This window comes from Segatella copri (assembly GCF_024330485.1).
GTDB classification, from domain to species: Bacteria; Bacteroidota; Bacteroidia; order Bacteroidales; family Bacteroidaceae; genus Prevotella; species Prevotella copri_L.
In genome coordinates this window covers 1-56,717 of record NZ_JANDWX010000024.1, presented here as the reverse complement: position 1 = coordinate 56,717, position 56,717 = coordinate 1, and the positions used below count along the sequence as shown (strand labels likewise).

At 47.0% G+C, this 56,717-nt stretch carries 34 protein-coding genes and 2 pseudogenes; 22 read left to right on the top strand and 14 right to left on the bottom strand.

The genetic code is table 11. From position 1 onward, the window contains the following. The 5 genes and pseudogenes from NNC77_RS16730 to NNC77_RS12205 all read left to right on the top strand — a co-directional run. Window positions 1–74 (top strand): annotated as a pseudogene (locus NNC77_RS16730) (DUF3408 domain-containing protein); the annotation flags it as partial. A gap of 184 nt (window positions 75–258) precedes the next feature. Beyond that, entirely contained in the window at window positions 259–672 is a 414-nt protein-coding gene (locus NNC77_RS12220) for a plasmid mobilization protein (RefSeq protein WP_254971152.1), read from the top strand. After that, window positions 669–1,619, top strand: a complete 951-nt coding sequence (locus tag NNC77_RS12215; RefSeq protein ID WP_254971154.1) for a relaxase/mobilization nuclease domain-containing protein — start codon at window positions 669–671, stop codon at window positions 1,617–1,619. The genes NNC77_RS12220 and NNC77_RS12215 overlap by 4 nt, the downstream gene beginning before the upstream one ends. A gap of 32 nt (window positions 1,620–1,651) precedes the next feature. After that, complete coding sequence (locus NNC77_RS12210) at window positions 1,652–2,398, top strand: hypothetical protein (RefSeq protein ID WP_254971156.1); 747 nt, start codon at window positions 1,652–1,654, stop codon at window positions 2,396–2,398. Between the two features lie 257 nt (window positions 2,399–2,655). Further along, the gene (locus NNC77_RS12205; RefSeq protein ID WP_254971157.1) at window positions 2,656–2,892 is read left to right on the top strand and encodes a copper resistance protein NlpE N-terminal domain-containing protein; all 237 of its coding nucleotides are present in this window, start codon (window positions 2,656–2,658) and stop codon (window positions 2,890–2,892) included. Window positions 2,893–3,064: 172 nt separating this feature from the next. Here NNC77_RS12205 and NNC77_RS12200 read toward each other — a convergent pair whose 3' ends face one another. The 6 genes from NNC77_RS12200 to NNC77_RS12175 form a co-directional block, all read right to left on the bottom strand. Continuing rightward, on the bottom strand, window positions 3,065–3,472 hold the full coding sequence (locus NNC77_RS12200; RefSeq protein ID WP_149926322.1) for a hypothetical protein: 408 nt from the start codon (window positions 3,470–3,472) through the stop codon (window positions 3,065–3,067). Between the two features lie 160 nt (window positions 3,473–3,632). Continuing rightward, entirely contained in the window at window positions 3,633–3,752 is a 120-nt protein-coding gene (locus NNC77_RS12195) for a M10 family metallopeptidase domain-containing protein (RefSeq protein WP_254971159.1), read from the bottom strand. A gap of 15 nt (window positions 3,753–3,767) precedes the next feature. Continuing rightward, on the bottom strand, window positions 3,768–4,598 hold the full coding sequence (locus tag NNC77_RS12190) for a hypothetical protein (protein ID WP_254971160.1): 831 nt from the start codon (window positions 4,596–4,598) through the stop codon (window positions 3,768–3,770). Then, window positions 4,595–13,708 carry a toxin TcdB middle/N-terminal domain-containing protein gene (locus NNC77_RS12185; protein WP_254971161.1) on the bottom strand — a complete coding sequence of 3,038 codons (9,114 nt, stop codon included), beginning with the start codon at window positions 13,706–13,708 and terminating at the stop codon, window positions 4,595–4,597. Before NNC77_RS12185 ends, NNC77_RS12190 begins: the two co-directional genes overlap by 4 nt. Window positions 13,709–13,725: 17 nt before the next feature. Beyond that, complete coding sequence (locus NNC77_RS12180; protein WP_254971163.1) at window positions 13,726–16,695, bottom strand: T9SS type A sorting domain-containing protein; 2,970 nt, start codon at window positions 16,693–16,695, stop codon at window positions 13,726–13,728. 822 nt (window positions 16,696–17,517) lie between these two features. After that, window positions 17,518–18,669, bottom strand: coding sequence for an N-acetyltransferase (locus NNC77_RS12175; RefSeq protein WP_254971165.1), 1,152 nt, complete (start codon window positions 18,667–18,669; stop codon window positions 17,518–17,520). Window positions 18,670–18,841: 172 nt separating this feature from the next. Here NNC77_RS12175 and NNC77_RS12170 point away from each other — a divergent pair, with 172 nt between their 5' ends. The 16 genes and pseudogenes from NNC77_RS12170 (at window position 18,842) to NNC77_RS16725 (ending at window position 41,924) form a co-directional block, all read left to right on the top strand. Next, the gene (locus NNC77_RS12170; protein ID WP_254971166.1) at window positions 18,842–20,209 is read left to right on the top strand and encodes an MATE family efflux transporter; all 1,368 of its coding nucleotides are present in this window, start codon (window positions 18,842–18,844) and stop codon (window positions 20,207–20,209) included. A gap of 45 nt (window positions 20,210–20,254) precedes the next feature. Then, window positions 20,255–24,709 (top strand): acyl-CoA dehydratase activase-related protein, encoded by a 4,455-nt coding sequence (locus tag NNC77_RS12165; RefSeq protein ID WP_254971168.1) that lies wholly within the window; start codon window positions 20,255–20,257, stop codon window positions 24,707–24,709. 162 nt (window positions 24,710–24,871) lie between these two features. Beyond that, a complete protein-coding gene (locus tag NNC77_RS12160) occupies window positions 24,872–25,813 on the top strand; it encodes a serine O-acetyltransferase (RefSeq protein WP_117694464.1) in 942 nt (313 codons plus the stop codon). Further along, window positions 25,797–27,377, top strand: a complete 1,581-nt coding sequence (locus NNC77_RS12155; RefSeq protein ID WP_153089037.1) for a THUMP domain-containing protein — start codon at window positions 25,797–25,799, stop codon at window positions 27,375–27,377. The genes NNC77_RS12160 and NNC77_RS12155 overlap by 17 nt, the downstream gene beginning before the upstream one ends. Window positions 27,378–27,451: 74 nt before the next feature. Further along, window positions 27,452–29,746 carry a DPP IV N-terminal domain-containing protein gene (locus NNC77_RS12150; protein ID WP_437343726.1) on the top strand — a complete coding sequence of 765 codons (2,295 nt, stop codon included), beginning with the start codon at window positions 27,452–27,454 and terminating at the stop codon, window positions 29,744–29,746. 275 nt (window positions 29,747–30,021) lie between these two features. Continuing rightward, a complete protein-coding gene (gene purD / locus NNC77_RS12145) occupies window positions 30,022–31,290 on the top strand; it encodes a phosphoribosylamine--glycine ligase (RefSeq protein ID WP_117587961.1) in 1,269 nt (422 codons plus the stop codon). Window positions 31,291–31,429: 139 nt separating this feature from the next. Then, complete coding sequence (locus NNC77_RS12140) at window positions 31,430–32,377, top strand: hypothetical protein (RefSeq protein ID WP_254971169.1); 948 nt, start codon at window positions 31,430–31,432, stop codon at window positions 32,375–32,377. Beyond that, window positions 32,374–32,826 (top strand): YqaA family protein, encoded by a 453-nt coding sequence (locus NNC77_RS12135; RefSeq protein WP_118153734.1) that lies wholly within the window; start codon window positions 32,374–32,376, stop codon window positions 32,824–32,826. The genes NNC77_RS12140 and NNC77_RS12135 overlap by 4 nt, the downstream gene beginning before the upstream one ends. Window positions 32,827–32,903: 77 nt before the next feature. Beyond that, window positions 32,904–33,707: a metal ABC transporter solute-binding protein, Zn/Mn family gene (locus NNC77_RS12130; RefSeq protein ID WP_254971170.1), complete on the top strand. Its 804-nt coding sequence runs from the start codon at window positions 32,904–32,906 to the stop codon at window positions 33,705–33,707. Between the two features lie 26 nt (window positions 33,708–33,733). Beyond that, on the top strand, window positions 33,734–34,450 hold the full coding sequence (locus tag NNC77_RS12125) for a metal ABC transporter ATP-binding protein (protein WP_254971171.1): 717 nt from the start codon (window positions 33,734–33,736) through the stop codon (window positions 34,448–34,450). A gap of 167 nt (window positions 34,451–34,617) precedes the next feature. Beyond that, window positions 34,618–38,052 carry a glycosyltransferase family 117 protein gene (locus NNC77_RS12120; protein WP_254971173.1) on the top strand — a complete coding sequence of 1,145 codons (3,435 nt, stop codon included), beginning with the start codon at window positions 34,618–34,620 and terminating at the stop codon, window positions 38,050–38,052. Window positions 38,053–38,125: 73 nt separating this feature from the next. Next, a complete protein-coding gene (locus NNC77_RS12115) occupies window positions 38,126–38,737 on the top strand; it encodes a polysaccharide deacetylase family protein (RefSeq protein WP_117694445.1) in 612 nt (203 codons plus the stop codon). A 48-nt stretch (window positions 38,738–38,785) separates the two neighbouring features. Then, on the top strand, window positions 38,786–39,529 hold the full coding sequence (locus NNC77_RS12110; RefSeq protein WP_022120806.1) for a hypothetical protein: 744 nt from the start codon (window positions 38,786–38,788) through the stop codon (window positions 39,527–39,529). Window positions 39,530–40,005: 476 nt separating this feature from the next. Continuing rightward, window positions 40,006–40,290 (top strand): hypothetical protein, encoded by a 285-nt coding sequence (locus NNC77_RS12105; RefSeq protein ID WP_118153728.1) that lies wholly within the window; start codon window positions 40,006–40,008, stop codon window positions 40,288–40,290. A 629-nt stretch (window positions 40,291–40,919) separates the two neighbouring features. Then, window positions 40,920–41,667: pseudogene (locus tag NNC77_RS12100) on the top strand (Abi family protein). 89 nt (window positions 41,668–41,756) lie between these two features. Further along, window positions 41,757–41,924 carry a topoisomerase DNA-binding C4 zinc finger domain-containing protein gene (locus NNC77_RS16725; protein ID WP_118153756.1) on the top strand — a complete coding sequence of 56 codons (168 nt, stop codon included), beginning with the start codon at window positions 41,757–41,759 and terminating at the stop codon, window positions 41,922–41,924. 516 nt (window positions 41,925–42,440) lie between these two features. Here NNC77_RS16725 and NNC77_RS12090 read toward each other — a convergent pair. The 8 genes from NNC77_RS12090 to NNC77_RS12055 form a co-directional block, all read right to left on the bottom strand. After that, a complete protein-coding gene (locus NNC77_RS12090) occupies window positions 42,441–47,297 on the bottom strand; it encodes a hypothetical protein (RefSeq protein WP_254971174.1) in 4,857 nt (1,618 codons plus the stop codon). 51 nt (window positions 47,298–47,348) lie between these two features. Next, window positions 47,349–48,815, bottom strand: coding sequence for a hypothetical protein (locus NNC77_RS12085; RefSeq protein ID WP_254971175.1), 1,467 nt, complete (start codon window positions 48,813–48,815; stop codon window positions 47,349–47,351). A gap of 34 nt (window positions 48,816–48,849) precedes the next feature. After that, on the bottom strand, window positions 48,850–50,151 hold the full coding sequence (locus NNC77_RS12080; protein ID WP_254971177.1) for a hypothetical protein: 1,302 nt from the start codon (window positions 50,149–50,151) through the stop codon (window positions 48,850–48,852). A 203-nt stretch (window positions 50,152–50,354) separates the two neighbouring features. After that, window positions 50,355–51,683 (bottom strand): hypothetical protein, encoded by a 1,329-nt coding sequence (locus NNC77_RS12075; RefSeq protein ID WP_254971178.1) that lies wholly within the window; start codon window positions 51,681–51,683, stop codon window positions 50,355–50,357. Between the two features lie 48 nt (window positions 51,684–51,731). Further along, complete coding sequence (locus NNC77_RS12070) at window positions 51,732–52,643, bottom strand: hypothetical protein (RefSeq protein WP_254971179.1); 912 nt, start codon at window positions 52,641–52,643, stop codon at window positions 51,732–51,734. A gap of 10 nt (window positions 52,644–52,653) precedes the next feature. Then, window positions 52,654–54,021: a DUF4139 domain-containing protein gene (locus tag NNC77_RS12065; RefSeq protein ID WP_254971180.1), complete on the bottom strand. Its 1,368-nt coding sequence runs from the start codon at window positions 54,019–54,021 to the stop codon at window positions 52,654–52,656. Window positions 54,022–54,066: 45 nt separating this feature from the next. Continuing rightward, window positions 54,067–54,600: a DUF3575 domain-containing protein gene (locus NNC77_RS12060; RefSeq protein ID WP_254971182.1), complete on the bottom strand. Its 534-nt coding sequence runs from the start codon at window positions 54,598–54,600 to the stop codon at window positions 54,067–54,069. A gap of 436 nt (window positions 54,601–55,036) precedes the next feature. Continuing rightward, window positions 55,037–55,522, bottom strand: a complete 486-nt coding sequence (locus tag NNC77_RS12055; protein WP_118153704.1) for a hypothetical protein — start codon at window positions 55,520–55,522, stop codon at window positions 55,037–55,039. A gap of 425 nt (window positions 55,523–55,947) precedes the next feature. Here NNC77_RS12055 and NNC77_RS12050 point away from each other — a divergent pair, with 425 nt between their 5' ends. Then, window positions 55,948–56,670 carry a BT4734/BF3469 family protein gene (locus tag NNC77_RS12050; RefSeq protein ID WP_254971185.1) on the top strand — a complete coding sequence of 241 codons (723 nt, stop codon included), beginning with the start codon at window positions 55,948–55,950 and terminating at the stop codon, window positions 56,668–56,670. The last annotated feature ends 47 nt before the right edge of the window (window positions 56,671–56,717 follow it).

Below are 56,717 nucleotides of genomic sequence, written 5' to 3'. Positions count from 1 at the left end.
GCATCATCGAGAACATCGTGCGCCACCACCTAAGCCTTTATGAAGAGGACTTCGAGGCTTGGCGCAAATTGTGAGAATTAAGGTCTGCGACCTTGGACGTGGATAGCTGAAAGGCTGTAATTCCAACTAACGTGTTCTGAGAGGGAGCGAGGTTATGTTTTGGGAACCCCAAAACGCCTCGCTCCACCATGAGGACGGAGATTTTTTGCTCCCGGCGGTCGCAGAAAGTGAGTGTACCAACTGTAAACAGTGTATCGAATGACAAACGTACAGGAACAAGACAAGAAAAAGGGCGGAAGACCGCCCACAGGCAGGGTTCGCAAGTTGTCGAAGTCTGTCACGGTGAAGTTCTCGAAGCCAAGCTACGAGGCACTGAGGCTGAGAGCGAGAAAAGCCAACCGCAAATTGGCTGAGTACATTCGTGAGTCCGCCTTGAACGGCGAGGTGGTCAGCGGACACAACGCTGAGACGATAGCCATCGCCAAGAATCTCATAGGCATGGCGAACAACCTCAACCAACTTACCAAGCTGTCGCATCAGAGAGGTTTCCATGAAACCCATGTATATGTGGTGGACTTGTTGAGAAGATTGAAAGCAATCCTTGGCGAGTATCGCCAAGCAAGTTATAAACCGAAGCCAAGCAGTATGGGCAGAAAGGAGGATACCACATGATAGGCAAGCTAAAGAAGGGCAGCTCATTTGGTGGTTGCATCCGCTATGTTACAGGCAAGGACGAGGCGAAAATCATCGCCTCGGATGGTGTGTTACTCGGCACGAATGCCGAGATAACGCAAAGTTTCGAGCTACAGAGGCAGCTAAATCCAAGGATTAAGAAGCCTGTGGGACACATTGCATTGAGCTTCAAACCCGAGGACAGGCCACGTTTGACGGATGAGTTCATGGCTAAGATAGCCCTTGAATACATGCAAATGATGGGTATCAACGATACCCAATTCATTATCGTAAGGCATCACAACACGTACAATCCACATTGTCATATCGTGTATAACCGCATCAACAATGAGGGCAAACTCATATCAGACGCCCACGATTACAGGCGTAATGAGCAAGTGACCAAGGCTCTAAAATCCAAGTATGGATTGACTTACGGAACTGACAAGAGCAAGACAAATACTTGCAAATTGCGCAATAGGGAGCGTGCCAAATACGAGATTCACAATGTTGTCAAGGATGTCTTGAAAACCGCAGGTAGTTGGCAGAAGTTCAAGAATGAGCTTGCAAAGCGAGGTGTTCTCTTGGAGTTTGTCTATAAGGACAAGGAGCGAACCAAGGTGCAAGGCATCCGATTCAGCAAGGATGGATATAGCTTCAAGGGTACGCAGATTAGCCGAGAATACAGCTTTGTCAAGTTGGATGCAAGACTTGGCACAGAGTATAATCGTGTATCGCCAAGAGCCGGATCTATGCAGGGAGGACAACCAAGTTGTCACCAAGTAGAACAGACTCAACCAACGGCAGAACATACCCAAGACCCTTGGAGTGGTATTTCTTCCATCGGCTTGTTCGCTCCGTCTAATGCCCAAACTTATGAGCCATTCCCAGAAGATGAATCCGCCAAGAAGAAAAAGAAAAAACGCAGAAAAGGCTTCAGCCTTTGATGCAAGTTACAAACTTAAAATTAGAATCGAACATGAAAGAAGAACTATTGGAAGCCATCTACGGCACAGTTGAGAGATTGGAGCAGAAAGTCGATAAACTTTCTGTCTCCACAAAGAACGCAGGAGCGGAAACCGTTCCTGCAAGTAATGACATAACCAAGTTGGATAAGTCAATCAATGCGATGTTTATCAAAGAAGAGGAAGTCAGAGGTAAAATATCCAAATTAAGAGATGCCATTATCGTTTTTGCTGACCTTATTAAGGTTGAACTTGGCAAAAATGAGCAGCGAAGCAAGTTCTTGGTTGATGCAGTCAAGCAGATGAGACAAGAGAATGATGTTTTCTCGAAGGTATTGCAGGACAAACTTGAAGTGTTGTTTTTTTCACCTCAAAAGAAGGTTGTAACCCATCGCTTCGAGCCAACCTCAAAGAAAGTTCTTCTTTTCATTGGAGGCTTGGCTCTATCCCTTGTCCTCTCCATTTGGGGCAATCTCACCCAATGGCGAGAGCACCAAGATTGGGAGAAGGCAGACTTGAAGTATCGGGCATTGAAGATGGTTCTTCCATCTGACGACCCCAATGTTCGATACATCGAAAAGAACTTCTCTGTATGCCCTAATAAAGAAGTTATAGAGAATGTTAGAGCTCATGTAAATACTTACGAGGACTCAATTCGCTACCATATCGAAATGATACAGATGGCAGCAATTAAAGATAGCATTGCTAATAGCCTATTTAAAGAGGCGAATGAAATTAAAAAGAAAATTAATCAGAAATAATAGACAACGACCAACGGGTACAAGCGCATCCTTCGCTTCGATAAAGTAAAGACGAACGGTCTCCGTATCGTGTTCGATGATGCAAGAGACGTTCCATTCATCAGTAATGTAGCAGCATATTAACTTTTCATTAACTCTCAACTATTCATGTCGTGTCCGTGATGCCACTCGCTTGACATTGCGGACACTTTTTCTTTTATGATGGTTATGAAGAAAAAGTCGAAGAATATACGGCAATCTTAGAAAACGTTATTGACTTGGATTCCATTGCAGGAACATATTGCGGCGTGTTGCCACCTAATGTTGAAACAACACTCACATTAAATGCGGATGGCACCTATAGTTTGAAGAAGAAATATCTAAACGAATCGGATAGTTGTGAAGTATTGAATGGCATCTTCAAAGTAATTGACGGTAGTTTTCTGATGCTTGAACATCCATCAAGTGGTGACAACATATTTTATAAGGTGAAAATGACAGCAGCATTGTTCTGATTGACTCGTTTGGGAATGAGCCAAGCGCTAAGAACGTAAAATTATATGTATTGAAAAAGAAAGTATAAAAAAACCGTGGATTACAAATTAAATAATCCACGGATTTTAATTGAGGTTATATATAAAAACAATTAATGATGAATTTCCAATCTCTCATTAGAAAATTCCGACATTATTGTTTCTCATATGTTTGCTTCTTTTTGACATCTGCAATGCCATCAAAGATAACTGTAGTGCAACTTAATTTTCTAATTCTACTCACATACTTCTTACCATAAATATCAGTAAGATATAAAGAATCATTTCTTATGAAAAATGTAAATCTGTATATGGTATCCGCCTGCGAATAGAGTATAGCACTACTATCAGCGAAAAATTCAATATCTGGATAATTTACCTGATGTTCTCCATCTACCAATGTCCACTCTCCATATAACATTTCTTTTGATAATATCCCATCGCTTGTTTTCTGTGGATTACATGACAGAATCAGTTGAATGAGAAAAATCAATATAATGTGAATTTTATTCCCAAAAGGCACTGGTGCTTTTTCCAAGTTGCGAATTTCCATTATTGTCATAATACAAGTTGTCTAAATGAAGCATATCAATATCACTCTGTAGAACCTTACGCTTTTCCGGATTCAAAGTTCCTCCACTTTGATTGTAGCTTGCTTTAGGATTGTATCTGTATTGAGAATCAACAATAGTACCTCTTGGATACATTATTCCTGGCTGTCCTTATCCAAGAAGATTTTCTTTCGGATGACCATTTTTTGTTCCAGGCCAAAGTCCCAAGCTGTGTCCAAATTCATGTGCTTCTGTTGAGCTTCCTACTTGTTCTACATTAGGATATTTCATCCATTTGCAGTATTTCTATATAGCGAATCCTTCCGAAAGTGATAGCTCTTTAACGTTTCCATTAGAAAATATTTCTAATTTCAGAGGATAAGGATAATTCCATTCATCTATAGTCCTATATTTGAAATTTGGTATTCCTCGATTGTCCTTCTTTATCCATGTTTTATCTAAAAAATTTTCAGATGCATCTATCCCATATATAACTACCAAGTTCCCATCTCGGAAAAAATATCCATCATATTTATTTTTATCATAATATATCATGGAACGTATTATTGCATAGTGTTTATTATTAATTTCCTTAAAACGTAATTCATATAATACATCTATATTATTATAAATGTAGGAATTAATAAATTCGTTCAATTGCTTGTTTAGAACAACATTATTTCCTTCTATTTTATTCTTTCTGCATACTATTTTTTCTGGCCTTTTTAATAATGCTAATTTGTTATTCCCAATAATTTCATACACCTGCTGTTTTGGTTCAGAAGTGACTTTGGAAGAATATATACAATTATAATTAAGTTTTCCCCCATCATATTTATACAAGAAATTATGGTCTATGATATAAGACCTGTCGTTTTCGTCTGTTTGGAAATATGTGACCAATTTATTCTTGTATATATAATAGCTTTCAGTCATTTTAGGATTATAATTATGAAGACAAGTGATGAAAAGTAACTCATGTCCTTCTAATTTGGATGCCTGAATTTGTATTACATTATATTCTGGATTTTTATTTATTATTCCATCGAGTACCATAGCTAAGGATGGAGAGAATGGTCCATCCTTAGCTACGCAACTTGTCAATAGAATAAAAAGTATAAAAAAAATCTTTTTCATTTCCTGTAAATTCTATTTTTTATTTGCTCATATGTTGGCGTGAAAATTGGATTAAATCTTGCACGTTTCAAATCATATTCATACAATTGGCTTTTTTGTCCTTTGTCACCAGAGTAATATATGTAAGCCCGTGGATAGCTTTCAAACCTTTTGTTTGGATTTGCTTTCTTATATGCATTATAAATATTATTCAGGGTCCAAACATCGCCATCTGTATAGTAATTGCTTATTGATTTTCCTGATGACACCTGATTGTATTCTTTATAATTTCCAGATGCTTTTGTTTCACCAAAATTTGTATTCCAAGGATGACTATGTAGATGGAACAACATATTTTTAGCATCATTCATGTCGTTAGAAACAGAACTGGAATTGAAATCAGTGCTCAATTTAAATTTTACACCAGAACCATTTTTCATGCCTACCAATCTCCATTCTACCTTAGTATGTTTTGCTGCAAAAGTGAAGAATTTAAAAGCATCATCGCCATTTGACGTAACAGCATATGAGCCTTGATTATTCTTGTTTTTCAGCAATTGATTTACAAGATTTCGTCCAACAACAATGCTCGCATTCTTAAAAAAAACACGATGTGTAGATTTTGCATTAGTTCGTCTCCAAAAAACTAAATATCCACTTGCATCCATCCTATAATCATCCTTTCCATCTGGGTCAATGCTAATTATTGGACTATTATGACAATAGGTATAAGAACTTATATCAGGATATTTCTCCTTTGACGGGTCAACACTAATCCACACACTCAACCTTGGCTCATAGTACCTTGCCCCATAGTAATACAGTCCTGTCTCCTCATCGAATTCCTTCGCATTGAAAAGATAAGGCGTATTCCAAATGTTATTGCGCTCCTCAACGAACACTTCACCGAAAGGTACATACTCGATATGCTGCACCACCTCGCCTTCAAGGTTGGTGATGTAACTACTGCTACCCAAGTGGTCTGGGTGGTAGTAGAACTGCATCTTCTCGTATGAGTCGCCTTCTTGGAAGTTGTTCTTCGCTGCTCGTGCCATAGCACGTGCCTGCGCAGCCTCCAAGCTGCCGTCATTGCAGCAGAAGCCCTTGCCATCGACATAGTCGTTGTTGTCCTCGCCATTGTACGGCACTGCAAAGGTTGCATAATTATCCTTGATAACCTGCAACTGCTGGACATATTTAACCTTATAATCAACAGAAAGGCCATCAGTCTCACTACCTGCATACTGAATGCGGCGTGGGTCAGAACCATAAGAGTCGAAGTCACCAATCTTGCTGACTACTCGCTGACTGCCAATATAGATGTGCTTGGTGTAACGACCGCCTTGGTTGGCAACGAGGTAAGGAGATACATACAATGAGAACTTGGCTGTGTTTGTGCGACCACCAGCAAACTCTGAGTTCACATAAACCTGGTCACTCTCGCCTGATGTCTTCACAGTACGCTCACCGTCTGCATCATACCAGTAGTTAGTCACGAAGCCATTGTCATCAGAAGCAAGGAGACGGTTCTCCTCATCCCATTTGAGTTTGCGCTCTTCGGCTTTCTTGTCAGCAATACCGTCCTTCTTCGTGCGGCTTGTATTGACATAGACAAGATTACCATTGGCATCATACTCATAGGCATGGCTGTTGTTCACATTCTCGCTTTCTGAAGGTGTCTCCTCCGTGCGGTAGTTCACATCCTTCACATTGGCGAGTTGGAACTTCTTGCCTGTCTCTGTTCCATAGGTGTATGACAAATCATAACCTGCATTCAATGTACCGTTGAACTGCACATTGTTCTGTGTAAGGATTTGACGCTTCGAAGTAATACGGTGCATATTGTCGTAACCCATTGCAAGGGTATAACTTGCGGTCTTGTTGTCCGCACCAGTATAAGTACCAGTTGCACTGACAAGGCGATAAAGAGCATCGTATGTATAGGTATGCGCCATCTGTCCGCCAGCCTTTCCACTCTGTGGAACTGACGCACCATTAACCACGCTGAGCACATTGCTCACCGCATCGTATGTATAAGCGTTATCCATAATGGTGTTGCCACCACTATTCACAGTGAGGTTCTGCAATCTACGACGCTGTGGGTCGTAGGTGTAGAATGTCTCAGCACCGTTGCAATACTTCAAGTATGTGCGCTGCTCGAACTTGTCATAGCCAATCTTGCTCACATAATCGTAGCCGTATGACTTGTAGCCATGAACCTTTTCAAGCTGACCACCGAGATTGTAAGAGTAAGTAATCTTCTCCTCATCAGGATAAATCATCTCCAACAGGCGGTTGTGGCTGTCGTAAGTCCATTGCGTCACGTAGGTTGCTATCGCCTGGTTAGGCACAATCAGCGTGCGGCGGGTCTTTGTTACTTCACCCATCTTACCATAGAAGTATTCAATGGCACCTGTTCCGTCCTCACGGAGCATCAAGCGACCAATACGGTTCTGAGAGGCGTTGCGACCACCGTAGTAACACTTTACGCTGTTCTCCGGATGATCTGGGTAGTTGATACCAATCAGACGCTGATAGTCGTAATCGTAGGTTATGAACTTACCTTCCTTGGCAAGGTTGGCAGTCTGCTTAGTCTGCACATTGCCGAGCGCATCATAAGTGAAACTTGTAATGCCGCTTGCAGGATGGTTCACCTCAATACGGCGGTCACCCATGTCGTAAGTAGAGGTCGTTACATTGCCCTCCGTGTCGGTGACACGAACAAGGCGCTGTATGCCGTCATACTCAAATGAGGTGGTAATCTCACCGTCAGGACCGCTCTTCTGGATGGTCTTCAAGGTCTTGCCACTGCCATTGGTATGGGTAGCCTGCACATTATGGAGTGCGTCTGTTACGGTTGTAACAAGTGCATGACTGCCGTTGTCAACAGTATATGCCGTAGTTGTCGTAGAGTTGTCCGGCAATGTCACTGAGGTAGCACGGTCGAGCACGTCATAGACTGTGACGGTAGGAGACACATTGTCGAATGACTTGTTGAACGTTGATTTCGATCCTGTTCCTTCCGTTGTAGGATAGAATGCCTTTGCCACACGTCCGAAAGCGTCATACACGTTTCTTCCGCTGACTATCATCACGTTCTCGTCCTTGGCAGAGTTTCCCTTGGATGCACTTGTCACAACACCGTCCTTCTTCACCTGCACGGCTCTTCCGAAACCGTCAACGAATGTAACAGTTTCCAAGTCGTCGTTAGGGTGCTGGATGTCGTAGTGCTTGGTCACGGCGTATGCAGGAGCGGTAATGCCACTCTCACCAAAGGTAGCCAAAGGCTGATATTCAAAGGCGATGGCATAAGGCACACCCGTAGCCAACTCGTTAGGACCACGCACGCCAGTAATGCGACCGAGGTCGTCAACATCAGTCTCATAGTAGAAGTTGTTGAGGTCACGATGCTCCTTGGCGATACCATAACGATAGTCAAAATTGCCTTGCTCGCTGCGGTAGCCCCACGCATCGTCAATACGCTCAACATACATGTTCATCTCAGGCTCATAGCGGTACTTGTACCACATACGCTGTCCCTTGCCGTTGGCAGGGAGAGTCTTCTGGATGATGTTGCCGTAAGAGTCGTACTTGTAATCGGTAACTGCCGCACCGTCATTCAACTGCTGTGTAATCTGCGTGATGTGGTTGGCGTAGTTGGTATTATACTTCGCCGTCACGTGGTGATAGAGTGAGCCGTCACCGCCTGTAACAGTCACATCAACTGGAAGTCCGAAGATGTGCTTGCTTGCATTGTCCGTGTACTTGATGGCGGTCGCATAGTCGAACTTGCCGTTTCCGTCCTCGCCAAGACTGCCCTTGTCGCTGTACTTGTAGGACTTCAACTCACCATGATAGCCATTGAGGTAGTACTCATTCCATGCTTCGGATGTAACCACACCGTTTGCCGCTCCCTCATACTGCAAGTTTGCCGTATAGCGGAGAGGTACGAATGCAGATGCACGGTCACTCCAAAGGTTCACGTCACGCTTTGCGAATGTGTACTTGTCACCGTCGGCAGTCATATAATAACTGTCGTAACGGTTCTTTGTCTCGGTGTACTTGTTGCCGTTGGCATCCTCTACGGATGTGGCGGTAACATTGCCCTGTGTGTAGTAGTTGGCTACATCGTAGTTCTCAACAGCCTGTCTGTAAACAGAATTGCCATTCTCCGTGTCGAGGTTCTTGGTGATAACCTCACCGAAACCGAGGAACTCACGTTCATGGCGGTCACGCTTGCCGTCGTTATACTCAAAGGCGGTTGTCATGACAGGACCATCGTCATGGATACCATCATCAATCGTCAAGGCAGACATTACCCACTTTCCACCAGGAAGACCGTAAGTCGGAGTGGTGTGGGCATAGTCCAAAGTGAATGTTCCGCCCAAGGAGTTGGTAACAGACTTCAACATATTGGTTCTGCCAATGGCTGAGCGTGTAACCTTCAACTCGCTTTCCTTCTCAGACTCAACGATGTCAAGATAGCCGTCACCATCAACATCCTGCAAAGAGTAGGTAGGACGATTGATACTATGTGAGGTGGAAGCACCAGGGTTGGTTGAAATCTTGATGCTTATGACAGGAATGTTGATGGTCAAAGTGAACGCTGCATTTGCAGACTCTGATGTAGAGGCTGATTCACTAAGCGCACTCACACCCTTCCAACTGATAGGCTCGTCAAAGCCGTTACCAGTGTTGAGGGCAACAATGATACCGTGGTCGCTCTTCCATACCTTGTCTGGAAGGCCATCGGAGTTGATGTCGATAAGATTATATTCCTCCTCACTTTCAGAGGTTACAATGCCAAAGCCTGCTGAGAAACTGCCGGAGGCCTTGTTTATCGACTGCTTTGTGCTCTTATTTTGGGTAGTTCCCCAACCAAAATCTTCCCCTGCACCTGCACCAAAATTATAGGAAAGAGACTTACCGCCTTGGATGCGGTCCAGCCCCCAGTCAACAGGCTCAGTGAAGGCATAGCCAAGGTTCAGTTTTACTTTCTTGTCTGAAAGAATCTTGTCGGGAAGTCCATCGCCATTGATGTCAATGAAAGATTCAACTGCCTCATCCGTATTCTTTGGCGCACTGCCAGAAATGGAGAATTGAGCCAGCCATGCAGTCTGCTGGTTCAGTATGGTTGCCTTGCCCTTGGAGATTAGATTTGTGATGCTTGACGCTGAAGCCACAGGGTTACCGCCATATCCCCATGCCTGTGAAGCATTGTCGGAGTTGCTGGAGCCGATGCCCTTATAGATTTCGCCGCTCAGTCCACCAAGAGAGTTGGTGTATTGAATCGTACCACCAGCGATGATGTCCGGGAAACCATCACCATTCATGTCCATCATGGTGACCTCTGTCTTGGCACTACCGCTCGCATCGTTGTGTGTGATACCAAGCGCACCGCCTTGCACTACCGTGCTCTTGCTGGACATCACTTGGCTTACTGCCGCAGCACCAGTACCTTGCAAATACTCACCTGCAAGTCCTGCTACCTCGGTATCGTTCTCCAACGGATTGGAGAGAAGAACATCCTGCTCGGTCAGTCGGGCTGTACTTGCCTCGGTTGCAGTAAGATAGATGTCCTGTCGCTGACCGACCCACTTGTCCATAGAAGTCTGGTCTGTACCCAATGGAGTGAATGCCATCGTGAGAGGATCAACCTTGTCGTTCTCGTTTTCAGGCAATTTCAGCAAGGACTCGTCAATAGGCTTTGCATATCTGCCCTCTGCCGAGTTATAAACAAAACCTCCCCAGCCACGGTAAAGCATACCGAAGCCAAGATTGTCATTCTCTGCATAGAATCCAGCAAGCACATTCTCTGTTACGAGACCTGCCACATCTTTCAGAATGGAAACAGAGGCTGAAGTAACAGTTTCATTAGAGATTGCTGCCGGATAGCTGTATTCAAACCAGATGTTCTTTCCTGCAGTAGTTGCAAATCGCAGAGTATCGGCTTTCAAGATGCCATTCTCGATATTGAAAGACTTCTTGCCGATGAGTGTATCCTCTGTCTTGGCGGTCAAAGTAACCTGTCCATTGATGGAATTGTCAGAAAGGATAAGTACTGGTGAAACGACCAAAACAGTATCAGTCGCTGTAGTCAAGTATGGCTTGCCCTCTGCCAAGGCATTTGCAAATGTCTTATAGTGTGCAGGAACGGCTACCGTCTGTTCTATGTTGACAGAGTCCTTATAAGTCACAGACGCTTGCCAACCGATATTCTTCCAATCAACATTTGAGGTAGATGAAATCTCAAAGCTGAAGTTAGTCAGCTTTTCTGTATTCTCCAGACTGATGTTGAGAGAATCGCCATTGAAAGCCTCATTAGCCTTCAATGTACGAGCAAAGACAGTCTTCTTGGTATAGTTCGGGTTGTCGTTTCCGTCACTGTCTTTCTTTTCATTGCTGCCGATGATGCTGAGAACAACATCATCGGTTGTTACAGGCTTGTGGAAGGCACTGTGAACTTCAACACTTGAACCATTCTCCACATTGGCAGAGGTGTTCACATCGTAGATGGCACCATCCTCTGGCTTGTACTCTGTTGAAGAAAGCCCGTTAGGCAAGATATTTGACTCGCCTGCGTATGTAATGGTAGGTGACCAATTCACCTTATCAAATGAGCCGTTGCTTGTTTCCTCAGAGCCAGACTGGACACGGAAATAGATTCTGTCACCACGCTTGACGGCAACAGATGATACGGCTGCGCTGTATGGACTGTTGTCACCCTTGGCTATCGTCTTGTTCCAAAGTTCATTGCCTCCCTTTTGGATGGCAATTCTTACGCCGTCTGCCTTCTGATACTCGTCAGCATCATAGTCATCTGTTGGTGCAATGAGGCTTACTTGACCAGTTACGCTGACAATTCCGTCCTTTGGAGCCTGCCATACACGCACGATATCCTCCATCGGTGAGTTCTTGATGGCTTCCGCCTGCTCATCCTTACTGATCTCCATGACAGAAGTGTCAACCTTGCCACCATAGATGATTGGGCTTGGCGTGTCGGCACTGCTCAATGTAAATGTAGGCACGGCATTGCCTGATCCGTCAAACTCCAAATGGTTGAAATAAACCTTGCCATTGGAAACAAGGTCAACAAGTCCGTCACCGTTGATGTCGCTGAAATACTGAGTGGTCTTTGTCTTAGTGGTTGACTTGTCCGTTCCGGCAACGGCAGTCAGGACATCCCAACCGACAACGGCATTCGCACCGAAAGTGTTGGTAGAACTTTTGGTTGTCGAGAAGTTACTGATGCCCTTTACCTTGATAGGCTCACCATATACGACTTCTCCGTTGTCTGTCTTAATCTGTGGACGATAATAAACAGAACCACCGGACTTGTACACCTTGTCAGGAAGTCCGTCACCGTTCAAGTCAACGAGTGCGGAAAGTCCCTTGCTCGTGTCGCTTGAATAGCTGTAAGAGCCACCCACGGTATTGCTTTTCCAGGGACTTCCGTCCACGACACCCACACCTGCATAGAACGAACCGCTTACAGAAGAACTTGTCGTTCCGCCAAGTGCAGTAGGCTTGTCGCTGAAACGCTTGCTGACAGTCTTTAAAGGATTGACGAAACCAGCGTCAAGTCCGTCATCGTGCGTGTTCCATTTCTCGGAATCATCCTTGAACGGAACATATCCCTTTTCAGCCTGCACATCATCATAATAGTCGAAGTTCTGGAAAGCCACTTCCTTTCCTGTGTTGTCATACTGTCTGACACCAGTGAGCATTTCCTTATGGAAAGCACCTTCCTTGTAGTCAAAGGAATAGCTGCGCAGGGTCTCGCCCTGGAAATTCACGGTCACTTTCTCCAACAGCTTGTTGGAGGAGGCGAGGAATCCATAGCGGGCATTGTTGGTCTTTACCTGCTTTACCTTGTTGCCATCAAAGAGTACAACGGTGTGCGGTTCCTGTCCTGCATTACCTGCGTGAACCTCCTTCAGATATGCAGCCTTGGCCTTCAAGCCGCCACGCACATCCTCGTCCACGATGTCATACACATATTCTATATAGTCACCGTGGAGTTCCTCGACACGTTTCAGCTTCCATTCGGCAATCACCTCACGGGTATTGCCCGAAGCATCGGTGACATTGCCCTTTACAACAGCTCCGTCACCGCCATAAATGTACTTGACACCCTGCTTGTCTGTAACCTCCCAATAATAGTTGGCAGGACTGTCACCCTTGCGGATGATACGGCTGAAATCACCGCCTTGGCGGGTGTAGAACTGGCGGTCAGCCTTTCTGTTCATCTTCTCGCCACGGTGTGCGACTCCCATCTGTCCGTTGTCATCCATAGTGGAGAGCATTGAACCGGACAAAAGATAAGTCTCCGTCTCTTTTGACTGGTCATAACGAGGCACGCCCCACCGGGTGTCAAGCGTAATGCTTGGCACGCTGACGTTCCAACCCTCGCCAAGCCAACCGCTACCGCCCTCGCTGCTGTACTGCAAGCCAAGGCTTGGCTGCATACCGTTTCGTGCTGGCGGCATCTCGAACGGATACTGCAGGTTGGCAGAGCCACGGTTGTTTGCGCTTGGAGGCGCAATGACATTGATCTTCGCCGTCGGGTCTGCCGCCTTGATGTCGTTCATCATCGTCGGGGCAAATCCTTCGGTCTGCGGTGACTCCGGGGCCTGTATCACACCGTTGATCATGTCGGTGAAGTGGGTCGTCTTTGAAACGACACACTCTTCCTTCTTGTCCACACGCACACGCTCCAACGCAACCCAATGCTTCTCGGCCGGGTCGTAGTAATAGGTACGGATGTCGTCCTCGGTATAGCCGCTTGGTATTCTCGTGCGGTCATACTTTATCTTGACAGTCGCGCCCTCGCCTGTAAAATGGGTTCCGTGAGGGAGAAAACGGTAGCCATGTCCTCCTGCCGTGACATTGGTCATGGCAAAGTCAAGCTCAGGAACATTCTCCTCTCCGATAGAGTTCACGGAAAGGCTTCTGTTCCGAATGAGGTCTTTCTGAAGAACGACCAGTTTGCTACCTCCTACGGAGATACTGTCAGAGACACCCTTCTTGAAGAGTTTTCTCACGGCTGTCCCGTCCTTTGCCGAAAGGGACAGTGTGGCGGCAAACAGTAAAACCAATGCCCACGCCACCTTCTGTATATAATTCTTCATGCGTATCTTCCTTTAAGTTACTTTACTGAGATTTTCCTTGTATGCTCCCCATTCTCGGAGATTGCCTTCACGACATACACACCCGATGCGGGAACCTTGAAGTCGGCTTGCTTGACGCTTTCGCCTGTCATTTGGCGTGACACTACCAGTTTGCCTGATACGTCAAACACCATCAATGTGGCTGCAGCAGGCTTGTCCTGTGTGAGTTTAGCCTCGTAGATGCCTGTCGTAGAACCGTTGCCATTGACAGTGAAATTCTCGTCTTCTCCAGAAATGAAGGTATTGTCAGCCTGTCTGTCCGAGCTGCCCACATGATTCTCCCTTGCCTGTGTTCCGTTAGGCATACTTGCATCACACTCGCTGCCGACATAGACGGTCATCGTTGTCGTACACTTCTTGGGTGTTTCTATCTGCACGTTGCCCCTTGTGGTGAATGAGGTTACAGGCGTACCGTTTACGGTAAGATCTGTGATATGTGTCTCGCCCTTTCCGTACTTGATGCAGAACCGCCATGCACGAAGTGACCAGACATATTCATGATGCACGGTCTGTCCGTTCAACTTGTATGTGACCTGCATATTGCGGACTGTAACACTGAGCACATCGCCCGGCTTGATGGTGACATATTTGGTTAGGCTTGTATATCCACCGGTTATGATATGCGCCTTGTCGCCCCGCACGTCGAAGCCATATTGGGTGATCTCGTCCGTGAGGCTTGGCTCCAATCCCACACGGTAGTTTGATTTTGTATCGTTCACCGTCCATGAGATGTCGCCAGACAGATAGGTCCTGGTGTCATGCGAGTATGAGGTGTAGAGTGCGTTGCCAGTGGCATAAATCTCGTTGCCTCCACCTTGTGATACGGACAGCACATAGGCGCCGGGGGCAAGATTCGTGATTCTATGCGTGTCACCGAAGAATGTTCCTCTGGCAATGGTTTCACCTTTTACTTTTCCTGCAACGGTGTCAACGCTGAGCACATAGGAATAGACAGGTGTACCGATGTTGATGCCGATGTCGATATACCCGTCATTGCGTGGAACTCCATTCTCGCAACTTGACGGCGTAGGAGTGGCATCATAGGAAATGCCGTCATAATAGGCGAATGTGAACACATCGCTTCCGCTTCCGTCTGCATCCCATAGGATATTGCGGAATATGGTCTTGCCCCTTGTCATATCAGGCTTGGAGCATCTTATGTTGCTATTGCTGTTGATGTCGAAATCACCTTCACCGCTTGGGTCTATGAGCATGACGGTACGCTTGCGGCAATAGTCCGAGAACTCCCTGTCCGGTGTGAGGTCATAGCTCAACTCTGCCATATAGCCGACATCATCGATTCCTCCTGTCCTCAAGCCTGCCATATTCAAGGCGGACTCTGCTCCTTCCGTTCGGATAATGCCCACATTTGTGTCTGTGTCAGTTGCATCAGAAAGGGATATGGTTCTTGTCGCACTTCCTGTCCCGTCAACACGCAGATAGATGTTTTTGCCTTCCTTGCGGATAGAGATGTCCGTTCCGTCAACATCCGTGGCGATGTATGAATTTGAGACCGCTCCGTTGATGATCGGATAAACAACTCCAGCATTGGTGAACCGGAATCCATACTTGCATGTGCTGCCACCGATGCTTCCGAAGCCAACGTCAAAAGTCGGGTGACTTGTCGGACAGGTGAACTCAAAAGCACCGCCACCTCCAACAAGGGCTGGGGTCGTGGCATAAGCTCCGGAAGCGGCTTTCTCTTGGATGATATTGTCAGTAAAGCCATTCCTCGAAACCTCAAATCCTTGTGCAGTCCATCTTGCCACTGTACTGTCGGGCTTTGACGGCACGTTGGTCTTGACCATCCATGTACGTTTCATGACATGCCACAGGGAATCTGTAGGTGAGGTATATGTTGCAAGTGCCACATCATCGTCGCCCCAGAAAGTAAAGCCTCTGTCCGGCATCGGATTGCCGTTTTCACGTCCCATGACAAGCAGGCGGGAAGCGGATGAAGGGTTGTATGGATTTGCGTCATGATAAGTTCCGTTCTCCTTCAAGGCCGCATACACCGGACTTTCCTCATATGATGTTGCGGAAAGCGGTTGGGAGAGACTTCCTGCCGTGTCGGTTCCAACAGCTGTGACCCTATGGTGGTAGGCTTGGTTCTCCGCCATATCCCAAGTCAGGTTTCCGTCGCTGTCAAGATACGAGCCTTTGAGGGTGATGCCGTACTTTACCGCCAGATAGCTCTCCACTTTTCTGCGCTCATCGGGTGTAAGCATCCTGCTGAAAACAACAAGCTCTGGGGCATATCCCCGGATGGAAGCATTACCGAAGAGCGAGGTCGGGAAATCCGTACCGAAACTGCCAGAGGTGGAAGGGGTTCCGATGAATAATGTGGTGTTGGAGTTGTCTCCCCACAATGTTGTTGAAGGATTGCTTACCTTGAAGTAGGAAACAACTCGCAGAGCACTTTCCTTAAAACCTTTCTCGGACAAAGAATCGCTTGATTGATAAAGCAGGTCTTCACCCGATGCTGAACCATAGTCCAGTGGTTCAACACCTCTACCCCTTACGGCTTTGTCCTTGCTCAGAATGGCTCCGTCGCCCTTGCGGCCGTCAAGAGCATAGACAACCATATCCTTGCCGATGGTTGCCAGTTCCGGTGCAAAGACACCGATGACGGTAGCCTGTGAGAGGTCGCCGTGCTTGAGGCTGGCACTCAGGCTGCGGAATCCGTCTGCGAGCCAGAGACTTGGATTGAAGTTGAAGAAATGGACTGAACTGTTCGGAAGAGTAAGTTCAGACTTGACGCCACGGCTGTCCAATAGCATCAGCCGTATGGAATCCCCAGAGAAATCCTGCCAACGGTAATAACCTTGCAGGTCTGAGTTCAATGGCGCAGTCTTGAACCACAGTTCGCTTCCGCTGACTCCTCCGGGCGTTTGTGCGAAACTGCCGAGAGCGAAGCCTAACAGTAACAAAGAAGTAAACTTTCTCATGCGCTGTCAATTTGGAGTGTTTGAAAAATATAAAAACGTATGCCTCTGCCGCGCAGGGAGAGACCAGTGAGAGAGAACGGACTGCTACTACGGAGAAGAATTGTGATATAGGCTTGCTCCGTAAAGTCCTATTGTCACGTGGCAGGCCAACAGGCTTTACCACCAAAATAATGCTGCAAATATACAAAAATAATCTTAATAAACAGATATAATCTTTAAGAAATTTGCTGGTTTGGTGTTTTTTTCTTATGATTTCGGTCGATTTTGCAGAAATCTTTTACATCTGTTGTATGAACTGGAGTTAGTTTTGCAAAAATACACAAATGGTCACGGCTTCACTTTCTTATAATAAGAATGTAAATCACGGTTTGAAACTGTACACACTCGGAGTACAAACGAAAACACCATATGCTTGTGTCGGAAAGGTATATATGAGCTGATGGTAGAGTCGTCATCAACAACAATGACCCTGATTGGATAAACTCAGTAGGAATACTTGCTATTCATTTTATGATGGGGTTATGTGGCAAGTTTGAGATTTCATGTAAAAAAGTCCTAATTTCTATGTTTCTCTTCTTGCAAATTATGGGATATTAAGAAAAATATAGTATCTTTGCCCCCGAATTGAGGCGTTCTTTGCATATTGCAAAATACAGAAACGAGCAGAAGTCCGCTCGTTTCCATATTGTTACCTATATAATATAGGCAAACGCCCAACTTCTTGATTTTCAATCAAAGTCCAATTTAGAGCGAGTTAGTTTTTTTAACTTTTTAGCCCATTTTCTATCTTTTTTACCACTAAACGGCCCAAAACAGAGACTTTTAAATCTTCTTCTTATAGCAGCGATGACGGCGATGCTGTTCGCTCTCCAGATACTGCCACTGGCTCTGAACACCGGTATTGGTCTCCATCTGCGGCATTGCCTCAGCCCATTTAAAGCCATAACGGCGATACTGCTTTATAAGATCGGCAAAAATAAGCGCGTTGGCTCCCTTCTTGCGATATTCCGGAAGAACACCAATCAAGAGCAAATCTACCGTATCCGTCTTGTGCCACTTCAGAACCTTCAGCACCTTCAGCCAACCCGTAGGGAAAAGCTTGCCATCGCCTATCTCGCGCAGCGCATCGGTAAACGAAGGGAAGGAAACACCAAAGGCAACCAGCTTGTTGCCAGCGTTGCCATCTACCACACCCGTTACCAGGTTCAAGTCAGCCTTCTTGATATAAGTATTTACATATTCATCTATCTGCTTCTCCGTAAGCTGCTGGAAATCATAGAGATTCTTATAAGTCTCGTTCACGATTTCGAACACCTTCCTACCCATACCTCCCGAGGTCAGTTCCCGGCGGGTGAACTTATGAACATGCAGATTATATCGGCTCTCTATCATCTGGGCAGTCTTGGCAAACTTAGCCGGCGTCACTTCCGGAATCCTGATGCGGTACTCCAGCCAGTCGTTATCCTTCTCATAGAGCGGATAACTCTCCAGATGCGTCTTGTAATAAGGATAATTGTAATTGATATACATCGTAGACTTCCGGTCGAAGCCCTCGATGAGCAAGCCTTCACGGTCCATATCCGTAAATCCGAGCGGACCTACGCATTCGTTCATTCCCTTGCTCTTGCCCCAGTTTTCTACCGCGCGCAACAAGGCACAGGAAACCGCAACATTATCCACGAAATCGAACCAGCCGAAGCGAACCTGCTTCTTGTTCCACTCTTCGTTGGCACGATGGTTGATAATGCCAGCAATTCTACCTACGATACGAGCCTCGCTGTCAACCGCCAGGAAGTATTGAGCCTCGCAGAATTCGAAGGCAGGATTCTTCTTTGGGTCCAGCGTATTCATCTCGTCGAAACGCAAAAAAGGAATGGCAAACTTATGGCCTCTGTAGAGATCATAATGAAACTGAATGAAGGTTTTCAGCCCTTTTTTAGTCGTTATCGGTATGATTCTTATCTCATCATTCATTAGTATATTGTTTTATGTATATATATTCAATTGCGGTGCAAAAATACAATAAATTTATGAATAATGCAACTCTTTTCTTATAAATTTATAAAAGTTAGTTCATAATTGTCCAACTTTGTGGATATTTATGTACCTTTGCAGGTTGAAATGCCCCAAAGAGCATCATAAAGTTATGAAGAAAGAGAAAAGAGACAACTATACGTTCCTCACACATGCCCCTGTGCATCATGTGATTTTCACGATGGCCATACCAACGATTATCAGTATGCTGTCGACGAGCATGTACAATCTCGCCGACACCTATTTCGTGGGCAGCATCAACACGCAGAGTGTGGCAGCGGTAGGTGTTTCCTTTGCAGCAATGGCTGTTATCCAGGCGATAGGTTTCTTCTTCGGTCACGGAGCGGGCAATTATGTTTCGCGTCAGTTGGGCGCCAAGCATACGGAAGAGGCACAGAAGATGGCAACAACGGGCTTTGTGCTGAGTTTTCTTACCGGTCTCCTCATCGCCATCCTGGGTCATCTTTTCCTCACACCGCTCTGCCTTCTGATGGGTTCTACGCCCACCATTCTTCCTTATACAGAGCGTTATCTGGGCATTATCCTGCTGGGTGCTCCCTTTATGACCACCTCGCTTACGCTGAATAACCTGATGCGATTTCAGGGCAATACGATGTATGCGATGAAAGGCATCATGTCGGGTGTGCTGCTCAATCTGATTCTGGCTCCTCTGCTCATTCTCTACTTCCAGCTGGGCATTACCGGAGCCGCCGTAGCCACCCTCACCAGCCAGTGTTTCGGCTGCGCCATGCTCTTCTGGATGACGCATAAAGGCGAGAACATCCGCATCCGTCTCAGCAATTTCACCCCTACCCGCGCCTTTGCCAAGGAGATTATCTTCGGCGGAACCCCTTCGCTGTCAAGACAGGGACTGGGAAGTATCGCTACGCTGATGCTCAATGTGGCAGCAGGTGCGTTTGGCGATGCAGCCATTGCGGGCATGAGCATCGTTACCCGCATCTCCTTCTTCACCTATGCGATGGTCATCGGTCTGGGTCAGGGATTCCAGCCGCTCTGCGGATTCTGCTACGGCGCCAAACTCTATGGGCGCGTAAAGGAAGCCTTCTTTTTCTGCATCAGATGCGGCACGGTTTTCCTCGCCGTCTGTGCCCTTCTCGGCTTCATCTTCTCAACTTCCATCATCAGCATCTTCCGCGATGATGCAGCGGTTGTAGCCGTAGGTTCGGTGGCTTTGCGATGGCAGGTGCTCAGTTTTCCGCTCGTAGCCAGCATCGTGCTCACCAACATGCTGATGCAGACCATCCGTAAACCGGTGAGAGCCAACATCGTAGCGGCAGCACGCAGCGGACTTTTCTTCATTCCGCTCATCTTCATCCTCCCCTATTTTTTCGGACTGCTAGGCGTGGAGATGTGTCAGATGTGGGCAGATTGCTGCTCGTTTGCCGTTGCGGTTCCGATAGCCTGGAGCGCTTTCAGGGATATGAGAAGAGAGCAGATGGAACTTGGGAAAAGCCAATAATAAGAAGATACTAGAAGATAAGAGAAAATACTTGAGATAAGAGAAATGGAGAAGACTTATTACATAGGATTGGACGTTGGCTCTACGACAGCCAAAATAGCCGTTATCGACAGCGATAACCGGGTAATTTACTCAAAATACGAACGCCACAACGCTCGTGTCAACGAACTTGTGTCGCAATATTTCGATGAGATTTTAGCCCTTACCGGCGATGCAGAGGCAAGAATCTGCGTAACGGGAAGCGTAGGAATGGCTACTGCCGAACAGCTCCAGGCGGAGTTTGTACAGGAGGTGGTGGCTGCATCGGTCTATGCCCGTACGGCTCATCCTGAGGCGAAGGCGCTCATCGATATCGGCGGCGAGGACGCGAAGGTTATCTTCTTCAAGGAAAACGGAAATATGGAACTGCGCATGAACGGCAACTGTGCCGGCGGAACGGGTGCTTTCATCGACCAGATGAGTGTGCTGATGGGCGTAGAAAACCAGAAGATGAGCGAGTTGGCGATGAAGGCAGAGCACGTTTATCCGATGGCTGCCCGCTGCGGCGTATTCGCCAAGACCGACATCCAGAACCTGATGGCGCGTAATCTGCCCGAAGCAGATATTGCAGCCAGCATCTTCCATTCCATCGCCGTACAGACGGTGGTTACGCTTTCTCACGGCATCAGTTTCGAGGCTCCTATCCTGCTCTGCGGCGGTCCGCTTACCTTTCTTCCGGCTCTCCGCAAAGCTTTCTGCGATTATCTCCATCTTTCTCCAAACGATTTCATCGTATCCGGAAACAGCAATCTCATTCCGGCTCTGGGCTGTGCTTATCGGGCTAAATCGGCAGATTCTGCAGCCTCAGTTTCTGCCCTCAGAAGCCGGATGAAAAAAGAAATACAAACGGAATGGACCAGCAGTCTGCTGCCTCTGTTCAAGAATGAGAAAGAGCACCAGGAATGGCTCAAATCAAAGGCGAAATTCGCTACCGAAACCCAACCGCTGAATAAAGGAAAACAGCAGGTTGTGATTGGTATTGACTCGGGCTCTACTACGACGAAGATTGTTGCGGTAAGGGTGAATGCGGAGACGCCTACGGGAGATATTGTCTTTACCAATTACCGCCTAAATCTGGGAAATCCGATCAAGGCAGTAGCGGATGGACTGAACGCCCTGAAGCAGGAAGCAGCATTGCGAGGCGCTGAACTGGAAATCGTAGGATCCTGCTCTACAGGTTACGGCGAAGAACTCATCAAGGCGGCTTTCGGCCTCGACAGCGGCATTATCGAAACAATGGCGCACGAAAGAGCGGCTGCCTCACTCATGCCCGACGTGAGTTTTATCCTGGACATCGGCGGACAGGACATGAAGGCTATCTTCGTGGAGAAAGGGGCTGTGGTGCGCATGGAACTCAACGAGGCGTGCAGTTCGGGCTGCGGAACATTCATCCAGACCTTTGCCAACAATATGGGTTATTCTGTAGGCGATTTTGCCCAACTCGCCTGCCAGTCGAAGGCTCCCTGCGACCTGGGAACCCGCTGCACCGTCTTCATGAACTCGAAGGTGAAGCAGGTGCTCAGAGAGGGCGCATCTGTAGCTGATATTTCTGCCGGAATCTCTTATTCGGTCATCAAGAACTGTCTTTATAAGGTATTGAAACTCCATGGTAATGAGAACCTTGGAGGCAAAATCGTTGTGCAGGGTGGTACGATGAGAAACGATGCGGTGGTAAGAGCATTTGAGTTGCTCACCCATACCGAAGTGGCACGAAGCAACATGCCTGAACTGATGGGCGCCTACGGCTGTGCCCTTCATGCGGCGGCAGATTACAAGCATCGCACATCTGCAGAAGATACGAACCCTGCCTCATCAAGATCCATCGATGATCTCCAGAATCTGGCTCATTATGAAACCAAACAGCTGCAATGCAAAGGCTGCGAAAACCATTGTTATGTTTCCCGCTACACCTTTACCGGCGGCAACCGATTCTACTCCGGAAACAAGTGTGAGCGTGTGTTCAACAACAAGGGAGCAAATGGGATAAAAGGCAAAAACATCTACGAATATAAATACAGTCTACTCTTTGATAGAGAGACAGTTAACCCACTTGACGCTGTAAAACACAGCGTCAAAGTAGGCATTCCTCGCATCCTCAACATGTACGAGGAATATCCGTTCTGGAATGCGCTGCTCCGGGCAGCAGGATTGGGCGTGATTCTCTCTTCCGATTCCACTTTCAGCCAGTATGAAGGAGCCTTGAATACGGTGATGAGCGACAATATCTGCTTCCCGGCTAAACTGGCTCACAGTCATCTGAAGGAACTCAACGAGAACCCGAAGGTTGACCGCATCCTCATGCCATACGTGGTTTATGAGCATAATGACGACCCGAAGAATACGCTGAACAGCTTCAACTGTCCGGTCGTTTCGGGCTACAGCGATGTCATCAAGTCGGTCATCAATCTGAAGAAACCGATCGATACGCCCGTCATCAACTTTGCCCAGCCTAAGGCGCTGGAAAAGCAGATTACCGATTATCTCAAGCAACTGGGTGTAAGCAAGAAGACTGCCCGTAAAGCGCTGAGAGAGGCCCTCTATGCTCAGGCAGTATATGCAGCCGAGATTAAGAAACAGGGCTGGGAGATTCTGAAAAATGAAGAAACAGAGGCTCAGAAAACGGACGAAGACAAGACTCTGAAGCCAAACAAGGGACTTACGATTCTGCTGGCTGGCCGTCCTTATCATACTGACCCGCTGATTCAGCACAAGCTGAGCGAGATGATTGCCAATCTGGGAGTCAACGTCATCAGCGAAGACATCGCCCGGGGTAATCTCTTTGCAGATTTCAAAGACTTCAATCTGGAGAATCTGGCGGCAGAAAGAAATGAGGCAGCATTAGCCAGCCAAGACAACAACGAAGCATACAACTGTCAGCCAGAGACTTATCTCGTGAAGCAATGGGCGTATATGAACCGCATTCTGAAGGCAGCACAATGGGCAGCCGAACAGGGCGATGAGGTTCATTTCGTCCAGATGACCAGCTTCGGCTGCGGTCCTGACAGTTTTATCCAGGACGAGATTCGCGACATCATGAAGCGCCACAACAAGCCTTTCACGCTGCTGAAGATAGATGATGTGAGCAATATCGGCTCCCTGAAACTCCGTGTCCGCTCGCTGATAGAAAGCCTGAAGGGAGTGAAGAATTCAACACTCAACATTCAACATTCAACACTCAACATTCAACATTTACAACAGACCAAGGTATTCACCAGGCAGGATATTCATCGCAAGATTCTCGCTCCTTTCATGACCGAATACCTCACCCCTATCATTCCGCCTATCCTGAAACTGATAGGCTATGATGTAGAGGTACTTCCGATGAGCGATGAGGTAAGCGCCGAACTCGGCTTGAAGTTTGCCAACAACGAAGTCTGTTATCCGGCAACCCTTATCGTCGGTGACATCATCAAAGCCTTGAAATCAGGCAGATACGACCTGAACAATACGGCAGTAGTGATGAGTCAGACGGGCGGCCAGTGTCGCGCAACCAACTACGCCGGTCTCATCAAGCGTGCGATGATTTCCAATGGATTCCAGGATATTCCGCTGCTCACGCTCGGTGTAACAGCCTCAACAGGCGAAGCATCAGGCTCAACAGACGACAAGCAAGACTACAATGAGCAGGACGGCTTCAATGTGCCTTGGCTGAAATACAGTCAGATTATCGTTACCGCCATTTTCTATGGCGATGCAATCAACGAGATGTACAACGCCTGCATCGTAAGAGAGCGTAAACCGGGCATTGCCAGAGAGTTGCGCGATAAATACATGCAGCTGATAGACGGACCTATCGCCCAGAATTCAGCCAAAGGACTCATCCGACTCCTGGAACAGGCAGCCGAAGAATTCAACCAGATGACCCTTGACAGAACGTTGCCGAAGGTAGGAATCGTAGGCGAAATCTTCCTGAAGTTCAATCCTTTCGCCCACCAGTTCCTGGAGCAGAACATCATTTCGCGCGGCATTGAGGTGGTTCCGCCTCTGCTTGCCCCATTCTTCCTGCAGGAATTTGTGAATGTAGAGATACAGAAACACATGCGACTGAGTTGCACCAGAGTGCCCGATTTCATCATCAAGGGCGCTTATCAGGCGTTGATAGGCAGAAGATTGCGCCAGGTAAACAAGGCAGCCGGCAAGTTCCGCTACTTCCGTCCGTTCACCAATATCTATGATGATGCGAAGGACGTACAGGGACTGGTTTCGCTTGCAGCCCAGTTTGGCGAAGGCTGGCTTCTGCCTGCCGACATCGTAGGTTACATCCGTGATGGCGTGAACAACATCATCTCGCTCCAGCCTTTCGGCTGCATCGCTAACCACGTGATTTCCAAGGGCATCGAGAAACGTCTCCACGACCGTTTCCCTACACTCAACCTTGTATCGCTCGACTTCGATTCCGGGGTTTCAGAGGTAAACGTCACCAACCGACTGCTCCTCTTTCTGGACAGCATCGCAAAATAAGACAAGCCAGACCCATGTACGGTAAAACACCGTACATGGGTCTTTCCATCTTTCATCCCCCAAAAAATCACTCTAAAAAATACAAAAAACCGTAGCTATTTCTTTGTCATTCAAGAAAATAATCGTATCTTTGCACTCAAATTTTATTGAGACATTAAGAAAATGAGTAAAGATACATTAACTCATCAGCTGACAGAGACCATCGAGGAGCTTTCGAGCGCCGAATCTTTGAAGGGTCTCTTCCATCAGCATCGAGACGGGAATCCACTTCCTTCGGGCAAGGCGCTCGAAGAAATCATCAGTTTGTCCCGTTCTATCCTCTTTCCGGGATATTTCGGCAATTCTTCGGTAAATATCTCAACCATCAAATATCACATTGGAGTAAGAGTAGAGAAACTCTATGAGATGCTGTCAGAGCAAATTCTCGCCGGTCTCTGCTTCGCCAACGACTGCGAAACGGAAACCCAGGCTGAACTGCAGCACCAGCGTGCCAAGGCAGGCGTGATTGCAGCCAAGGCAATCATGGAATTCCCGAGACTGCGCAAGATTCTGGCTACCGATGTAGAGGCTGCCTACGAGGGCGACCCGGCTGCCATGAGCCACGGAGAAATCATCTCCTGCTACCCGGTCATCAAGGCGATTACCAACTACCGCATCGCTCACGTGCTGCACGAACTGGGAGTGCCGCTCATTCCGAGAATGATGACCGAACTGGCGCATTCGGAAACCGGTATTGATATTAACCCGGAGGCTACCATCGGCAAGCACTTCACCATTGACCACGGTACGGGTGTGGTGATTGGAGCTACCTGCATCATCGGCGACAATGTGAAACTCTACCAGGGTGTAACCCTCGGAGCCAAGAGTTTCCCACTCGATAAGGACGGCAACCCTATCAAGGGAATCCCTCGCCACCCTATCCTCGAAAATGATGTCATCGTCTACGCCAATGCCACCATCCTCGGTCGCATCACCATCGGAGAAGGCTGCGTAGTGGGAGCCAACGTATGGGTTACCAAGGATATGAAACCGAAAACAAAGAAATATAAAAAAGAAAAACAAAGTTTATTAGATATAGAATTCAATAATGGAACAGGAATTTGAACTCATTGCCAAGACCTTCATGGGCCTGGAGCCTGTCTTGGCTGAAGAGCTCACCCAGTTGGGTGCCAATAATGTACAAATCGGTCGCCGCATGGTGTCTTTCACAGGCGACAAGGAAATGATGTATCGTGCTAACTTCCAGTTGCACACAGCCATCCGTATTTTAAAGCCTATCAAGCACTTCAAGGCTAGAAGCGCTGAAGAGGTGTATGATCAGATTCAGAAGATCAAGTGGGATGACATCTTAGACGTGAAGAAGACTTTCTCTGTTGACTCAGTAGTCTACTCAGAGGAGTTCCGCAACTCACGCTTCGTAACCTACAAGGTAAAGGATGCGATTGTTGACTGGTTCCGCGAGAAGCAGGGTACACGTCCAAATATCAGCGTATCTAACCCGGATATCCGCCTCAACATCCACATTGCAGAAGACAATGCCACCTTGAGTCTCGATTCGAGTGGTGAGAGTCTGCACCGCCGTGGCTACCGCCAGGAGCAGGTAGAGGCTCCTCTGAACGAGGTTCTCGCTGCAGGTATGATTCTGATGACTGGCTGGAAGGGCGAATGCGATTTCATCGACCCGATGTGTGGTTCAGGTACCATCGCCATCGAAGCTGCCCTCATCGCCCGCAACATCTCTCCAGGTGTATTCCGCAAGGAGTTTGCCTTCGAGAAGTGGAACGATTTCGACCAGGATCTCTTCGATACGATTTATAACGACGACTCTCAGGAGCGCGAGTTTGAGCACCACATCTATGGTTACGATGTTGACATGAAGGCTGTAAACACAGCTAACCTCAACGTTCGTGCTGCCGGTCTTAGCAAGGACATCACCATCTCACAGGCTGATTTCAAGGACTTCACCCAGCCAGCAGAGAAGAGCATCATCGTGATGAACCCTCCATACGGCGAGCGCATCTCTACCCCTAACCTCCTGAACACCTACAAGATGATCGGTGAGCGCTTCAAGAAGGCTTTTGCCGGCAACGAGGCTTGGGTATTGAGTTACCGCGAGGAGTGCTTCGAGCAGATTGGTCTGAAACCATCTATCAAGATTCCTGTATTCAACGGAAGCTTGGAGTGCGAATTCCGTAAGTATGTGATGTTCGACGGCAAGATGAAGGACTTCCGTTCTGAAGGCGGTATTGTGAAGACTGAGCGCGAAAAGAGCGAGATGGCTCAGAAGCACCGTTTCAAGAAGGAGCGTGAATTCAAGAAGCGTGTAAGCGAGGAGACAGAAAACGAGGAGGACGATATCCGTTCTTTCAAGTTCCATACTCACCGCCTGGAAGACTTCGAGAAGAAGCGTGCTGAGTTCCATAAGGGCGGCCGTTCACGTATCGGTGGCGGTCGACGCAATGATGACGACGATGACAAGCGTGGAAGCCGTAGCTTCAAGGGCGACCGCAAGGGTGGCCGTGACTTCGGTGGCAAGCGCGACGGAAAGCGTTTCGAGAAAGGCGACAAGCGTGGTGGCTTCAAGGGCGACAAACGTGGTGGCCGTGATTTCGGAGGCAAGCGCGGAGGCAAGAAGAACTTCAGCGTTGACTTCGACGACGAGGATTAAAGAGACATACTACCCATACGTCGTGTTTCACGACGCATGGGTGGTAAACCCGATAAAGTAAAGTAAAGAATATAATGAATCTGAAGAATTCAATTTATAAATTATCTTTTGCTGCTATGATCATGATGGCTATGAATGCAACCGACTTACAGGCTCAGGGCGTGGTTCCTGCTCAGAAAGGCGAGAAAGCCTTTACTTTGGAAGACCTGAACTTCGGCGGCAACAACTATCGTAACATGGTAGCTAAGAACCGCTGGTGCACCTGGTGGGGCAATGAGCTCGTTCGCCAGGATGTGGATGCCTGCTATCTCGTCAACAAGACGACAGGCAAGGAGACCAGACTCTTCGGCATCAATGACATCAACCAGTGGATTGCTCCTACCAAAGACATCAAGGTAAGAGCCCTCTACAATGCTATCTTCCCTTTTGCAGGCAAGAACATCGTGATGGTAAGCAACGGCAGCAAGACTTATACCGTAGACTTCAAAAAGCATAAGCTGCTGAGCGAGATGGATTTTGCTGACGGCGAGAACCTCCTGGAGGCCAACGCCCAGCAGAACGCCTTCGCCTATCTGAAGGGCAGCAACCTCTATGTGCGTACCTTCGATGTAACCAGCAACGCCCTGACAAAAGAGAAGAAATCTCACGATTTCCAGCTCTCAAAGGACGGAAGCCGCGAAATTGTTTATGGACAGAGTGTTCACCGCGATGAGTTCGGCATTAGCAAGGGAACCTTCTGGAGTCCGAACGGCGAACTGCTCGCCTTCTATCGCATGGACCAGAGTATGGTAACCGACTATCCGCAGGTCGACATCCCGGAAATCGGTTTCAATCATCCTGAAACACAGAGTTGCATTGCTACTCCTGCACCAGACAAGTATCCGATGACTGGCGAGACATCACACAAGGTAACCGTAGGCGTGTTCGACTGCATGACCGGCAAGACCGTCTATCTGAAGGCTGGCGACCCAACCGACCGCTACTTCACCAACATTGCATGGAGTCCGGACAGCAAGACCATCTATATGTTCGAACTGAACCGCGACCAGAACGACTGCCGTCTTACCGCCTACAGCGCAGAGACCGGCGAGAAGACTGGCGAACTCTATCGCGAGACCGATGAGAAATACGTGGAGCCTTGCCACCCTATCCAGTTCCTGCCTTGGGACAGCAACAGCTTTATCATGCAGAGCCGCAAGGATGGCTACAACCACCTCTATCTCTGCACCCTGGGCAAGCACGGAAGCCGCATGGCAAGCAATACAGAATCACTTGAAATCAAGCAGTTGACTTCCGGCAAATGGGAAGTGATGGAAGTGCTCGGTTTCAACAGCAAGCGCAAGAGTATCATCATCGCATCCAACGAGAAATCGCCTATCCAGAGAAACATCTTTGCCGTAGATACAAAAACCGGCAAGCGTACGCTGGTAGATGATTGCGAAAAGGGATGGCACAGCGCCACTTTGAGCGAGAACGGACAGTATGTCTTCGACAACTACTCTACTCCTACCGTGCCTCGCAAGATTGCCCTCGTGAATACCGAGAACGGCAAGCGCACCGCTTACTTCACTGCCGAGAACCCTTGGAAGGGCTACAATGTACCTGAATACAGCTGCGGTACCATCAAGGCTGCCGATGGCGAAACAGACCTCTACTGGAGAATGGTGAAGCCGGTAAACTTCGATCCAAACAAGAAGTATCCTACCATTATATATGTATATGGTGGTCCTCATGCCCACAACGTAGATGCCCGCTGGAACTACTCTAGCCGTGGTTGGGAAACCTACATGGCAGAAAAGGGCTATCTGCTCTTCATCCTCGACAACCGTGGAAGCGAGAACCGTGGCAAGGCTTTCGAGCAGGCTACCTTCCGCCAGCTCGGACAGATTGAGATGCAAGACCAGATGAAGGGCGTGGAATATCTGAAGACGCTTCCTTACGTAGATGCTGACAAGATTGGCGTTCACGGCTGGAGCTTCGGCGGATTCATGACCATCTCACTGATGACCAACCACCCTGATGTGTTCAAGGTAGGCGTAGCAGGCGGTCCGGTAATCGACTGGCACTGGTACGAGGTGATGTATGGCGAGCGCTATATGGACACCCCACAGACCAACCCAGAGGGTTACAAGAAGACCTCTCTGCTCTATCAGGCAAAGAACCTGAAGGGCAAGCTGCAGATTATCCAGGGCTTGAACGATGTGACTGTAGTGCCACAGCACTGCCTCACCTTCCTCAAGGCTTGCATCGCAGCAGGCACCCAGCCAGACTTCTTCGTCTATCCTGGCGAGCCTCACAACATGAGAGGTCACCAGAGCACTCATCTGCATGAGCGCATCAGCAATTATTTCTTCGATTATTTGAAATAACAAATTCAAGTTTCGCAAGTGGTTCAAGAACGGGCTGAAGGCCCAAAAGCTCCTAGCCCAGGGCATCGCCCTGGGTATAATGGCAATCAGTAAGGCGCCCTGTAAGGGCAAAAGCTTTATGTTTTGTCTGGAGTTTTAAAGCTTTTGCCCTTACAGGGCGACAGGTTTGCGTCCGTAATTACCCAGGGCGATGCCCTGGGCTAGGGGCTTCTGCCCTTTCAGGGCGTGTGGGGCTTACTTGCGAAAGTTTAGTAACAAACAATAACTTACAGCAAATGAAAATTTTATTGTTAGGAGGCGGTGGCCGCGAGCACGCCTTAGCATGGAAAATCGCTCAGAGCGAGAAGTGTGAGAAACTCTTCATCGCTCCTGGTAATGCCGGTACACAGAATGTCGGCGAGAACGTAGATATCAAGGCAGACGACTTTGAGGCGCTCAAGAACTTCACAGTAGAGAATGGCGTTGATATGGTGGTAGTTGGTCCGGAAGACCCATTGGTAAAGGGTGTTTACGATGACTTCAAGAACGATCCTCGCACCCAGAACATCCCTGTCATCGGTCCATCAAAGGCTGGCGCCGTATTGGAAGGCAGCAAGGACTTCGCCAAGAAGTTCATGAAGCGCCACAATATCCCTACTGCCCAGTATGAGACTTTCGACGGCGAGCACGTAGAGGAAGGCTTGAAATTCCTGGAGACACTGAAGGCTCCATACGTATTGAAGGCTGACGGTTTGTGCGCCGGTAAGGGCGTTCTCATCCTCCCTACCCTGGAAGAGGCTAAGAAAGAGTTCAAGGAGATGCTCGGCGGTATGTTCGGCAACGCTTCTGCACGCGTAGTCATCGAGGAGTTCCTCAGCGGCATTGAGTGCTCTGTATTCGTATTGACCGACGGCAAGAACTACAAGATTCTGCCTGAGGCTAAGGATTACAAGCGCATCGGCGAGCACGATACCGGTCTGAACACCGGTGGTATGGGTAGCGTTACCCCTGTACCATTCGCTACCAAGGAGTGGATGCAGAAGGTTGACGAGCGCATCATCCGTCCTACTGTAGAAGGACTTGCTGAGGAGAACATCGACTATAAGGGATTCATCTTCTTCGGTCTGATCAACGTTGAAGGCGAGCCTATGGTCATCGAGTACAACTGCCGTATGGGTGACCCTGAGACAGAGAGCGTGATGCTCCGCCTGAAGAGCGACATCGTGGATCTCTTTGAGGGTGTAGCAGCAGGCGACTTGGACAAGCGCAGCATCGAATTTGATGAGCGTGCAGCAGTCTGCGTGATGCTCGTAAGCGGCGGTTATCCTGAGGCTTACAAGAAGGGTTATCCTATCCAGGGCATCGACGATGTAGAAGGTTCGGTAGTATTCCACTCCGGTACAGCCATGAAGGATGGTCAGGTAGTAACCAACGGTGGTCGTGTCATCTGCGTAAGCAGCTACGGCAAGGACAAGGAAGAAGCCTTGAAGAAGAGCTTTGCTGAGGCACAGAAGATCCAGTTCACCGACAAGTACTTCCGTTCTGATATCGGACAGGACCTTTAGTTTTTTAATGTTTAATGTTGAATGTTGAATGTTGAATTGCCTAACGGACTCAAGGGCGCTAGCCTAATTCAACATTCAACACTTAACATTCAACATTCAACATTCAACATTCAACATTCAACATTCAACATTGAATTAGATGTTAAGAAAGAAAACTTTTCAAAATAAAGTAGCGGCTAGCCGCTACTCTTTACCTATTACTGCAACCCTTGCCACGCTGGTTTGGGTTGCAGTAGGTTTATTGGTATCCAATATCTGGGTAGAATTTGCTTTCACAGCCATGTCTACCCTGCTGATGGTGGAACTGAACAACCGTAATGCTCTGATGCGTACCTACAGCCGAATGGTATCTTGCAGTTTTCTGGCATTAATGACGATGGCAGGACTCCCCCAACTCTCTTTAAAAAGCAGTATTGTGACGATGTGTTTCATCGCCTTTTATCTCATTATCTGGAATTGCTATCAGGATAAACGCTCTACAGGCTGGACTTTCTACGCCTTTGCCTGCATCGGTCTGGCATCGATGGTTTTCGTGCAGATAGGCTATTTCATGCCTATCCTATGGATCATGATCATGGTGTTTACCCTCTCGTTTAGCGTAAAGACATTCTTTGCATCCCTGGTAGGTCTCATCGTGCCCTATTGGTTTGCAGCCGGTTATTTCTTCTATACCGACAACATACAGGGTCTGGCTGACCACTTCTGCGAATTCATCAACTACAGCGAACTCTTTGATTATTCGCAGGTTACCGACCATCAGGTACTGAACCTGAGTTTCGTTACCCTGCTCACCATCATCGGTTCCATCCACTTCATACGCACCAGCTACGGCGACAAGATACGCACCCGCATGATCTACGAAACGTTTATCATGATATCGGTTGCCAGCATCATCTTCATCGTCCTCCAACCTCGACATATACAGGAACTGGGCGGCATCCTAATTGTGAATACAGCACCGCTTATCGCCCATTTCATCACATTCACCAGAGGTAAGTTTACCAACATCTCCTTCATTCTGCTGCTCATCATGCTGGTACTTATCATGGCTTACAACATACTCGTACCAGAGAGCATATTACTATGAGTTGGATTATCAGTTTCTTAATCGACTGGGGCTATTGGGGCATGCTTGCTGCAGCTTTTCTGGCAGGTTCTTTCTTCCCATTCAGCAGCGAGGCAGTAATGGCAGGCTTGCAGACAGCTGGACTAGAGCCTCTCCCCCTCGTTATCTACGGTAGCATCGGCAATGTGCTTGGTTCCATGTTCAACTATGGTGTGGGCAGAATGGGTAAGATGGAATGGATAGAGAAATACCTGCATGTGAAGAAAAAAAGTCTGGATAAGGCTGAACGTTTCATGGCAGGCAGAGGCGCCTGGATGGGATTCTTCGCCTTTCTCCCACTATTGGGAAGTGCCATCACCATCGTTTTAGGCTTGACAAGAGCCAATATTCCGATTTCGATACTCAGTATCACCATCGGAAAAGTACTAAGATATGTTTTATTGGTCTATGGACTGAGTTTTATCGTTTAATTATGAAGAGATTTTTATACCTTATTATAATATGCGCCCTAATGGTTGGCTGCAAAAGCAACCAGCAAAAGGCTGGCATGGCTGAAAGTAATGCCAAGCCTACTGTAACCGTTACCATCCCTCCCTACCAATATTTCGTAGATAAGATTGCCGGAGACAAGGTAGATGTCAACGTAATGGTATCGAATGGTAACAATCCAGAGACTTACGAGCCATACGCCCAGCAGATGATGGAACTTTCGAAGAGTGCCCTCTATCTGAAAGTGGGCAGCATCGGTTTTGAGCAGACCTGGATGAAGAAGCTGCAGGACAACGCTCCGGATATGAAAGTGATAGATACTTCCGTGGGCATCAAGCCTGCCAAGACTCCGGGTGGCAACATCGACCCACACGTATGGATGAGTTGCAGCAATGCCCGCATCATAGCCAGCAACATCCTCAAGGCGCTCTGCGAACTGGAGCCGAAGAACAAGGCATTCTTTGAGAAGAACTACCAGTCGCTGCTCAGCAGAATCGACAGGCAGGACAGCATCATCAGAAAGAGTTTCAAGGATAATCCGGAGATGGTTCACAAATTCGTCATCTATCACCCTATCCTCACCTACTTCGCCCGCGATTACCAGTTGGAGCAGCTTGCCATCGAGGAAGAAGGCAGGGAGCCAAGCGCCGCCCAGCTGAAGAGTCTCATCGAAAGAGCCAGGAAGGAAAAAATCAGATACTGTCTCATACAGGCTGAATTTGCCAACCGCAACACCACGACATTCATCAAGGAAAGCCAAACCAAGGCGATGGATATCAACCCATTGCAGGCAGATTGGGCCTATGCGATGAAAGAAGTATCTCTGGCGGTACAAGGCAAGAAAATTGTGGTAGGAAAATAAAGAACAACAACTAATCATAAAGTTCAATGTTCAAAGTTCAAAGTTCAAAGTTAATAGAGATAGAGCATCTTTCGGCAGGCTATGAAGGCAAGGAGGTGCTCCACGACATCAACCTCACCGTCTGTAAAGACGATTATCTTGGCATCATCGGTCCTAACGGTGGTGGCAAGACAACCCTCATGCGCCTCATCTTGGGACTGATGAAACCCACAGACGGCAGCATCCACTTTTATAAAGACGGGGTGGAAGTAAGGGAAATCAGTATGGGATATCTGCCCCAATACAACCATCTCGACAAACAGTTCCCTATCTCCGTTTATGAAGTGGTACTCTCAGGACTCAGCAAGACCAAAAGTCTCTTTTCGAGATACACCCAGGCACAGCACCAGCAGGTTCTCGACTGTCTGGAACAGATGCAGCTCACGGAGTTGAAAGACCGCCATATCGCAGCCTTGAGCGGTGGACAGCTTCAGCGAGTACTCCTCGCCCGTGCCATTGTTTCGAAACCCGATGTAGTGATACTGGATGAGCCCAACACCTACATCGACCGCCGTTTCCAGAAGCAGATGTACGAGATGCTGGAACAGATCAACCGGGAGTGCGCCATTATCATCGTAAGCCATGATGTAGCCGAAGTGCTCAATAACGTTAAGCACATCGCCTGCGTAAATCATCATCTCCACTACCACGATACGGCAGATATGCCGAGAGAGAAACTGGAAGAGCATTTCTTAAATGTATAGGCTTATTATATAATAATGCCTAAAAAACAGGTGCAAAAATCCATATTATCTCATCTTTTTATTATCTTTGCAACTGGAATGTGCCTTTCTTGAAAGGCACAGAGAAAGCACTCAGAAACAGAGAAAGCATTCAGAAAGAAATATAATACATTAAAGTTTAAACAATAATGAAACAGTACAGATTAGTGGACAATATCTTCGGATGGGTCGCATTCATCATTGCGGCGTTCACTTATTGTTCCACAATTGAACCGACAGCCAGTTTCTGGGACTGTCCTGAGTTTATTACGACTGCTTACAAGCAGGAGATCGGTCACCCACCTGGGGCACCATTCTTCATGCTTTTAGGCAATTTCTTCACACATTTCGCCAGCGACACTACCCAGGTAGCCAAGATGGTAAATACGATGAGCGCCCTGCTGAGCGCCGTCTGTATCATGTTCCTCTTCTGGACCATCACCCACCTGGCTCGCCGACTCGTCATCAGCGACTGGAAAGAACTGACTACCAGTAAGCTGATTGCCATCGAGGCATCCGGTATGGTAGGCGCACTCATCTACACCTTCAGCGATACCTTCTGGTTCTCTGCTGTCGAGGGTGAGGTTTATGCGTTCTCTTCTGCCTTTACCGCTGTGGTATTCTGGCTGATATTGAAGTGGGAAGACCATGCTGACGAGCCTCATAGCGACCGTTGGCTTGTGCTCATCGCCTATATGACCGGTTTGAGTATCGGTGTCCACCTGCTCAACCTGCTCTGTATCCCAGCCATCGTATTGGTTTATTACTACAAGAAGGTGCCACATGCCAACCTCAAGGGCTCGCTCCTGGCGCTGTTCCTTTCATTCCTCGTAGTGGTAGCCGTATTGTATGGTGTGGTTCCAGGTATCATCACCGTAGGCGGCTGGTTCGAGCTGTTCTTTGTCAACACCCTCGGCTGTCCGTTCAATACCGGTGAAATCGTATACATCATCTGTCTCGTAGCCTCTGTCATCTGGGGCATCTACGAGACCTGTAATGCATCAGAGAAGAACGAGAAGAAGCAGAATATCGCCTTCGTTATCGGTTTCGGCATGCTCGGCATCCCATTCTACGGATATGGCTGGACAGCTGCCATTACCGGCATCATCGTGCTGGTTATCCTCTGGTTCGTACTCGGCTACAAGCGCAAGCAGGAAGTAGTAACAGGCGTTGACGAATCTACTGGCATCGCCAAGAAGAAGATGCAGCTCCTGCCGCTCATCTCAGCACGCGTCAAGAACACAGCCTTGCTCTGCATGCTGATGCTGATGATTGGTTATTCCAGCTACGCACTCATCGTGATCCGTTCTTCTGCCAACCCTCCTATGGACCAGAACTCTCCTGAGGACATCTTTACCCTGGGAAGTTATCTGAGCCGCGACCAGTATGGCGACCGCCCTCTGTTCTATGGCCAGGCTTATACATCACAGGTAGCCCTCGAAGTAGACGGCAACATGTGCAAGCCTGTCATGAAGGAAGGCGCACCGGTTTACCAGCGCAAGGAGAAAGCTTCGGCTGATGAGAAGGACTCTTACTTCGTAGTAAGTCACAAGAATAAGTATATCTATGCCCAGAACATGCTCTTCCCTCGTATGTACAGTTCGGCTCATGCCCAGGCATACGAAGACTGGATGGGCGGTGTAGAAGGCACAGAGATTCCTTACGACCGCTGCGGAGAGAGTATGATGGTGAAGATGCCGTCACAGTTTGACAACATCCGCTTCTTCCTCTCTTACCAGTGCAACTTCATGTACTGGCGCTACTTCATGTGGAACTTTGCCGGCCGTCAGAACGACATCCAGGGCAATGGTGAGCCAGAGCACGGAAACTGGATTACCGGTTTCTCATTCATTGATGATTCACTCTATGGCGACCAGAGCAAATTGCCAGACGACCTGAAGGAGAACAAGGGCCACAATGTATTCTATTGCATGCCGCTGATTCTCGGTCTCATCGGACTTTTCTGGCAGGCTTGGTATACCCGCAAGAAGAAGGTAATGAAGAACGGCAAGGAAGAGGAAGTACTCCTCCCGATCGGAATCCAGCAGTTCTGGATTGTATTCTTCCTGTTCTTCATGACAGGTCTTGCCATCGTCATCTACCTGAATCAGACACCGATGCAGCCACGTGAGCGTGACTATGCTTATGCCGGCTCATTCTATGCATACGCTATCTGGTGCGGTCTCGGCGTACTCGCCATCATCGACATCCTGAAGCGCAAGATGAAGCTCAGCGGTACTGCCGTAACAGCCATCGTAGCTGTACTAACTCTGCTCGTACCTATCCAGATGGCATCACAGACCTGGGATGATCACGACCGCTCAAACCGTTACACCTGCCGTGACTTCGGTCAGAACTATCTGATGTCACTCCAGGAGAAGGGCAACCCTATCATCTTTACCAATGGTGATAATGATACCTTCCCACTCTGGTACAACCAGGAGGTAGAAGGCGTAGGAACAGATGCCCGCGTATGTAACCTGAGCTACCTGCAGACCGACTGGTATATCGACCAGATGATGCGTCCTGCATACAACTCACCATCCGTGCCAATCACCTGGCCACGTCTCGACTTCTGTTCCGGTACCAACGAATATGTATCTGTTGAGCCTGAGGCAAAGAAGCAGATTCTCGACTTCTACAAGCAGGATCCAGAGAATGCCAAGAAGCAGTTTGGTGAGGAACCGTTCGAGCTCAAGAACATCCTGAAGAACTGGGTACGCAGCAAGAATCCAGACATGCACTTCATCCCTACAGATACCCTCTATGTCACCATCGACAAGGAGGCTGTAAAGAAGAGCGGCATGATGATGGCATCAGATTCTATTCCAGACAAGATGGTCATCTCGCTTGCCGGCAAGAGCGCACTCTACAAGGGCGACCTCATGATGCTCGAAATGTTGGCACAGTGCAACTGGACCCGTCCGCTCTACGTAGCACTCACCGTAGGCGAAGAGAACTATATGAACCTCGGCGACAACTTCGTACAGGAGGGACTTGTGAACCGTATCACTCCGTTCACCACCAACAAGCCAGGTGCCAAGAACTTCGATACAGAGAAGGCTTATCACAACATCATGACCCGATTCAAGTTCGGCAACCTGAAGCAGAAGGGACTCTACATCGACGAGACAACCATGCGTATGTGTTATACCCACCGTCGCCTGCTCGCCCAGACAGCCCTCCAGCTCATCGCCGAAGGCAAGAAACAGAAGGCTATCAACATCCTGAAGAAGGCTGATACCGAGATTCCGGCCTACAATGTTACGCTCGACTACATGAGCGGTGGCTTGGATATGGCTCGCGGCTGGCTGATGACCGGTCAGAAAGCCAAGGGCAAGGAATATATTGAAGCGGTATGGAAGAATGCCTCACAATACCTCAACTACTATCTCTCGCTGCCAAACGACCGTTTCCTCCAGGCAGAGCATGACTGCATCCGTCAGATCATGATCATGCAGAGCATCTGCGAGGCTGCCGGAATGGTGAGTCCACAGTTGGAGCAGAAGTATGAGAAGCAGCTCAACAACCTCTACCGTCTCTATCATGGCAGAGGTGGCAGAATGCCGGAAGGCAATCAGTAAAAAATAGAAAAAAGTTTGGTGTCGCAAAACACGACACCAAACTTTTCATTATTCATATAAACCTGTTTTATCCATGTTCATAGAGCAACCAGCCAAATGGCTCAGATGGTTATATCCAAAGGCCATCTGGAGAATGGACAAGAAAGACCATTCTGTCTATCTTACATTTGATGACGGTCCAATTCCTGAGTCAACTCCATTCATCTTAGAGACCCTGAGAAAGTACAATATCAAGGCTACTTTCTTTATGGTAGGCGAGAATGTATTGCGCAATCATGACCTCTACAACCAGATTGTGGCAGAGGGTCATCAGGTAGGTAACCATACATTCAATCATATCGGTGCCTTCAAGCACCGCGTCATCTCCTACGTGCTCAACACCAATAAGGCGAACGATATCATCCATGCCCATCTCTTCCGTCCACCTCACGGCTGGATGCGACCAAGTGAGTATTGGTGGCTGCACCGCACTTACAAGGTCATCATGTGGGACGTGGTGACACGCGACTATTCCAAATGGATGACGGCAGAAGATGTGGTGAACAATGTGAAGCGATATGCCCGCAATGGCAGCATCATCACCTTCCACGACTCGCTGAAGAGCATTGAAAAGCTGAAGACAGCGCTCCCTCAGGCCATAGAATGGCTCATGGAACAGGGGTATGAATTTAAGACTTTTGAATAAGAAGCTGTTATTTGCAAACAGGAACAGCCCAATAAACACAGACAAGAAATGAGCAAAAGAATCAACAGTTATCAGGCAGTAGCTGCATTTGTAAGAGGTTTCTTCGAAGCTTACGCACGTGGCATCATCGATGCTACCATCGAAGGCAATGACTTCAGCAAGAAGAACGACCCGAAACAGATCAAGCAGATGATGCTGGAGCACTATGGCGAGGTAAACCAATACTTCTTCGACATCATGTTCTCAACCCTCGTACGCCTCAACTACAAGACTGCCGAGGAAGCCAACGAGCGCATGAAGAAGAACTTCGACAGCATGAAACAGGCTGACCCGACCTTTGAGCCAACCATGCTCGACTACTTGCGCATAGCCTGCAAATCGAACCAGCTTTACAAGGCGATGGAGTCAGAATACAAGCGTAACTTCACCTGGCTTCTTCAAGGCAAGTTTACCACTCTTGAAGAACATGTACGCGATTACACCCATGGCATTCTCATCAGTCTTGCTGATGAGCCGATGGCCATCCATCTCCTGGTCCGCATCATCGTAAAGGCATACGCCGCAGGCTTGAAGTGTGGCAGCAAGGAGGGCGAACAGCACCAGCTCCACATGCCTACCCTTCACGGCATGTTGCTGAACAATGTCAACATCCTGCTCAACGAGACTCCGCTCAAGAGCAGCACCGAAGATCCAGTTGCCCTCTTCAAGGAGGCATGCAAGAATGAAGAAGAAAACATCAACGTTCTTTTCAACACATTAAACGATGCGATGAAAGAACTGGCAGAAGAATAAGAGAAAAGCATCATTGATGACGAGCACAGCACCAGATTCGAGAACCTTATCTATCGTGCCCTGCCAAGTGGCTTGATTACAGAATCCAAGGCTCATGAAAAGGGTTTGATAGAAGGCCGTGCACTACACTATACTACATCGCTAAAAGTTGCCAAAATGACTAAGCAGACAGGACACTATACAAAAGAAAATGGTCTTGCAGAAAATAGTATCCAAAAGTTATTGTTGCAATTGGCTCATAATGCAGGAAGTACGGGATTCAAACGTTAAGACGTTTATGAGGGACTACAACATGTTTTTCCATCAAGTTTAACTCTGGACGAAAAGAATCCGAATAATCGGATACCATTTCATCTTTCTTATATTTTTCGCGCACTTATAAACATTTTCTCAATTTTTATCAGAAAACTCTTGCAGGTATGAAAATAAAATTGTAACTTTGCTGATGCAATAGAAATATTAATAACATTGGGATTATGAAGCAGGTAGAAGAAAGATATATCAGTTTTGAAGCCAGCAAGATGGCATATCGTGATATCAAGAATTCGATTGATACCGCCAAGCGAGAAGGTAAAGAAGAGGGCCTGGCTGAAGGCATGGAGAAGGGGCTGGCTGAAGGCATGAAAAAAGGCATGGAGAAGGGCATGAACAAGCGAAGCCTTGAGATTGCCAGAAAGATGCTGGCAAATGGTATGGATGCTGCCACGGTGATGGAAATAACAGGATTGTCGGAGAGTCAGTTACAGCAGCTGAAAGGATAAGTTATTCAAAAGTGTACGAGTTCGTACACAATTTGAATTGGACACATATTAGGTGACTGTTGTCTGTGGTTTTTAATATTGATATCAATGTTCTGAGCCCATAGCTCATGTAGACGGTACCGCTTCCTGCGCTGTATCAGAAACCATGGTCATCGCAAAATTCGGTGATAATGCCATCAAGGTTGCCGTAAAATAAACTTCGTAGATTCTAAAATATAAAGAGTTTGGTGCCCAGGAATTGGTGCGTCAAACTCTTTTTTGAATGGTAATTCCCATTTCTTCTTTCTTGTTTTGTAAGCAGAACATGGTTTTACAGCTCGTTTTTATACTATTAAACATAAATATTCACTTTTGCGAGATTTTTCTTGCGGAAAATTTTGTGATTTCAATAATTATTCGTATCTTTGCAGCGTCAGTCCTCGCCAAGCCTCTTAACAATGCTCAAATCGTGCGAGGCGTTTTTTATTTATACACATTTGAATATGGCAAATCTTGTACCTTTTACAAAACGATTTGAATCTTCAGAAAATCTCGTTAATTTGCTTGAATCACGAGGTTTACAGATTTATGATAGGAACAAAGCCATACAGTACATTGACAATATTGGTTATTACAGATTGTCTGCTTATATGTATCCTTTGTTGAAGATGCCCAAGACAGCACATTTATACAAGGAAGGTTCATCCTTCAAGAAAGTGATGATGCTTTATCGTTTTGATAAGAAACTGAGACTACTCATGTTCAATGAGATAGAAAAGATTGAAATTGCTATCAGACGGGCAGTAATGCAAATAACAGCAGATATGACGGGCAATCCTTTTTGGCTTACTGACTCTTCTTATTTCTTGGATAGTTCCAGATTTAATGAAACAATGCGGGCTATATCCAAGGAATACAGCAAATCCAAGGAGGAGTTTGTTCTTCATTTCAAGCGAACCTATTCTGAGCCATATCCACCATCGTGGATTTTAGGCGAGTTGCTTACTATTGGAAATGTCAATGCTATTTATCGTAACATCAAACAAAATCTCATACGCAAACGCATAGCTAGGTTTGCCTATCAATGTGTTTGAGTCATGGCTTACAGTTATTGCTGTTACTCGAAATGCCTGTGGTCATCATTCAAGAGTATGGAACAAACAGAATGCTATTCAGCCAGCGATTCCAAATAGTCCTGAAAGAGAATGGATAACGCAACCAACAGATTCCATGCGTGCTTACTTCGATCTGTGCATCATCAAGTACTTTCTTAATGTTATATCCCCCAATAATGATATGCAATCTAAAATAACATGGTTGTTCATTCGGTTTCCCGAAATTGACTTAAAAGCTCTCGGCTTTCCGCAGGGATGGCAAATGGAACCATTATGGAGGTAATTTCAAGTAAAATAGTCTTTTTGCCCCGATATATAAAACTATAGGCTTATGGTACATGTCGGTATTACACATTAGCAGATAAGGAAGAAATTAGACAGCACAAGCAGAATGTTAAAGATAGGCAATATAGAGCAAAGAGTTTAATAAGGCAAGGTGTTTGCCCACAATGTGGTGGTCAGTTAGTTTTACGCAATGGAAGATATGGCTCTTTTTATGGGTGTTCGAACTTTCCTAAATGCAAGTTTACACTAAATTAATGAGTGGGTAGTATATTAAGTTACACCCTCTTATGCTGTTTCCGAGTCTTTGGTTATCGCCAAGGTGGGTAAGGATTCTATCAAGATGGCGATGAAATAAGGATTGTGCATCGCTCTGCACCTACCGTAAATTTATAAAAGTAAGGGGAAGAAGGCGAGTAACGTAAATTGCTCACTTTTTCCCCTATTTTGTATACTTTTCTGAGAATCATTAAAAAAATCGTATACATTGTGAAAATTAAGTATTTTCACGACTCTTGCATATGTCGAAAATAAAGAGTAATTTAGCACTCAAAATTAAATGTACTGAGTCCACTTGAAAAAGTCCTGAATCATATTTTTGTCTTTGTAACTTATTGACAATCAATGACACGTTTCGTAAAAATGACTTTTTCAAGTGGACTCAATATATGATTCTTTGAATCTTTTGATTTTCAAATAAAAATCCCTGCCAGCTTTCACAAGCTGGCAGGGATAATTATAAGTAAAAGATGTAATTCGCTATTCTGATTTCACTTAGAAAATCATCTTATAGTCCTTGCTGCTACCATCTGTCAATTCTATGTGTATGATTTGAATGCCTGTGGCTATGCTCGCCTTTAAACACCTTGAACCATTTCCCTGTACCCTGCTGATGATTCTGCCATTCAGGTCTATGACCTTGACACTCTTGAGCAGACCGCAGGCAGATTGCACGAGGACAGAAGAACCTTCCTGAACAATACTGATGCGCTGATCAGTATCGACAGATGTCACATCTGTACTTCCATAACGGCTTCTGATAACAAATCTGCCTAACGAGGTCTCGGCATCCGCAATAATGAGAGGAGAATCAAGTGAATAATCGGCACCCGAAAGCATATCATGGAGAACATATCCGCTCATATCAACACCCTGAATAGGTTTTACCTCGATACGGATGCTATCCTTTTGCGACAGATAGATTCCTAAAGATGTAGCGCCAGTCATCGGAAGGATATCGTAAGCCTGACTCTGCTGAATACCAAATACCTTCAAAGGTGACTTCACTTCACTATCCAGAAGAGTTGGAACCCATACAGAGTTCTTGAAAGAAGAACCGGCAGAAACATCATAAGCAGTTTCTGAATTCTCCATCACCAGCATAGCTGCTGATTTGCTTCGCGTCTTCAGGCTTTCCACACACACTTTCAGTCCCTTGGCTTCAGCAGGTTTACTTTCCTCAGTAGCCTTCTTGCTTCCACCAATCATTTCTGGGGTGAGCAGCAGGGTGATTTCCGTACTCGGCTTATCATTTGTGGTAACATAGAATGCCTGCATTGGGGCGATGGTGGTGGCATTGCCCGTAGAAGCGACCTTGCTTACTGTCTGCTCTTCCATATCTCCTAATTCATTCTCTACTTCCACCTTCACACTGCTCACGTTCTCATTCACCTCCAGGAACTTCTTGATATTCAGGCGGCTCATGAATGGGTTGCCCAGCACGAAGGTCTGCGTAGGAATATCCGATTTCAGCGTAATATAATACTCGCTCTGCCCCACGAACACCGTGCGGTTCTCCGTCACTTCCTTGCCTTCCGACAGATACTTATATTCCATCGTCAAGTCGCCCTCCTGCGGAGAATCCGGTTCGTAGATGAAACGGTTTATCTTATCTGCATCTTTCGTCACTGTTTCACTAGCCACTTTCTCCTGATCGTAATCCACGAAGTAACTATATTCTTTATGCGCCTTAGGCAGGCGGATACAGAACTTATTGGTAGCCGGCAGATTGCCGTTGTCTATCCACATAGAGAAGCCTTCACCCATGCCGTAAGGCTTAGCCACGGCATTGAAGTTGTGCGACCAGGTGGCCTCTTTCACGGCGAGCGTTTTATCATCCGTCAAAACCGGATTTCCCTTGCTGTCTAGCGAATAAATCTTACCCGGATGCGCAGCCGCCCAGAGGCGCTGGTAGATGCTCGGGTTGAAGCGCTGTTCCTTCCAGTTTCCTTCGTTCAGATCCTCGAAGTATTTCGCCTTCGTGGTGTCGGCAGGCATGAACATATCGCCCGTGTACATCTGCTTGAGTGGTGCACTCAGCAGATAGTAATGGTTCGGCTTCTGCTCCAGTTCTACCCATGCCTTGCGATAGTTGAGCGATGGCACGTTATCCACCGCCGAACGGGGTTCGAAGAAGATGTCCTTGCAGCAGTAGTCGGCTGGCTTCACTGGCGTGCCCAGCATTGGGAAGTTATCGGCATCCGACGAAATGATGGCGTTGGTGCAGCAGTAAGGCGAACCGTCGCTCCAGTTGTCCCACTTGTTCCATTCATTGGTAGATGCACTCGGAAGCCATCGGGTCTGTAATGGATGAACCTGATATACTACTGAAGAGAGTGGCCTCCCGCTGCCGTCGAAGAAACTGAGCTGATATTCGCCCGGCTTCTTGGTGATATAAGAATATTTTATATTGTTCTTGGTGTCTGATGTAGAATGCAGAGACACGATGCCATTATCTCCCGCATTCTTATCACCGAAGTAAAGATGATAATCTACTCCGGTCAATCCGGTAGCAGTTACGACAATCGTATCTCCTACGCATACATTGTTGACAACGATATCGTCTACACCATCTACGCACGACTTGTCGTCCTTACAGTCAGGAATACCATCATTATCAATATCACCACGTGTCACGAGTCCGTATAATTTCTGCACATCCAATGCGCCTACAATTTTGGCTAAAGTTAATCGCACCTCGTCATACGCTTTCTTTGGCTGAAAGAAGAGGATATTCTTATCGCCATAACCCGCTACATCAGCGGAAATCACCTTCCAGTCGGTAAATTTATCTCCCGTAGAATTACCGTCTTTGAAGGTTTCTACCGTTAGCCAGTCTCCTACATCTACGGCTGCCAGGAAAGTCTTGTTGTCAATGACAATTCCCAACTGATGATGATAGTCGAGTGTTCTACCCATCTTTACGGCGAATGTTTGACCAACTCCCAGACTTACCGTATTGGCAACCGCCATATAGGTATTCAAGTCATCATCCACCAGATAACCTAAGTTATCATCTACAGTAGCCACACTCACCGCTCCGCCAAATTTGGTTTCATTAGCATTGATGGTAGTATGTGAATGATTATGCGACATCACCAGACTGCTACATGCAAGTGGCGAAGAACAGTCATCGGCAGCCTCCTCAATAAAGGCATAGTAGATACGGAGTTTAGAACCGCCCAGATTGAGTACACCCGAATTCCAGAGTTGGAACTCATCCATCTGAATCTGTTTGTCTTTGCTGTCGTAGGATGGAACTTCGATAGAATATCTTATCTTTTGCAGCTTGTCTGAACCTGCAATATCTGCACTAATCGCATTGTTCTCATCTATCAGATGGCGATATACTTCCTTGCCTTGGTTATAGCAGCGTATCTGCAGGAATTGCAGGGCATGCAAATTGATTACTGTAGCATCAGCCTCTACCACAAAACCAATGCGCTTAGGTTGAGCTCTCTTGACGGCATCCGGCTCTGATTCACCTTCGTGTCGGTCGGTAGCATCGTATATCAGTTGACCATCCTTGCGGTGAATTCCGATGATGCAGAGGTTATCGGCAAGACTCAAGCCACCTATATATTCGGCATATTTATCATATTCACCTTTGATAATATTGTCTCTATCCTTGAGTTCAGAGACAGAAAGCAGCGAGCCGGATGTTTCGTGAATCTTAGGCGATACCTCGTAGAAATCTTCACCCAGTTTGTTGACAAGTGGTTTGCCACAAGTTGTATTTCCATCATTAAAACCACCTACGGTAATGGTGGTTTCATCATAACATCCGTCCTGAGCCGTGGCCCTGAAGGTATATTTACCAGGTTCCAGATTGGTAACTTGACCATCAGAGGTAACCTTTACTGGTGTGGTGGCAAGAATATCGTTATTTTTCAAATCCCATGCATTCACCAGACTCCATGTTACGCTTACTTTCGGATTAGAACGGAGAGTAAACGAAGTCTGCGATTGGCAGACATTGCTGCTGATGGTAGGATTGATGGGGCACCGGTGGGATACATCTGGAGCCATTCTTACGAATCCATAGTGGATGCCAATGGCGCCTGCATCAACTCCGAGAACCGTAAGGAATCTGATTTCGCATCCTGAAAACGGCACCTTTGCCTTGATGCTCACCGTTCCGTCGCCAATCTGCACCAGCGAGAGGTGGAGCACCTGGGCAGAAATCGTTTCTTCCTGCACCTTGTTTCCCTTGTGGTCGAAGAGCAGCACGTTGACCCATGTTCCTGCATTGAGGCTCAGCAGGGCATCCATCTTGTATTTGAAGCCAGCCTCCATGCCAGCCTCGAATGCTTCGCCTTGCGGGTTCTTGTTGTTCTGCATCATAAACTTGGCTCCGCCCTGGTAACCTATGTCAAGAAGAGGGACGATGGTGGCGAAATTGTCCAGATCATCATCTGTCATCTTCTTTATATCGCCGTCCAGGAAAGGCAGGGGGATGCCGAGGATAATAGGGCGCCAGCCTTTCATCTCTTTGAGCGCTACCTGCTTGTCGTCTTTGAAATATTCGTTGTATTTTTTGATGCCTCCATCGGTGATGGTAAACTCCGTAGATTCGCCCACGAAGGCATATTTGATTTTCAGAATATTCGCCACTTCTGCCTGAATGCCGCCCGAGCAGTCGAGAGTGATTTCATCAAAGAGCCAGTCGCTTTCTGCCGTCAGCATGGCGCAGATGTTGTCGGAACCCGGTATCTGGAGCAGCTTCAGCGTTACTCCCGAACCATTCTGTCCTTCCCTTACCGCCTTCACACCCTTCAGTTTGCCGTCGCGATAGAATCCGATGGAGAATGCCTTGATTACATCGAGGCTCAGCACGCTGCTACCCGAACCAGCCACGATGGTAAAGCCTGCCACCGTTCCCTTGGAATAGTAATTATCCATATCTTTTACACTTACTATCGGGTCTACGGTTACCCCTGCTCGTACCACGGAGTTCACCTGTGCATAGTTGTCGAGTGAATCGTCGGTAAGGGCGCCCATATCCTTTGCCCAGCTGCCTACGCCTACCACACCAATCAATTTGTTAATGGTGCACGATTCGCCCGTAAGGGCACGGCGGTTGCGCAGTTCACGGAATGTCATGTTGTAATATTTGGGGTCATTGTTGAACTCCACAAAATGGTCTTGGTGCTTGTCGGCTGGCAGATCATCCCAGTTGTTGGTCCAGATGGGTTTCTTGCAGTTCTTGAACGAGTCTCTAACGGCAGCACTCTCGAAATAGGGACTGGTGTTGTCATCCTGAGGTTGTGCCGCCTGGATAGAGGCGGGCACAACCATCAGGAATGCCAACAAAAATGATATGAAAGTTTTATATATAAAATGCAGTTTCATTGTCTGTTTGATTTTAAAACATAGCATAACGTCTTGATAATTCTCTTGATCTTATTCGAGCAAATGTCTGGAGTCTGTAAGTGTCTTTTGCTCATCGTATGTGAAGACATATTTATGGTTTCGTCTCAGATAGAAGAGGTTGCTTACTCCATCTACCACGATAACGCACGTGGCTGCTTCAGAAGACATCATATCCTTTGCCTTTATCTGATAGTTGTGGGCGTGAGGATAGGCTTTGAGGCCTATTCTCACGGCAAGATGGGTCTTGCCTGGCAGCACAAATGCCTTGAGCACCACTTCCTTGCCTTCACCCGGAAATTGGGCATAGGCAATGGCGGTATAGGTGCCTCCCTTTTTTGAATAGTTATTGATAGGTTCCCCACCCTGCTTAAAACCGTCGTAGCTGGTAAGAGGCATCTGGGTAAGCACGGTGTCGGCAAGTAGGCAATACCATTGCGTCTGCGCTGTAATGCTGTAATGGGCGGCATGAGTGATATGAACCTCCACTTCTGCCATGCCTCTATAGAGTGTTCCTACAAGCGGCGTAGGGGTGTTGTTTCCCAGATTTTCCTTCTGGTAATCAGCAGAAGAGATGATTGGATTTTGGGTATCATCCCCCTGCTGGTAGAGGGTGCCATAGAAGAGCTGCGGCACCGTGATGAGCTGGCGGCTCAAGCAATCTACATTATTTAGTGTGAGAACTATTTTTTTTAGATAGTCAAGCCAGTTGTTGGGGGTGTCGGTTTTGCCATCATCATTGACCAGGTAACTCGCAAACGTGGCCTTGAACTCCTGAAATGTAGTACCTTTTTTTAAATTGAGCATTTCCGTGGTAACCACATTGTTTTCCTCATACTGCGGATAGGGCGATTTCTCCTGGCTATTGTAAGCGAGGGCAATGATGCGATATTCGTAGCCCCTGCTGATGCCGAATTTGCCCTTTACCACATAGTGCTTGTGGGGCTTTCCCGAAAGATAATCGTCTTCATTGACGTCTTCTACCGTGGGTTTCCCAGTAATCACTTTGTCGTTGGTAGGGTCGTACTCGAAGCCCTGGATATCGTTGACTGCGGCATCATAGGTTGCAGTATTTTCTCCTTTGTTCTGAACTCTTCGGCGAAAAGCTATCAGCCTTACGGCATTGACTTTGTCGGTCTCGGCATATCCGTAGTCCTCACCTATTGTGCCCGACGAGGAAGAGGATCCTGCACCAGGAGGGGCTACACGGGTGTTTCTGCCATCTTGCTTGGCATTGCCATCGCTGCCGCTTAATCCGCCCAGAGTGATGGTGAAGGGAACTGTCGTAATCTCATCTTCGTTTTCCGAAGGCTGATTCATGCCTGCATCTCCATTGCTGCCATCTGGATAGGGTGGCTGATCGGCATCGCTGCTGCATCCCGCGGCTAGTGCGAGGAGGAAGCAAACCCCTACCGCCATGCCTATCCTGATGGTGTTCATCTTGATGGCGTTCATCTTGATGGAGCTTATCTTATAGATGCTAAATCTTGATTTCTGCATATTCTATTTCCGTTTTTATGCTGTTTTGTAACGTTTATTCTGTTTCAAATTCATGTCTTTTTTCGAAGGCTGGTTCTATCTCAACCTTCACGTCGGTCATCACCGGCTCGTAATACTCCTTCAGGTCGTATGGCTGGTTCACGGTCTTGCTCTTGGCTCCCAGGCAATACAGGTGGTTTGCCTCGATAGGGAACTTGAACTTGTCGCCAGTGGTTGTAGATTTCCTGATGTTGTCGTACCTGTGGTGCTTGCCATCCGTGTAATGCAGATAGAAGGTGGTCTCGTTCTCTGCCGAGTTCTTGCTTTTCTGCATTTTTCCCTCTGGTGTAGGCATCATGAAGTTGCTTATCATGTAGCTGTTTGCCTTCCATCCTTTCTGGGAGTCTTCAGCTCGCTTGAATATGTTCTCTGTAGCATCTACGGTCCATCCGTTTGAGGGGGTGAGGTCGATGGTGCCCAACGTCTGATAAGTCAACGGTTCAGCATCTGCCGGTGCCTGCTTCTGCCTTATCAGCGTTTCGGTGGTGATGCCGGTGGCTACAACGGATAGAGAGGTGGGCCTGAAGGTAACGGTACTCACGTCTCCTGCTGCATTCGACTCCACCTGTGCCGGGATGTTTTCTACGTAAATCATCAGACCGGCCACGTTACGGCTGGCGGTCAGCGTGCGGTGGAAGTATTTCGTCTCTTCCGTTACGAGAACGGGGGCTTCCTCGTGTGTCTTCTCGTCTTGCAGGATGCCACTAAACAGCTCTGTGGTATTGAGGATACCGAGTTTGGCGCTGTTTTTTGCCTCCTCGGTGAGGGCGATTCTTGCGTCCTCCAGTTTCGTTTCTTTTTCAGTGAATTTGGGTTCTGTAAGTACTTTGTTCGTTGCGTATTTGTCATCTCTGCCTATGGCTAGAAACTGGTAGTAGTAGCCGTTCTGCAGATAGGGTTTGATGGTGTATAGATGCTGCTCGGGCATGTTCTGGTGCTCGGCAGAATAGTAGGGTTCTTTATTGTTGAATGCGTCAACGGAATAGTAACCATTCTTGGCTGCTTCCGGTCCAATAGGGGTGCAATAGGTATATGCTTCTTCTGAGGTGCCCTTCTTTTCTTCGGGGCATCTGAAGACGTAGATTCTCATATCATTCACCTGCTGTGCTCCATCCCATGTATCAAGTTCTCGTGAGCCGTTAACGACACCTGCGCTTACACCCACTCTCATGTTCAACTTCACGGCATGCGAGCCGTCGGCGAGGGTATCAGGCACATCATTACTTGCGCTGCAGCTCATTAGGAGACTGGCAGCGAGGATTATATTTAAACTGTTTTTTATAGATTTTCTCATCATATTCGTCTATTCGATTTCAATGTTTGCCTATTCGATTTCAATGTTCGCCTATTCGATTTGAATGGGAATTACGTATAAAATGAATGATAAATTAAATATTGTGATGTTGGGATAGTAAGGGATGCGAGTGCCTATAGCGGGCACTGTGCATCCCTTGGATATATTTTTCTTAATACTGCCTATATTATGAGCACGTAGTAAGATTAATCACCCAGCTCCATCTTGTGGATAGCCTCCCAGTTGTCGTTCACCTTCAAGATGAGGTTCTGAGATTTGCTCAAGTCTTCTGGCTCGTCAGTACCTGGCTTTGGTTTGTCTGGATCTGGATCAGTTGGCTTTGGATCAGGATTACTTGGATCTGGTGTTGTGCCATTTGAAGTCTTCACACCCAAGTTGTACATGTGGTTACGAACCACGTTGAAGATAGAAGCACTTGCGTCTGTAGCTCCATTTGCTTTATTCGAATTTAAATCTGATGCTGGGATAGAAACGGTCCAAGTCTTGATGATATTGTTATCAGCATCCAAGAGCTGAAGCTCCATGGTGTTCTTACCCTCTGTGTATTTAAATGGAATGACGAAGTTGCTTCCGAATACAGAACCCTTCACAACCTGAGTATTTACACCATCAGGGTGTTTCCAGTTGGTATCTTCAGCATTCAGCACACCGTCACTGTTCTGATCACCACCAGGGAACCATGTATTCAAATTGATAGAGTAGAGCACATAACCATCCTCTTTGTTATTGAACTTTGCATCTGCAGTAGCAGCACTTGCAGATTTAGAACCATTAACATAATACTTGATAGTGCTGGTTGCTGCATCTGTGAATGAGCTGTTGAAGTTGTTGAAAGTCAACATATCATTCTTATCTCTTACTACGAGACGAAGGATTGCGGCTGCTTTGCCATTCACACTTGCAGGAATGTTCTGGAAATAACCGAAGCTACCAGCTACCTGACGATGCAAGGTTACTGCTACGCCATTCTCCTCACCAGAAGTAAGGTTGGTGATCTTCTTGTCATCTCCGATTTTAAGATCTGCATCACCAGCGAATACTTCCTCTGCTTCTTTTTTGCCTGCCTTCAAGGTTGCAGTAATGTCATTGTAAGTAAGGCCAACTGCACTTGTTGCATTCAAAGAATACTCGTAGTCACTTTCATTGCTGTAACCTACAGCCATAACCTTGTAGTTACCTTTCTCCAGTCTATCATTACCCTTGAAAGTAAGAGTAAACTGGCGTCCATGTCCATGATTGTTATAAGTAGTACTCTTTGTCCAGTCCTGCGTTGCGTCTTTGACAATCTCCTTCGTATCTGCGTTGTAAATTACGACGCGAACATTCTGGATAGTCTGCAAAGCCTCTGAAGAATACAATGGGCGGCCTGCACGTGTTGTCAAGCCATCACCGCTACTTGCTACCTGCAATACAATCTGCTGTACTGCCTCGTTCTGACCCTCTGTGCTAACCACAGCGTCGTCACTGCTACATGCGCTGAACAGCAAGCTGCTTGCTGCAAGCGCAAAAAACATACCTTTTTTCATAAATTATAAATTTAAAAATTGAGTATAAATTAATTATCAATCCAATATCATGCCGTGAATTTCCTCCCAGTTGTCGTTCACCTTCATATAGATGGTGAAGCGATTGCGGTCGGAATCGTACACATATTTCAGCACCGTAATCTTGTTGCGCTCCATGCTTACCTTCACGTCATCAGGCGTCAACACAGATGAACTGCTGCCTGCACCTTCGCTACTATTCTTATAGAAATTGACATCCACCACTGACTCATCCTTCTGGAAAGAAGGAGCCAGGAAAATAGAGGTCTTGGTCTTGGCGCCAGCTTCAATTTCCGATTCATGAAAGACGCTGGTCTCTTCAGAATATAGGAAACTTGGATTTACTATTCCATAGAGATCGCTTACTTCAGTATCCATCACATGATACCCGACAGGAAGATTCTCTGTCCATATAACCAGTTTTCCCTTGGTGCGCTCCATCTCGCTGGTATAGCAATAATGGTTTTCATCATAGACGAGGGTATCGCAAACCTGATAAACATCATCGCCCTGACTGTGCTCCGGATGTAGCAACAGTTCGTTTTTATCCAGATTGAGTTCGCCTCGCTTCCTCATACCTCCCCATACCGTAAAGACGTATTTTCCGAAAGGCATATCGGGGTCGAAGCTTACAGGATAAGTTAATCCATCACCTTCTACTTCGAAACCTTTTTCTTCTACGACAACCTGCTGAGTGCCGTCGTCGTTGAGTCGGCTCAGACGATAGGATAGAGTCGGGATGAATGATCTAAATGGCTGTTTTTCACCTCGTTTCTCTTCGGGTGCAGTCTGGTCGACATTGAAATAATTCTTGTCTTTCACCTCGATGTTGATACTCAGAGGAGGACATTGGTCCAGATTTTCACGAACGCACGAGGTGAATGACATAGCCAGTGCCATACCATATATGATAAATTCTAATCTTGTCATACGCTGTAATTTATTCTGTGAGTGCCTTCTGGCTGATCAGAGCCTCTTCTACCTTCTGGCGGTTCAATATCTCTTCAGCCACATCCATCTTGCCTTCTTTCTCGAGTAGGATGGCAAGATTGTTGGCAGCAATCTTCGACATAGGGTAATATTTCAAAGTCGTCTCATATACCTGCTTCTGCTTTTCTGCGCTCTCTGCAATCTGTGCCACATGCAGGAACTCATCTTCGCTGAAGGCATCTGGGCGGAGCTCGTACATCTGCAGCATTTCTTCATCGGTGGTGAAGTTCTTGATGATGTATGTGTAGGTGTATTCCACGCTACGGCTCTTCTGCAGATACTTCTTCTTGATGCTGTTCCAGATAGGCAGGCGGCGGATATAGCGTTCCTGCACATCATCGTTGAAGTTGGCATATCGGGTCAGGATGTTCTTCACCAACGTGCTGTCGGCATCGCCGGCGGCCACCATCGCATCCAATACCGGCTGCCATCCTTCAGGGCGTGAACCGATACGGGCTATCTTCTTCACCTTGTCGCCATTCTCTATGTGCGCAAGCAGCCACTTCAGGGCTGAGTTGGCACGGTTGCGGGAAAGTGGGGTGTTAAACTTCAGCGGGCCGTCGGCTGACGCCAGACCATAGATGCCCAAAGAAGTGAGGGTAGCGAGGCTGTCGCTGAGCACTGGAGCTATATCGCTCAACATGTGGTCGAGCTCAGCCTGGTTGTTGCTCATCTTGAGATTGATATCATATTTATTGATAGCAAACTCAAGTCGTGCCACGCCCTTTCCTTCTCTTATCTTCGGCTTGATCTCGAAGGTATGCTTCATCCAGTTGAGATGCAGTTGCTTCTTGATTTCCGGACGGAACACATCGGCTATCTTGGTATGGCTGATGGCACGGCATTCGCCGCATCCGTCGGCAGAAGCCACTGCCACGAGGCTTCCCTTATGGAAGTTGGCAGGCAGGGTGATGGTGTCGTTATATAACACGGATAAATCTACTTTTGTGTTGGTAACTCTCTGTGCAATAGAATCGTATGGATCAGCAATGCTGTCGAGCACCCATTTACGTTCCATCTTCCTGCTGTAGATTGGCGCATCCAGCACTATAGGCTTGTATTTAGCCACGATGCTGTCGCTGTCTGTCAATACGGGTATTACGAAGAGACGGCTTCTCTTCGAGAAATAATGCTTCGGGATATGAACCTGAAGGTTGAGTGCAGCCTGATTGCTGCTATCTGGCAGAAGCATAAAGGAATCGGGAGTACATGTAATCTTTTTATCACTTACAATGTTCTGTTTGCTGCATGAAGACATAGTCGTCAGAAGAGCCAAGCCTACACCAGCTATAGCCAGATATACTATTTTGAGTTTCATTCTATCATCCATAATATTCTTTGTGATTAAATGATGCACTTTTTTTTAAAAGATATAGACTAATGATAGTGCAGCCTTGGTAGGACCGATATAGTTCTCGTTCTTCTTTTCCTGGCACTTGATGCAGGGCAAGTTAGGGCTTTGCTTGTACCAGAGGTGGGCGTATCCCACACCGATGGCTGCCTCCAGATTCCAGTGAGGGGATAGAATCCAGTCGTAACCGTATGTTACGCCTCCGCCAGCCAAGTAGCCATCGTAGAGCTTGCTGCCAAAACCTCCGTAGAATTGAGCACCATGCAGGTGGATACCAACAAAATGTCCTTCGTACTTTTCGCACAGCCAGTATTTCATTTCTGGCTGCACCAAGAGAAGGTGCATCTTCTTGTCTTCCCTGAATGTCCAGGGGTTGTATGCAACATCTGCTTCCAGGGTTACCTGGTTGCTGATTGCCTTTTCTACGCCCATATTGAGTGTGGTTGTCGCCCAGTAGAGTCCGTTCGTCTTCAGGGCGAAATCTTGTGAGTAACCTACTGTCTTAATTCCCAAAATAAAAAACAGCAAAACTGCTATCCTTTTCATTTATCACTTACTATTTAACTATTTGTCCTGAATATTACTGTTGCTTTGTTGTTAACCAATATAAACCTATTATGACTTATTAAATGGTCCTCAACATTATGTCAACTAATCCCCTTGTATATTACTTGGAGACTGATTTCTGGTTGCAAAAGTATATAATTCATGTAGATTCTGCAAATCACCCCCATTTAAACATGTTTTAACATAAATAAATGTATTTTTAGCTAAATGACAGTTAAATTGAGGTGACGAGTGGATAAGGGACGGATGTTATCACAGAAGCAGTAGGTAGTGAACCTACTTATCAGATGGCGGTAGAGGAAGTGGCTTTTAATTATTAATAAGTTACAAAGGAAAAAAGCACCCCCTTCCAGCCAGTTTTCACCAGCAGGAAGGCGGCGCCTTAATGGTTCTGATTCAATCTAAAAAAGTGAAATCAGTATTTTCCTATCTCATCCTGGGCTTTCTTCAAAGCGCGGATTCTTTCCTCCTTCTCTACTCGCTTCTTCACTTCCTTCTCTATCATGTCCTCTAAGATCTGGTCGAGAGGACGGGAGAAAGGATGCCAACCGTAATCGGCGTTCTCCTTCGTGTGACAGAACAACACCGTGCCAATACCCATCCATACCTTCAGGCGAACCTCCTCGCTAGCATAATGGGTGAAAATCCAATTGGTAAAACGAACAAACTCGGAGAGCAACATATGCTCGCCCTTGTTCAAATGAGTAAAGAAACTGCGAGTCAGATGAAACGCTTTCTTGATGTCACTCTTCTTCAACACCCAGGCACGCATGCCTTCGGTCAACTCATGATAAGTCGCCTTCTCTGAATAAATGTGCTTGGCAGACTTCACTAACCGGTTTGACAACTTGTCGAAACGCTGCTCAGCAGTCTTCGACGAAATCTCAGCCGCGAGCTTCAACTTCTCATCGGCAGAAAGAAGGAATTTCTTTTTTCCATTCCTAAAACTTTTAAATTAAATTAACAATTAAATTATTTATTTTTACCACAATGTGGTAATTTTCGATTTCTCTATCGCCCTTTTGTCGTATCTTTGCTGACAGTTACCGATTGGTGAACAGCGGGGTGAACACTTGCCCCAAGCATTCACCTTTTCGGCTCAGGGGTGAACCCTAGTAAAAAGAACTTTGTATATACAGCGCATGCTAGAAATATAAGAGTCTCTATTATAATGGGTTATATAGTGTTTTTAACACATTATTAACGCTAAAGGTTGGCATCGGGGTTCACCCTTCACCGACTTCATCGCCAAGTGTTCACCCACACTCTTTCTTAGAGAATGTTGCAAACAAGAAAATAGTATAAATAACAGACAATTTTAATCAAATGGAAAAAGAATCAAACACCAACTGTATGTATGAGGCAGCTACGATGCCATCGTACTTCCCTTGTATCAAATCTTCGGAGAGCCATCCACTCGCCGACTGGTTGTATCTCAAGAGCGTGATTACCTCTAGCCCTGAGCTACGAATGATGACTGAGACTTACCGCAAGCGTCTCGCCATCAGCAAGCAGTTTGCCGACCAGTACAAGCCTGAGATGCCTGCCATCACGGTTTCGGCACTCATGAACGGCTACGGCAGACAACTTGCCGACTTCCTCAAACCTACCTACATGTTACAGCTCGACTTCGACCATGTGAAGAAGGAAGATATGGAGCAGCTTATCCAACTGGTGAGAGGCGACAGTCATACGATGGTAGAGTATATCACCGTGAGCGGCAGGGGATTCAGAGTATTCTGCGCCTACCGTCCTGTAGATGACGACGACATCAGCGTGCTCGAACTCTTCGATGCCGTGCTGCAGAAGGCGATGGCTTACTACACCCAGCTCCTGGGTATCGCTCCCGACAAGCAGTGTGTAGACATCACCCGATGCGCCGGTCTTGCCTACGACCCGGATGCCTATTTCCGTTGGGATGCCGAGCCTTTTGCCTTGGGACCGAAGGATCTGAACCCCCTCTACACGAAGAAGGCAGGCTCTTCGCAAATTTTGGTGCATAATGCCCAACTGCAGAATTCTTTAAGAAAGTTTTATATAAAATGTTAGCGATTGTCCGACAAAAAATGTAAGTTTATTAGTGTTCAAAAAATAAG

Excerpts from the sequence above, each read along its gene's own strand:
- NNC77_RS12220 (WP_254971152.1), top strand. The coding sequence starts at position 259 with ATGACAAACGTACAGGAACAAGACAAGAAAAAGGGCGGAAGACCGCCC.
- NNC77_RS12215 (WP_254971154.1), top strand. The coding sequence starts at position 669 with ATGATAGGCAAGCTAAAGAAGGGCAGCTCATTTGGTGGTTGCATCCGC.
- NNC77_RS12210 (WP_254971156.1), top strand. The coding sequence starts at position 1,652 with ATGAAAGAAGAACTATTGGAAGCCATCTACGGCACAGTTGAGAGATTG.
- NNC77_RS12200 (WP_149926322.1), bottom strand. The coding sequence starts at position 3,472 with ATGACAATAATGGAAATTCGCAACTTGGAAAAAGCACCAGTGCCTTTT.
- NNC77_RS12195 (WP_254971159.1), bottom strand. The coding sequence starts at position 3,752 with ATGAAATATCCTAATGTAGAACAAGTAGGAAGCTCAACAGAAGCACAT.
- NNC77_RS12190 (WP_254971160.1), bottom strand. The coding sequence starts at position 4,598 with ATGAAAAAGATTTTTTTTATACTTTTTATTCTATTGACAAGTTGCGTA.
- NNC77_RS12185 (WP_254971161.1), bottom strand. The coding sequence starts at position 13,708 with ATGAAGAATTATATACAGAAGGTGGCGTGGGCATTGGTTTTACTGTTT.
- NNC77_RS12180 (WP_254971163.1), bottom strand. The coding sequence starts at position 16,695 with ATGAGAAAGTTTACTTCTTTGTTACTGTTAGGCTTCGCTCTCGGCAGT.
- NNC77_RS12175 (WP_254971165.1), bottom strand. The coding sequence starts at position 18,669 with ATGAATGATGAGATAAGAATCATACCGATAACGACTAAAAAAGGGCTG.
- NNC77_RS12170 (WP_254971166.1), top strand. The coding sequence starts at position 18,842 with ATGAAGAAAGAGAAAAGAGACAACTATACGTTCCTCACACATGCCCCT.
- NNC77_RS12165 (WP_254971168.1), top strand. The coding sequence starts at position 20,255 with ATGGAGAAGACTTATTACATAGGATTGGACGTTGGCTCTACGACAGCC.
- NNC77_RS12160 (WP_117694464.1), top strand. The coding sequence starts at position 24,872 with ATGAGTAAAGATACATTAACTCATCAGCTGACAGAGACCATCGAGGAG.
- NNC77_RS12155 (WP_153089037.1), top strand. The coding sequence starts at position 25,797 with ATGGAACAGGAATTTGAACTCATTGCCAAGACCTTCATGGGCCTGGAG.
- NNC77_RS12150 (WP_437343726.1), top strand. The coding sequence starts at position 27,452 with ATGAATCTGAAGAATTCAATTTATAAATTATCTTTTGCTGCTATGATC.
- purD (WP_117587961.1), top strand. The coding sequence starts at position 30,022 with ATGAAAATTTTATTGTTAGGAGGCGGTGGCCGCGAGCACGCCTTAGCA.
- NNC77_RS12140 (WP_254971169.1), top strand. The coding sequence starts at position 31,430 with ATGTTAAGAAAGAAAACTTTTCAAAATAAAGTAGCGGCTAGCCGCTAC.
- NNC77_RS12135 (WP_118153734.1), top strand. The coding sequence starts at position 32,374 with ATGAGTTGGATTATCAGTTTCTTAATCGACTGGGGCTATTGGGGCATG.
- NNC77_RS12130 (WP_254971170.1), top strand. The coding sequence starts at position 32,904 with ATGGCTGAAAGTAATGCCAAGCCTACTGTAACCGTTACCATCCCTCCC.
- NNC77_RS12125 (WP_254971171.1), top strand. The coding sequence starts at position 33,734 with ATGTTCAAAGTTCAAAGTTCAAAGTTAATAGAGATAGAGCATCTTTCG.
- NNC77_RS12120 (WP_254971173.1), top strand. The coding sequence starts at position 34,618 with ATGAAACAGTACAGATTAGTGGACAATATCTTCGGATGGGTCGCATTC.
- NNC77_RS12115 (WP_117694445.1), top strand. The coding sequence starts at position 38,126 with ATGTTCATAGAGCAACCAGCCAAATGGCTCAGATGGTTATATCCAAAG.
- NNC77_RS12110 (WP_022120806.1), top strand. The coding sequence starts at position 38,786 with ATGAGCAAAAGAATCAACAGTTATCAGGCAGTAGCTGCATTTGTAAGA.
- NNC77_RS12105 (WP_118153728.1), top strand. The coding sequence starts at position 40,006 with ATGAAGCAGGTAGAAGAAAGATATATCAGTTTTGAAGCCAGCAAGATG.
- NNC77_RS12090 (WP_254971174.1), bottom strand. The coding sequence starts at position 47,297 with ATGAAACTGCATTTTATATATAAAACTTTCATATCATTTTTGTTGGCA.
- NNC77_RS12085 (WP_254971175.1), bottom strand. The coding sequence starts at position 48,815 with ATGCAGAAATCAAGATTTAGCATCTATAAGATAAGCTCCATCAAGATG.
- NNC77_RS12080 (WP_254971177.1), bottom strand. The coding sequence starts at position 50,151 with ATGATGAGAAAATCTATAAAAAACAGTTTAAATATAATCCTCGCTGCC.
- NNC77_RS12075 (WP_254971178.1), bottom strand. The coding sequence starts at position 51,683 with ATGTTTTTTGCGCTTGCAGCAAGCAGCTTGCTGTTCAGCGCATGTAGC.
- NNC77_RS12070 (WP_254971179.1), bottom strand. The coding sequence starts at position 52,643 with ATGACAAGATTAGAATTTATCATATATGGTATGGCACTGGCTATGTCA.
- NNC77_RS12065 (WP_254971180.1), bottom strand. The coding sequence starts at position 54,021 with ATGAAACTCAAAATAGTATATCTGGCTATAGCTGGTGTAGGCTTGGCT.
- NNC77_RS12060 (WP_254971182.1), bottom strand. The coding sequence starts at position 54,600 with ATGAAAAGGATAGCAGTTTTGCTGTTTTTTATTTTGGGAATTAAGACA.
- NNC77_RS12050 (WP_254971185.1), top strand. The coding sequence starts at position 55,948 with ATGGAAAAAGAATCAAACACCAACTGTATGTATGAGGCAGCTACGATG.